Origin of the sequence: Streptomyces tibetensis (assembly GCF_007655005.1) — a bacterium.
Classification (GTDB): Bacteria; Actinomycetota; Actinomycetes; order Streptomycetales; family Streptomycetaceae; genus Streptomyces; species Streptomyces tibetensis.
This window is the reverse complement of the sequence record NZ_SZVW01000010.1, coordinates 1-57,671: the sequence shown is the minus strand read 5'-3', so window position 1 is coordinate 57,671 and position 57,671 is coordinate 1. Positions and strand designations below refer to the sequence as shown.

The window sequence follows — 57,671 nt, the reverse complement described above, 5'->3', positions numbered from 1 at the left end:
CCCACATGCAGGCCTACGCCAAGCTCACCCGGGACACGGCCGAGGGGCGGCGGATCACTCCGGACCCGCCGCTGATCACCCCGCTGCGGGACCTGGTGGGCGACTCCTCGGGGCACGGACGGGAAGAGGATCTGCGCGCCGTCCTGGAGGGGTACGCCCGCAGCCTGTCGTCCGAGCGCCGGCATCTGCTGCGCCGGTACCGCCTGGTGGACATCGCCCGCAAGGTCGTCGGGGTCGGCAGTGTCGGCACCCGCTGCTGGATCGTGCTGCTGCTCGGCCGCGACGACGACGATCCGCTGCTGCTCCAGGCCAAGGAGGCGCAGGAGTCGGTGCTCGCGGCGCACAGCGGCGGCGACCGCTACGACAACCAGGGCCGCCGTGTGGTGGCGGGACAGCGGTTGATCCAGACGACCAGCGACATCCTGCTGGGCTGGACGCACACGGTGGGCCTCGACGGACAGGAGCGGGACTTCTACGTGCGGCAACTGCGCGACTGGAAGGGCATCGCCCAGCCGGAGACCATGGACCCCGACCTGCTGCGGCTGTTCGGGCGGCTGTGCGGAGCGAGCCTGGCACGGGCCCACGCCCGCTCCGGCGACCCCGTCGCCATCGCGGCCTACCTGGGCGGCGGCGACCGCTTCGACCGCTCCCTCACTGTGTTCGCCCAGGCGTACGCCGACCAGAACGAGCGGGACTTCGCGGCGCTGGGCGCGGCGGTCCGCTCGGGGCGTGTGCACGCGGCGGCCGGGTGATGACCGGCCGCGTCCGGTCCCGAGCGGACCGGGGCACGTCCTGGCCCGGCCTCCGGCGGGGCGTCACACTCTCACCCGCCGCGGGCGATGCGCCCCCGGCGCCATCCGGGGTTCCCTGAGGTCCACGGACACCACCTACGGAGCCGCCCGGGTCCGGCCCGTGCGGCTCGGAACAGGGGTACGGCCATGTGCCGCTGGCTCGCCTACTCGGGCACTCCCGTGCTGCTCGACGACGTCCTCTACCGCCCGCAGCACTCGCTGATCGACCAGAGCCTGCACGCGCGGATGGGGGTCGAGACCACCAACGGCGACGGCTTCGGCGTCGGCTGGTACGCGTGGCATCTGCGCACTCCCGCCGTCATCCGCGACACCGGCCCGGCCTGGAGCAACCGCAACCTGCGGGAGATCGCCGACCACGTCCGCTCGCCGCTGTTCTTCGCGCATGTGCGCGCCTCCACCGGATCGGCCGTGCAGCAGACGAACTGCCATCCGTTCCGCCACGGGCGGTGGATGTGGATGCACAACGGGGCGATCGACGGGTTCCGTGAACTGCGCCGGGATCTCACCCTGGCGGTGGACCCGGGGCTGTTCGCGTCGATGGAGGGCACGACGGACTCCGAGGTGATGTTCCACGTGGCGCTCACCCTGGGGCTGGACGGCGACCCGCCGGGCGCGGTGGCGCGGATGACGGGGATGATCGAGCGGCTGGGCCGCGAGCACGGGGTGCCGCAGCCGCTGCAGATGACGGTCGCGGTGACCGACGGCGAGCGAGTGTGGTTCTTCCGCTACTCCAGCGCGGGAAAATCACGGTCGCTGTACTACAGCAGCCGCGTGGAGGACGTGCGTGCCCTCCACCCCGACCTCGGGTTCCTCAACCATGTCTCCGACGAGACCCGGCTGGTCGTGTCGGAGCCGCTGGGCGATCTCCCCGGCGTGTGGAACGCCGTACCGGAGAGCACCTACGGTGTCGTGCAGCCCGGGCGGGAACTGCTGCAGCACTTCGAGCCGGAGCCCGTCTGAGCCCTGCCACTCGCCCGGTTCAGCGCAGCCGCGCGGCGAACGCCTCGTACGCCCGCTCGTCGAAGAGGACGAACCTGACCTCCTCGACGGTGGTGTCCGCCGCCCGGACGGTCTCGACCGCGATGCGGGCCCCGTCGTCCATCGGCCAGCCGTAGACACCGGTGGAGATCGCGGGGAACGCCACGGTGCGAGCGCCGAGTTCACCGGCGACGCGGAGCGACTCGCGGTAGCAGGAGGCGAGCAGGCCGGAGCGGTCCTCGGTGGTGCTGAACACCGGGCCTACGGTGTGGACGACCCAGCGGGCGTCGAGGTCGCCCGCGGTGGTGGCGACCGCCTGACCGGTGGGCAGCCCCTTGCCGAGGTGCGCCGCGCGGAGCCTGCGGCAGTCCTCCAGGATCGCGGGGCCGCCACGTCGGTGGATCGCCCCGTCGACCCCTCCCCCGCCCAGCAGGGAGGAGTTGGCCGCGTTGACGATCGCGTCGACGCTCTCGCGGGTGATGTCGCCTTGGACCAGTTCGATGGCCGTCATATCCGCCTCAGTCGCTTCCAGACGGCCTTCGCCGCGTTGTGGCCCGACATGCCGTGCACGCCGGGGCCGGGCGGGGTCGCCGACGAGCAGATGAAGACGGCCGGATGCGGGGTGCGGTACGGGAACAGGGTGGGCCTCGGGCGCAGCAGGAGCTGGAGGCCGGAAACCGCGCCGGAGGCGATGTCCCCGCCGATGTAGTTGGCGTTGCGGGCGGCCAGTTCGGGCGGCCCCGCCGTGGCGCGGGCCAGGACGCGGTCGCGGAACCCCGGGGCGAAGCGCTCCAGTTGGCGCTCGATGGCGTCGGTGAGATCGCCGGTCCAGCCGTGCGGGACGTGACCGTAGGCCCAGAAGACGTGCTTGCCAGCCGGGGCCCGGCTGGGGTCGACGACGCTCGGCTGGACCGTGATCAGGAACGGCCGGTCGGGGGCCCGGCCCTCCCTGGAGGCCGCGCGCAGGGCTGATCCGATCTCCGCGCTGCTCGCGCCGACCTGCACCGTGCCGGCGGCGCGGGCCTCCTTCGCGGTCCAGGGCACGGGGCCGTCCAGGGCGTAGTCGACCTTGAAGACGCCCGGCCCGTAGCGGTATCCGGCGTAGTGGTTGCCGAAGCCGGCGATGCGGGCCAGGGCGGTGGGTGAGGTGTCGAAGACGTAGGCCCGGGCCGGTGGCAGGTCGTCGAGGCGCTTGACCTCGTAGTCCGTGTGGACGCTGCCGCCGAGGTCGCGCAGGTAGGCGGCGAGGGCGTCGGAGAGGGACTGGGAGCCGCCGCGGGCGAGAGGCCAGCCGCGGGCGTGCGCCGCGAGGGCGAAGACCAGGCCGATGGCGCTGGTGGCGAAGCCGCCGAGCGGTGCCATGACGTGGGCGACGAGCCCGGAGAACAGGGCCTTGGCCGGCTCGTCGCGGAAGCGGCGCATCAGCAGCGTCGACGGGGGCAGCCCGGCCAGGCCGAAACGGGCGAGGGTCACCGGGTCGCGGGGCAGGGCGGTCAGGGGCAGTGACATGAAGTCCCGGGCGAGGGTGTCCCACTTGGGCAGGAAGGGCTCGACCAGCCTGCGGTACGCGCCGGCGTCACGCGGGCCGAAGGAGGCGGCCGTCTCGCCGACGGTCCGGGCCAGGACGGCCGCCGAGCCGTCCGGGAAGGGGTGCGCCATGGGCAGCTCGGCGTGCAGCCACTCCAGGCCGTACCGCTCGAGGGGCAGGGCGCGGAACGCGGGTGAGTTGATGGCGAGCGGGTGGGCCGCCGAGCACGGGTCGTGGCGGAAGCCGGGGAGGGTGAGCTCCTCGGTGCGGGCTCCGCCGCCCACGGTGCTCCGGGCCTCGAAGACGGCGACGGAGAAACCGCGACGGGCCAGCTCCACGGCCGCGGTCAGTCCGTTCGGCCCCGCACCCACTACGACGACATCGAGCATCGACGGCACCTTCGGACCCCTTCGTCAGCCGACGGCCACTGAACATCAGGATATGCCCGGAGACTGACAGTCACCGGCCGCGGGTGTTTTCCACTGCGGAAGAGCACTTCACGGCGGCCGGAACCCTCACATGCGCACCGTGCGTAACCATCTGTGTGCGACACGCGACGATCTGCGTTCTCAGGCCCCGCCCGACAGCAGGCCCACCACCCTGCGGGCCGTGGCCGCGTCGCGGGCGGCGGTGAAGGGCAGGGCGTTGCCGCCCTGGATGCGGAACGGGTCGCCCGCGAGGGTGAGGTGCGCGCCACCCGCCTCCTCGACCAGGAGCAGACCGGCCGCGTGGTCCCAGGCCGCTTCCCAGGAGAACGCCACCGCGTCCAACTCGCCGCGGGCGATGGCGAGATACTCCAGTCCGGCGGAGCCGCACGGGCGCGGTGCCACACCGTCGGCGCGCAGGCCGAGCAGGGCGTCCTTCTGCTCGTCCGTCGTGTAGTCGGGGTGGGAGGTGGCCACGCGCAGGTCCCGGCCGGGCTCCGGCACTCCGGCGAACAGCCGCTCCCCGCCGAGGCGGGCGCCCTTGCCCCGCTGGGCGAAGGCGAGCCGGTCGTCGGCGGGCGCGTACGTCCAGGACGCGAGCAGGGTGCCGCGGTGGGCGAGCGCGACCAGGGTGCAGAACCCGGCCTCGCCACGCACGAACTGGCGTGTCCCGTCGACCGGGTCGACGATCCAGACCGGGGCGTCGTCGCGTATCGCCCCGTACGACGCGGGGTTGGCGTGCACCGCCTCCTCGCCGACCACGACCGAGCCGGGCAGCAGGGCGACCAGGGCCTCGGTCAGGTACAGCTCGGCCTTGCGGTCGGCGTCGGTCACCAGGTCGTGCGGGCCGCTCTTCTGGTCGACCTCGTGCGCGGCGAGCCGGCGCCAGCGCGGCAGGATCTCGGCGGCGGCCGCCTTGCGGATCGCCTCTTCGACGTCGGAGGCGTGCTCTGCGAGAAACTCTTCGATGGTTTCGTTGCTGTCGTTCACCCCTCCATGACAACACGGGCCACTGACAGGCCCTGCCCCCCGGGTGCACGCCGGGTGGCATCGCGATGAACAGCGGGCGCGGCCGGGCACGGCCGGACGCCGATGCGCGCCACGGGCTCGGGCGGCTGCGGATCCGGTTGGATCACCGGCCAACCGGCCACCTCGCGGGTGCGGATGTCCGTTGGATCACCGGCCACTGCCTGGCTCGCGGGTCCGAATGCCCGTTGGATCACCGGCCCCGCGCCCACCCCTGCATCCCGCGCGGGTGCCGATCTCCCGCAGGATCACCGGCCGACCGCGTACCCCTGCATCCCGCGCGGGTTCGCCGCCGCCGACAGCACGCCCGTCTCCGGGTCACGCGCGACCACGCACAGCCGGCCTTCCGACCAGGGGCCGCCCACGGTCACGTCGTGGCCGCGGCGCCGCAGCTCCTCGACGACGGCGGGGTCGGTGCGGGACTCCACGGTCACGCTGCCCGGGCGCATGCCGCGCGGGTAGAAGGAGCCGGGGAAGCTGTCGTTGTGCCAGTTCGGGGCGTCGATCGCGCCCTGGAGGTCGGGGCCGCCGCGCACGGGGCCGCGCAGGGCGACCGCGAGGAAGAAGTGCAGCTGCCACTGATCCTGCTGGTCCCCGCCGGGCGTGCCGAACGCCAGCACGGGCACGCCGTCGCGCAGGGCGATCGAGGGCGTCAGGGTGGTACGGGGGCGGCGGCCGGGGGTGAGGGAGTTCGGCAGGCCCTCCTCCAGCCAGGCCATCTGGAGCCGGGTGCCGAGCGGGAAGCCGAGTTCGGGTACGACGGGGTTGGACTGGAGCCAGCCGCCGCTGGGGGTGGCCGAGACCATGTTGCCCCAGCGGTCGACGACGTCGAGGTGGCAGGTGTCGCCGCGGGTGGTCCCGTCGGCGAGGATCTCCGGCTCGCCCGGCACGGGGGACGCCGGGCTCTTGGCGACGGTCGGTTCGCCGACGCCCAGGGCGTCGAAGCCTTCCTGTGCGGCGGCCGCCACGCGCGCGTGCGCGCACAGCCGCGGGGTGCGTCCGCCGGGGCTGCCGGGTCGCAGGTCGTTCTCGGCCCGCTCGCCGACGAGGGCCCGTCGGGCCGTATTGTAGGCGTCGGACAGCAGGTCGTCGAGGGGCACGTCGGCGGCGTCCCCGTACCAGGCCTCCCGGTCGGCCATGGCGAGCTTGCAGTTCTCCACCAGGAGGTGGACGTAGTCGGCCGAACCGTACGGGGGCAGTTCGGGCGGGAGCAGGGCGAGTTGCTGGAGGAGGACCGGGCCCTGGCTCCAGGGGCCCGGCTTGCACACGGTCCAGCCGTTCCAGTCGTAGGTCGCCGGTGTCTCGTAGGTCGCGGACCAGGCGGCGAGGTCCGCGGCCGTGAGGGTGCCGGTGTGGCGTTCGCCGCTGGTGTCCCTCGTGGGGTGTCCGGCCTGGCGGACGAGGGCGTCGGCGATGAAGCCGGTACGCCACACCTGCCGCGCGGCCTCGATCCGTGCCTCCCGGTCGCCCGCGCCGGCGGTCTCGGCGAGCAGGCGCTTCCAGGTGGCGGCGAGCGCGGGGTTGGCGAAGAGCTCGCCGGGGCGCGGCGCTTTGCCACCGGGCAGGTAGACGTCCGCCGAGGAGGTCCACTCCGTCTCGAACAGCTCGCGCACGGTCTCGACGGTCTCGCCGACCCGCTCCACGGGCGCGTGTCCGTGCTCGGCGTAGCCGATGGCGTACGCCAGGACGTCGTCGAGGGACTTGGTGCCGTGGTCGCGCAACAGCAGCATCCAGGCGTCGAACGCGCCCGGCACGGCGGCGGCGAGCGGCCCGGTGCCGGGAACCAGGTCCAGTCCGAGGCCCTGGTAGTGCTCGACGGTCGCGCCCGCCGGTGCGACGCCCTGCCCGCACAGAACCCGTACCTCGCCACCGGCCGGGGCGAGCAGGATCGGCGCCTCGCCCGCCGGGCCGTTGAGGTGCGGTTCGACGACGTGCAGCACGAACGCGCCCGCCACGGCCGCGTCGTAGGCGTTGCCGCCGCTCTCCAGGACGGCCATCGCCGACTGCGAGGCGAGCCAGTGGGTGGAGGACACCATGCCGAAGGTGCCCTGGAGGGTGGGGCGGGTGGTGAACATAGGGCCTCTCAGCTCGCTGTTTACGTGTACCGGCTCGGACGATGGGCACTCAGGATGGGTGCCGGGGAGAATCTGGGGAGTTTGCGCCGGACACCTCCTCCCACTCCAGGTGTCGGCGGCGATCGCGCCACCGTACTTCGTCGTCAGCACGCGAACCGAGCAATCCCTGCAGTTGTTCTTCGCCTCGAAGGCTCGCGAACAGTGGACCCCGTACTGCCGCTCAGCCCGTTGACCCGCGGCGCAGGTCGCTGACGGTTTCGCCGAACTCGCGTTTCAGGGCCCGGCCGAGGTGTTTGGTGTCGTGCACTCCCCATCGTGCCGCGATCGTGGCTGTGGAGATGTCCGCGCAGGCGGGGTCGAGAAGGTCGCGGCGGATCCGTAGCAGGCGTTCATGCCGGACCCAGGCGGCGAAGGTCAGGTCACTGCCTTTGACAAGCGCGTGGAGGTACCGGACTGAGATGTGGTGCCGGTGCGCGACTCGTTCCGCACTGAGGTGGGGGTCGCCGAGGTGGGCCAGTGCGTAGACGCGGATACGGTCGGCGAGGCCGCTGGCGACGGAAGCCCGCTCGGGAGTGGTGTCGGCAAAAGTGGCGAGGAGGAGGGCGGTGAGCGCGTCGGCCACATACGTGCGTGACGGGCCCTGACAGGGAAGGTCCTCGTAGACGGCGGACAGTGCGTGGCCGAGGAGTCTGCCGATCCCGCCCTGAGTGGATACGGGGAGCGCCGTGCGCCGGCCGAGGGAGGCCGCGTGCCTTCCGAGACCTGGCCGCGGAACGCAGAGCACGGTCATCTCACTGGAGTCGGCACCGATGAGCCGGTAGGGCCGGGTGTTGTCACAGGCGAACACCTCACCGGGTTTCACCGTCGCCGTCCGGTCATCCTGGACCGCCGTGACCTGGCCGTGGTGGAGCAGATTGAAATGAATCCACTCCACGTCGCTGGAGGTGATGCTGCGGTTGTCTCGCGTCACTGTTGCGGCGGCTGCCTGGATGCGAGCGACGACCACGGGCCCGATGACTGTGTGGTCGACGACTGCTTCGAATCCCTGGGGGCCGGGATCGGTCACCCGCAACGGGGCGAACAAGGCCGAGGCAACGGCCTCGAACGACTCAGTTCCTCTTAATCGGGAGCCCTTGCGAACTGTCATGCCGATCTCCCCCCAGCTCACTGTTTGCGCGGACATTTTACTGCCTCGTTGTGCACGAACTGGAGAGGCACAGTGCGCGCATTGGTGCTCTTGGGTCACAGATCGCCCCTACAGTCGTCAACGACCGATGTACGACGTCGACAACTGGGGGATTTGCATGTTCAAAGGCCGTATCGCAAAGGCAGTTGCCTCGACAGCGCTCGTCCTTGGGGCAGCGACGGCGTTCGCGCCGGGCGCAGCAGCGGACAGCGCCTCGTCGCTGACCGCTGTCCCGACGTCCGGCGACTCCGCCCTGCAGTCGTGTTGGGGGCAGCGGGTGACCGGCAGCGCGGGCCACAAGGGGAACAAAACCTGGTGCGACTCGGGGCGGTACCGTGAAGTGATCACGTGTGAGACTCTGGGCGGCTACCAGTACGTGCATTACGGCCCGTGGGTATGGGCGAGCGCGGAGAGCGTCGCATGGTGCAACCTCGGCGACGCGATCATCGGGGACCGGACGCAGGTGGGCTGAGTCAGTTCCGTTCGGGGAACAGTCGCCACGGCTGTTCCCCGAACGGCTTCATAGGACTTCCCTTTCGGGCTGCCACCCTTTCTCGTTCGGCAGCAAGGGCGTCCTCCGCTTTCAGGGTGCCGAGTTCCGCTCGAACGTTCCCAGTAATACGCCGGCGAGGGATACGGCCACACCCCCCTTTCTTGCGCTGGGACTCGACCTTGCCGTCATCCGGCAGGCACCTGACAGGGCCGGCACTTCACCGAAAGACGCTGAAAGACGCGTCACACTCCGCGGCCGGACCGACTCCCCGTCCCGTGAAAACCCGCAGGTCAGAGCTCGAATGCTCTGAGGTTATGGATCGCTACGCTGCCAGGCATTGGACGCATGACACGCAGCGTCACAGTCTGGGACGAGTCCCCGGTCCCGACCTTCTGAGGAGTCATCATGGGCACAGAGAGGAGCACCGTCGACGGTGTCATCCGGACGAGCGCGCGCGGCCACTCCGTCCTGAACAGTCCGCGTCTGAACCGGGGTACGGCCTTCACCCGGCGGGAGCGGCAGGAGCTCGGGCTGACCGGCCTGGTGCCGCCGCAGGTCCTGACGCAGGACCAGCAGGCCGCCCGCGCCTACACCCAGTTCCGGTCCCAGCCCGACGACCTCGCCAAGAACGTCTATCTGACGGCGCTGCGCGACCGCAACGAGGTGCTCTTCCACCGGCTCCTCGGTGACCATCTCGCCGAGATGCTGCCGATCGTCTACACCCCGACCGTGGGTACGGCGATCGAGCGCTACAGCTACGAGTACCGCCGCCCGCGCGGCGTGTACCTGTCGGTCGACGACCCCGAGTCCATCGAGAGCTCCCTGCGCGCCTCCGGGCTGGGCGCCGACGACGTCGACCTGATCGTGGCGACGGACGGCGAGGCGATCCTCGGCATCGGTGACTGGGGTGTGGGCGGCATCGACATCGCGGTCGGCAAGCTCGCCGTCTACACGGCCGCCGCCGGCGTGGACCCGGCCCGCACCCTGGCGGTGATGCTGGACGTCGGCACCGACCGGCAGGAGCTGCTGGACGACCCGCTGTACCTGGGCAACCGGCACCCGCGCGCGGACCGGGACCGCTACGACGCGTTCATCGACGCCTACGTCGCCGCGGCCACGAAGCTGTTCCCCGACGCCCTGCTGCACTGGGAGGACTTCGGCTCGTCCAACGCCCGCCGGATCCTGGACCGCTACCGCGAGAAGACGCTCACGTTCAACGACGACATCCAGGGCACCGGGGCCGTCAATCTGGCCGCCGTGCTGTCCGGCGTGCGCGCCGGCGGTGCCGCACTGCGCGACCACCGGGTGGTGCTCTTCGGCGCCGGAACCGCCGGCATCGGGATCGCCGAGCAGCTCCGCGACGCGATGATCGCCGACGGGCTCACGCCGCGGGAGGCCGCGGAGCGCATCTGGGCCGTGGACCGTCACGGCCTCCTGGCCGAGGGCCAGCAGGGGCTGCGGGACTTCCAGATGCCCTTCGCCCGTGGCCGCGCCGAGGTCGCCGACTGGCGGCACGACGAGAACCTCGGCGGTGTTCCGCTCGCCGAGGTCGTCGACCGGGTGCGCCCGAGCGTCCTGATCGGCGCCTCGGGGCAGGGTGGTGCCTTCACCGAGGACATCGTCCGCGCCATGGCCGCGCACACCGACCGTCCGGTCATCCTGCCCCTGTCCAACCCCACACGGCTGGCCGAGGCCGTCCCCGCCGACCTGCTCGCCTGGACCGGCGGCCGGGCCCTGATCGCCACCGGCAGCCCCTTCGAGCCGGTGGAGACGGACGGCGTCACCCACCACATCGGGCAGGCCAACAACGCGCTGGTCTTCCCCGGGCTGGGTCTCGGCACGGCCGTCGCCCGGGCCGAGCGGATCACCGACGGCATGCTGGTGGCCGCGGCCCGCGCCATCGCGGACCAGACCGACCCCGAGGCACCGGGCGCGCCGATCCTGCCCCCGATCGACCGGCTGCGCGACACCTCCGTGGCGGTGGCCGTGGCCGTGGCCCGTGCCGCGCTCGCCGACGGCGTCGCCCGGGAGAGCGTCGACGACACGATCGAGGAGCGCGTCCGCGCGGCCATGTGGCATCCGGTGTACCCGCCGATCGAGGCCGTCTGACGGGCCTCCGCCCGGGTATCGCTCCCCACCCCCCAAGGGGGCGCCGACCGGCTTCCCTCGGCTCTCTGACCTACCGTCACCGGCCCGCACGGTCGCGCCCCCGCCTTGCTTCAAAGGATTGACGCAGTCATGTCTTTCGCCGAGATCTTCACCGTCGTGGTGCCGGTCTTCCTCCTCATCCTGGTCGGTTACGGAACCGGCCGCCGGGCGCTCTTCGACGCGGGCGGCGCCCAGGCACTGCGCGAGCTGACCATGCAACTCGCGCTCCCCGCCGCCCTGTTGCTGAGCATCTGGCAGACCCCTCGGCACGTGCTGGTCGAGCAACTGCCCCTGGTGGGCCTGCTGGCGTTCGGGTTCCTCGCCGTGTACGCCGTCCTGCTGGGCGTTCTGCGCCTCGCGGCCCGCCGGCCGCTGAGGCGGGCGGCCCTGTTCGCGCTGGCGTGCGTCCAGCCGCAGTACGCCTTCATGGGCACGTCGATCCTGGGGGGCCTGTTCGGGACCGCGGAGGCCGCCGTGCCGATCGCCGTCGCGGGCATCATCGTCAACGTCGTTCTCGACCCGGTCGTCCTGATCCTCCTCGGCATGCCGGAACATCCTCAGCCCCGGACGGTCACCGCCGGAGTGGCGGCCCCCGCACGGCGGCACGCCCTGGCCACCGTCGGCGGGGGCGCGCCCGAGGCGGCCACCGAGCCGGCCTCCACCGAGACCGGATCGCCCGGCCCTCGCCCCTCCGTGCCGCGCACCGTCGGGCACGCGCTGCGCGAACCGTTCTGCTGGGGGCCCGTCCTGGGCCTGGTGCTGTCGGTCGCCGGGGTCGGTGTGCCGGAGATCGCCGACTCCGCGCTGAGCCTGCTCGCGGGCGCCGCCTCGGCGACGGCCCTGCTGTACGTCGGCGTCTCCGTCGCCCGGATCGGCCGGCCCGCGCTGTCCCCCGCCGTGTGGGCGGTCTCGCTCACCAGCGTGGTCGTCCTGCCCCTGCTCGTCTACGGGGTGGGGCTGCTCCTGACCTCCGAGGCGGTCGCCGCCCAGGCCGCGCTGATCCTCGCGTTCCCCGTCTCGCCCGTCCCCCTGATGTTCGCCGCCCGGCACGGCTCGGCCGAGGACGTGCGGACCATCGGCTCCGCCGTCGTACTGAGCCTGCTCCTCTCCTTCGTCACCCTGCCCCTGCTCATCGAGCTGGTCGGCTGACCTCGGCCGGGGCACCGCGCTGCCGGGGCCACGCCTCGCGCGCTCCGCACCCGGCCTCCAGCCGGCCACCCGAAAGGACACGGCCCTCATGACATCAGCTGCTGACTCGCGACCGGACCGCCCGCGCCGCCCGTCGCGGCCGTGGGGGCCGCGCTCCGTTCTCGGCCGCCTGCCCGGATCCCTGCCGTTCGCCGCGGCGGCGCGGGGGGCCGTCGCGCTCGCGCTGCCCCTGCTCGTCGGGCTCGCCACCGGGTGGGTCGTGCTCGCGGCGATCGCCGCCATCGGCGCCCTGTGGGGGGTGAGCCAGGACGGTTCGGATCCGTACCGGGTCCGGGTGCGGCGGTTGGGCTGGACCGGGGTGTCCAGTGCGCTCGGCCTGCTCGCCGGTGAAGTCGCCCTGCGCAGCGGGGAGCCGGCGGCGGTGGCGGGGTGCCTGGTGGCGGCCGCGCTCGTGGCGGGCGGCGTCGGCCTGCGCGGGCGTATCGCGTCCGTGTCGGGCATGCACCTGCTGCTCGGCGTCACGATCGGCAGCGGCATCCCCGTACCGGGGCCGTGGTGGCAACCGCCGCTGGCACTGCTCACCGGTGTCGCCCTCGTCCTCGTGCTGTCCGCGGCACCCTGGCTGTGGCGCCGGCACCACGTCGAACGGGCCGCCGTGCTGGCCGTGTACCGGAGCGCGGGCGAGGCGCTGAGGGCGGCGGGCACCGAGACCGCCGAGGAGGCCCGCCTGCGGATGACACTGGCCCTGAACCACGCCCACGAGGTGATGGCCCCCCATCTCTCCCCGCGTGGGCGGCGCCAGCGGGACGAAACCGGTGACCTGGTCCGGGCGTTCCACTACGCCGTGCGGCTGGGCGAGGCTGTGACGGCGGTGGTGTGGGAAGGCCGTGCGCTGCCGCCCGCGCTGACCCGCGTGCCGCGGCACCTGGCCGGACGTCTGCTGCCGGGCCGCCTCGCGGCCCCGGAGGAGCGTGCGGCGCCGCCCGCACCGGTGACCGGCTCGCCGGGCACGCGCGCCCTGGCCGAACTGGTCACCGCCGTGGACGGTGAACCGGACGGGGCCGACCTGGAGTTGCGTCTGCCGGCGCACGAGGGGCCCGGACGGGCGGCGCGAATGCGGTACGCCCTGCTGCTGGCCGGGTGCGTGCTCGCCGCCCATGTGCTCGCGGAGGTGCTGCACCGCCCTCGCGGTTACTGGCTGCCCATGACGGTGGCCTTCGTCTACAAACCCGACTTCGGACCGCTGTTCCCGCGGGCACTGCACCGCTGCGTCGGCACGATCGTCGGGGTGGCCGCCATCGGGGCGGTGTCCGCGGCGGCCACCGGCACGTACGCCGTGGTGGGTGTCGTGGCGGTGTTCGGCGCGCTCATGGCCATCGGTGTGCGGCACCACTACGCGCTCGCCACGCTGGGCCTGACCGCCGTCGTGTTCGTGCTGCTCGACCTGCTGGGCGACCACCGTCCGTTGTACGGCACGCGGGTGGTGGACACGGCGGTGGCGTCCGCGCTGGTACTCGTCGCGCACTTCGCGGTGTGGCCGGACTCCGCCCCCCACCGCGCCGAGGCGCAGACCGAGGCCGCCGTCGCCGCCGCACGGCGCTACCGGGACGCCGCGCCGGAAGCGGGCCCGGTCCAGCGGCAGTCGCTGCGCCGTACCGCCTACCACCAGCTGGCCGAGGCGCGCCGCACGGTCGCTCACGCCCGGCGCGAACCGGCCCGCCGCGGGCGGCCGCTGCCCGACTGGGAAAGCGCGATCACGGCGGCCGAACAACTCTGCGACCAGGTGACGGCACACGCGGTCGCGGGTACGGCGAGGCCGGTCCGGTAGCGGATGCCGGGCATCGGCTCGGCAGCGGTCGCGGTCCGAATCTCGCCCCGGGGGCGATCCATGCTGCCGTCGCCTGGGTCATCAGTGACCCATGACGGGGAAGAATGGCGCCATGGATCTTCAGGTGCTTCGTTCCTTCCAGTCCGTCGCGGAGGGGACGACGGTGACCGATGCCGCCACGGACGCCGGCATCACCCAGCCCGCCCTGTCCCGGGCCCTGGCCCGGCTGGAGGACGAGGTCGGCGCCGAGCTCCTGCAGCGCGTCGGGCGCGTGCTGCGCCTCACCCCGGCGGGCCGGGTGTTCAAGGAGTACGTCGACGGGGTGCTCGACAACTACGACCGGGGCCGGCGAGCCGTGGCCGAGATGGTCCACCCCGACTCGGGCGTGGTGTCGCTCGCCTTCCTGCACACCCTGGGCACCTGGCTGGTCCCCCAGCTCGTCACCGACTTCCGGCGGACCTTCCCGCAGGCGCAGTTCGAGCTGCACCAGGACGGCGAGATGGGCCTGACCCGGCACCTCCTCGACACGACCGCGGATCTGGTCATCACCAGCAGCGACCCGGGCCACCCCCTCATCACATGGCGGCGCCTGCTGGTGGAGCCGCTGCGGCTGGCCGTCCCGTCCCGGCACCGGCTGGCCAAGCGCCGCCGGATCCGCCTGGCCGAGGTGGCAAAGGAGCGGTTCATCCTGCTCAAGCAGGGATACGGGCTGCGTGACATCACCGCGGGGCTGTGCCGGGAGGCCGGCTTCGCACCCCTCATCGCCTTCGAGGGCGAGGAGGTGGAGACCCTGCGTGGTCTGGTCGCCGCGGGTCTCGGGGTGTCCCTGATCCCGTCGTCGCCGGACGTCACGGCGGCCTCCGAGTCCCCGATCCGCTACTTGGAGATCACCGACGTACGGGGCGCCCGGGACATCGGCATCGCCTGGCTGAGCTCCCGCGCCGTGCCGCCGATCACCCGGCGCTTCCTCGACCACGCGCTGCGGACGTCGACCGTGGAGTGAATGTCCCTTCCTGTCGCGGGAAGTTGGGGCATGTCCGACCTTGTCCGGGGCGACGCCGACGGGTCGAGCCGGGCGCAGCGCGACGGCGCCGACACGCACGGTGTTCCACAGAACCTGTGGGGGAGGCCGCACTTCCGCAGCACGGGGACGCATGTGACACTGTCGTCCCGTCCGCCGTGCGGACCCGTTCCGCACCGTCCGTCCCCACCTGAAGGGCGCCGTGCGTTCCCTACCTCTGCCCCTGGCCCTGACCGCCCGTCTGTCCCCGGTGGTGGTGCTCGCCGCGGTGGGCTGGGCGCTGTCGTCCGGTCCGCTCGCCGCGCCGCAGGCCGCCGGGCACAAGCCGGCCGAAGAGAAGACCGAGACCCGCTCAGAGTCCGCCCCGTCGACGTCGACGGTGCCGAAGACGTACTCGGCCTCGCCCGCCCCGTGCGAGGCCGTCGCGAAGAAGACGATCGAGGCGCTGGTGCCGGGCGCCAAGACGGCCGGCAAGGAGATCCCGTCCACGGACTCGGAGCTGCGTCGCACCTGCTCCTGGAACGCGCTCAAGGGCTACGACTACCGCTGGCTCGACGTGTCCTACGAGGTCATGGAGTCGGACGAGGCCGCGCAGAAGTCGTACGAGGCACACACCGAGAAGCAGAGCGGCGGCGGGGCGGTACCCGGCCTGGGGGACAGCGCGTACTCCGTCGTGAACCTCACGACCGAGGACAAGCAGGAGACCCGCGAGGGCGTCGTGTTCGCCCGCGCCTCCAACGCGCTGGTGACCATCACCTACAACGGCAGTGACTTCGAGTCGAAGAAGGCGCCCAGCACGGACACGATCAACAAGGGCGCGATCAAGGCCGCGAAGGAAGCTGTGGCCGCGCTGGAGAGCGACAAGCGCTGAGCGCTCTCCAGCGCGCCGGTCCTGCTCAGTCGGTGCTGCGGCCCCGGGTGGCCATCAGGACCAGGTACAGGATCATCGAGGTGCCCAGGCCCACGGCCCAGCCGTAGTCGGCCAGACCGGCCAGCGCCGGGATGGGACGGCCGTCGATCAGCGGCTTGAAGCTCGCGCCGCCCACGGCGAGGACACCGCCGACCGCGAAGGCGACGACGGCCCGCCAGTTCCAGCCGCCCTCGTACCAGTAGCGGCCGCCGGGCCGGTACAGGTCGGCGAGGTCGAGCCGGGCGCGGCGCAGGATCCAGTAGTCGGCGATGAGGATGCCCGCGACGGTGCCGAGCAGGCCGCCGACCAGGCCGAGCCAGGTGAAGATGTAGCCCTGCGGGTCGGAGTACAGCTTCCACGGGAAGATCAGCACACCGAGGACGCAGGTGGTGAGGGCGCCGGCCCGGAAACTGATGCGCCGCGGGGCGATGTTGGAGAAGTCGAACGCCGGCGAGACCAGGTTGGCCGCGACGTTGACGGAGAGGGTCGCCACCAGCACGGTGACCAGCGCGAAGAGCAGGCCCACCGTGCTGTCGGTCTTGGCCGCGAGCTGCACCGGGTCCCAGACGGCCTCGCCGTAGACGGCCTGGGAGCCGGAGGTGACCATCACCGACAGAAAGGCGAACAGGGTCATGGTGGTCGGCAGGCCGAGGGCCTGGCCCCGGGTCTGTGCCTTCTGGCTCCTGCCGTAGCGGGTGAAGTCGGGGATGTTGAGCGACAGCGTCGACCAGAAGCCGATCATGCCCATCAGGGCGGGGGCGAACAGCTTCCAGAAGTCGGCGCCCCAGCCGAGCTTGGAGGGCTGGTCGAAGAGCGGGCCGAAGCCCCCCGCCTTGTCGCTCATCCACCACAGCATCACGAACGCGCCGACGAGCACGAAGGGCGCCGCCCAGTTCTCGAACCGGCGGATGGTCTCCATGCCGCGGTAGATGATGACGACCTGGAGTGCCCAGAAGATCGCGAACGAAAGCCACATGGTCCAGGCGTAGCCGCCGACCTTCGCCGCGTCCGTCCAGCCGCTGCCGATGAGCTTGCCGGCGAGGAAGTAGATGGCCTCGCCGCCGATCCAGGTCTGGATGCCGAACCAGCCGCACGCCACCAACGCCCGTACGACGGCGGGCAGGTTGGCGCCGCGGATGCCGAAGGAGGCCCGGGCGAAGACCGGGAAGGGTATGCCGTACTTGGGCCCGGCGTGCCCGGTGAGCAGCATCGGTATCAGCACGATGACGTTGGCCAGGGCGATGGTGAGCACCGCCTGCTTCCAGTCCATGCCGACGGCGATGAGCCCGGAGGCGAGGGTCCAGGAGGCCGTGTTGTGGGCCATGCCGACCCACAGGGCGGAGAAGTTGTACGTGGTCCAGGTGCGCTTGTCGACCGGGACCGGCAGCAGGTCCTCGTTGGCGTAGGGGCCGGTCGGTGCGGGGGCGCCCGGGGCGATCTCCACCCGGCCGTCGGCGAGGGTGACTTGGGTGGTCGGCGGTGGGGCCGTGGGAGCGGTATCGGTCATGGGCCGGGCCAATCAGGGGAGGTGGGACGGGAAAGGCCGTGCGGTGAGCCGATGGGGGGTGCGCCGGGAGGCGTCCTGGGCCCCCTTCCCGAGCCGCTGGGAAGGGGGAGTTCACAGAGGGTGGAGCGGCGGCGGAGGTCAGCCGCCCACGGCCGGGATCACCTGGGATCCGTAGGCCTCGATCACGGCCTCCTGCGCGTCGTGCATGTCGTAGACGGCGAACTGGTCCACGCCGAGCGCGCGCAGCGCCTCCAGTTTCTCGATGTGCTTCTCGACCGGGCCGATGAGGCAGAACCGGTCGACGATCTCGTCGGGCACGAACTGGGTGTCCGGGTTGTCGGCGCGTCCGTGGTGGGAGTAGTCGTAGCCCTCGCGGGCCTTGATGTAGTCGGTGAGTTCGTCGGGGACGGCGGCCGAGTGCTCGCCGTACTTGGAGACGAGGTCGGCGACGTGGTTGCCGACCATGCCGCCGAACCAGCGGCACTGCTCGCGGGCGTGGGCGAGCGCCTCGGGCGAGTCGTCCTCGGTGACGTACGCCGGTGCGGCCACGCAGACCGTCACCTCGGCGGGGTCCCGGCCGGCCGCGACGGCCGCGTCCTTCACGGCCTTGACCATGTACTCGGTGAGATAGAGGTCGGCCAGCTGGAGGATGAAGCCGTCCGCCTCCTCGCCGGTCATCTTCAGGGCCTTGGGGCCGTACGCGGCCATCCACACCGGCAGTTCGGCACCCGGCTTGATCCACGGGAACCGGACGACGGTGCCGCCGCCGAGGTCGGCCTCCCGTCCGGCGCCGAGGTCCCGGATGACCTTCATGGCCTCACTGATCCGGGCCAGGGTGTTGGGCTTGCGGCCGGCCACCCGCATCGCGGAGTCACCGCGGCCGATGCCGCAGACCGTGCGGTTGCCGAACATGTCGTTGAGGGTGGCGAAGGTGGAGGCGGTGACCTCCCAGGTGCGGGTGCCCGGGTTGGTCACCATCGGCCCGACCTTCAGGGTCGTGGTGTTGGCCAGGATCTGGCTGTAGATCACGAACGGTTCCTGCCACAGCACGGCGGAGTCGAAGGTCCAGCCGTACGTGAAGCCGTTCCGTTCCGCGCGTTTCATCAGGCTGATCACCCGCGAGGCCGGCGGGTCGGTCTGCAGGACGAGTCCGAAGTCCATCTGCGCCACTCCTAGTTGAGGTACTGACAGGTGGAACGCGGGGTGAACACGCCGTGCCCGGCGCGCCCGGTGTACTCCCGCTCGGTGATGACGGGTTCGCCGCGCGAGAGCACCGTCTCGACCCGGCCGGTGGTGCGTTTGCCCTCATAGGCCGAGTAGTCGACGTTCATGTGGTGCTCTGAAGCGGACATGACCTGCTCGGCGTGCGGGTCGTAGATGACGACGTCGGCGTCGGCGCCCGGCGCGATGGTGCCCTTCTTCGGGTACAGGCCGAACATCCGGGCCGGGGTCGCGCAGGCGATCTCGATCCAGCGGCGGCGCGAGATGTGCCCGTCGACGACCGCCTGGTGGAGGAGGTCCATACGGTTCTCCACGCCCGGCAGACCGTTGGGGATCTTGGAGAAGTCGCCGCGGCCGAGGTCCTTCTGGCCCGTGAAGCAGAAGGGACAGTGGTCGGTGGAGACGACCTGGAGGTCGTTCGTGCGCAGGCCCCGCCACAGTGCGGCCTGGTGTTCCTTCGGCCGGAGCGGGGTGCTGCACACGTACTTCGCGCCCTCGAAGTCCGGCTCGGCGAGGTTGTCGGTGGACAGGAACAGATACTGCGGGCAGGTCTCGCCGAAGACGTTCAGCCCCTCGTCGCGGGCCCGGGCCAGCTCGGCGACCGCCTCCGTCGCCGAGACGTGCACGACGTACAGGGGTGCGCCGGCCACCTGCGCGAGTTTGATGGCGCGATGGGTGGCCTCCGCTTCGAGGAGGGCCTTGCGGACCTCCCCGTGGTAGCGGGGGTCGGTCTCCCCGCGCGCCAGGGCCTGCTCCACCAGCACGTCGATCGCGATGCCGTTCTCGGCGTGCATCATGATCAGGCCGCCGTTCTCGGCGGAGCGCTGCATGGCGCGCAGGATCTGGCCGTCGTCGCTGTAGAAGACGCCCGGGTAGGCCATGAACTGCTTGAAGGAGGTGACACCCTCCTCGACCAGGTGGTCCATCTCCTTGAGGGTGTGCTCGTTGACGTCGGAGACGATCATGTGGAAGCCGTAGTCGACGGCGCAGTTGCCGTCGGCCTTGGCGTGCCAGGCGTCGAGTCCCTCGCGCAGGCTGTGGCCGACGCTCTGCACGGCGAAGTCGATGATCGTCGTGGTGCCGCCCCAGGCGGCGGCGCGGGTGCCGGTCTCGAAGGTGTCGGAGGCGAAGGTGCCGCCGAAGGGCAGCTCCATGTGGGTGTGGGCGTCGACGCCGCCGGGGATGACGTACTTTCCGGTGGCGTCGATGGTGCGGTCGGCCGTGAAGGCTTCTGCGGCGGGGGTGTGGGAGGTCGCGAGGGCGGCGATTCGGCCGTCCTCGATCAGGACGTCGGCGTGTAGTTCGTCGGAGGCGGTGATGACCAGGCCACCTCGGATGACGGTTCGGGTGCTCATGCTCTGTCGCTCCTCGCCGTTTGAACGTGACGGTTGACTGTGGCTGGTCGCGCAGTTCCCCGCGCCCCTGGGTTTCTCAGGGTGCTGTCAGTGGCCCGTACGCCCCCGGCGCCCGGTCCCGGTAGAACTGCCAGCGGTCGCGGACCTCGCGGAGTTTGGCCATGTCCAGGTCCCTCACCACCAGTTCGGGCTCCTTGTCGCTCGCCACCTCGCCGACGAACTGGGCCTCGGGGTCCACGAAGTACGAGGTGCCGTAGAAGTCGTTGTCGCCGTACTCCTCGACGCCGACCCGGTTGATCGCGCCGACGAAGTACTCGTTGGCGACGGCCGCCGCCGGCTGTTCCAGCTGCCAGAGGTAGCCGGACAGGCCGCGGGAGGTGGCGGACGGGTTGAAGACGATCTCGGCACCCGCGAGGCCGAGTGCGCGCCAGCCCTCCGGGAAGTGGCGGTCGTAGCAGATGTAGACGCCCACGCGGCCGACCTTCGTGTCGAAGACGGGCCAGCCGCTGTTGCCGGGGCGGAAGTAGAACTTCTCCCAGAAGCCCCTGACCTGCGGGATGTGCGTCTTGCGGTACTTGCCGAGGTAGGAGCCGTCCGCGTCGATCACGGCGGCGGTGTTGTACAGGACGCCGGGCTGCTCCTCCTCGTACATCGGCAGCACCAGGACGATGCCGTGTTCCTTCGCGAGTGCCTGGAAGCGCCGGACGATGGGGCCCTCGGGGATCTGCTCGGCGTACTCGTAGAAGGCCGGGTCCTGGACCTGGCAGAAGTAGGGGCCGTAGAACAGCTCCTGGAAGCACAGGACTTGAGCGCCCTGAGCTGCCGCGTCGCGGACCGCCTGCTCGTGGACCTGGATCATCGATTCCTTGTCGCCCGTCCAGGCGGTCTGGAAGACGGCGGCGCGGATCACTTGGCTCATCGGGACCTCCGGTCGCTCGGTGTGCCGTGAGCCTAGGAAGTCGCGTGGTCGTCTTTGAGTTGCACCGTGTCACGTCTGAGGGCGTGCGGCGTGCCACCGTGTCACACTTGTGCGGACCCATGTTTCACCGCCGTTTTCCCAGGTGGTCGCGTGTTTCACTGTTGTTGCGCGTCGTGCGCGAGGAGTGCGATGTGCACCGAGGCGGCCTGCTCGAAGTCGTCGAGGTCCACCCCGAGCCGGACTTGTATGGACTCCAGACGGCGGTAGAGGGCCGGCCGGGAGACGTGGTGGAGCTGGGCCGTGCGGGACTTGTTGCGGCCGGTGGCCAGGTAGGTGCGCAGGACGGACAGCAGGTCCTCGTCACCCTCGCGCAGCAGCCCGTCCAGCTCCCGCTCCGCGAACGACTGCACGTGCGGGTCGTCGCGCAGCAGCCGGATCAGGCCCCGCAGGTGGACGTCCTTCAGGCGTACGACCGGCGGGAGGTCGAGGACGGCGGAGGAGTCGGCGACGGCGTCCGCGACATGCTGGGCCTCGCGCAGTCCGGTGGGTACGTCGTCCCAGGCGGCGCGGGGTTCGGCCGCCGCGACGACCGTGTGGTCCGGGCCGGTCTCGGTGCGCAGCCGGGTCGCGAAGTGCGCGGCGAGGGCGCCCGCGTCCTGGTCCCGGGGCAGGCTGAGCAGCACGGCGGTGGCGCCGTCGGCGAGTTCGGCGACCAGCCCGGGCAGGCCCAGCAGCCGCAGGAGCCGTTCGAGGCGGGCCGGGTCGCCGTCGCGGACGACCAGCGGCACGAAGGTGCGCCGGTTGACGGGCAGCCCGGCCGCGCGGGCCCGGGGCAGCAGTTGCCGTGCCGGTACGACGCCGCTGACCAGGTCGGTCAGCAGGCTCTGCGCGGACTGCTCCTCCCAGGAGCACGCGGCGCCGCCACCGAGCATGCGGTGCAGGACGAGGGCCTCGGCGGCACGGTCGGCCAGCAGCCGTCCGGTGGCGGTGTCGCCGCGATAGCCGCACAGCACGATCCGGCCCCAGCGCTCCCCGCGTCCGCCCAGTTCGGCCCGGATCCAGCCCTCACCCTCAGTGCCTGAACGGCCTGGGTGGTGCCCCCACGCCTGCCGGGCGATGCGCTCCCAGTCGCGCAGCACGTCGTCCACCGCGGGCCGCTCCCCCGCCGTGCCGAGGACGCGATGGGCGAGGTTGGTGACGACGACCGGGCAGGCACTGTGCCGCGCGACCTCGTCGAGCAGACGCTGCAGGGGTGCGCCGGCGGTGATGAGGGCGATGAGTTCGGTGCGGACGGCTTCGGAGAGGCTGACGGCGGCGAACTTGCGGCGCACGAGCCGCGACTGGACCTCCTCGGTCAGGTCGGCGAAAGGGAAGGGCCGGTGCAGGACGACCATCGGCAGTCCGCAGCGTTCGGCCGCCCGGCGCATCACGTCCGGCGCCGCGGGGAAGGCGCGGCCGAGTCCGAGGACGACGGCGGCAGCCTCGGCGCGGTGCAGGGACCGGATGTACTCGGCCTGTTTGTCCTCGTCGCCGGCGAGCAGCACGCCGGTGGTGAGGACCATCTCGCCGCCGCTGAGCATCACTCCGACGTCGGCGGCCTCGGCGACGTGCACCCAGCGCACGAGCCGGTCGAGATGTCCCGCGCCGGCCACCACCTCGGGCTCCCCGGCGAGCACCCGCTCCAGGGTGAGGACATGCCGCACCGACAGGGCGGGCTCCAGGGAATCCAGGGTGATGGTCATGGCGGGTCCCTTGCTCAGTGCACTGCTACTGGATGCTCCTCAGAGCGTCTTCGAGGATCGCGGCGCCCTCCTCGGCCTCCGCGACGTTGAGGGACAGCGGCGGGGCGACGCGCAGCGAACTGGTGTTGTGCCCGCCGCCCTTGCCGATCAGCAGGCCGCCCTCGCGGGCCGCCTCCAGCACGGCCGCCGCGGTGTGCGGATCGGCCTCGTCGGTCCCCGGTTTCGTGATCTCGATGCCGATCATCAGCCCGCGTCCGCGTACCTCCCGTACGGCCGGGACGTGCGCGCCGACGGCCCTCAGCCGCTCGATGAGCAGTCCGCCGACGCGCCGGGCGTTGCCCTGGAGGTCGTGTTCCAGCAGGTAGTTGAGGTTGGCGAGGCCCGCCGCCATGGTGATCTGAGTGCCGCCGAAGGTGGAGATGCTGTTGGAGTCCAGGCAGTTCATGATCTCGGAGCGGGCGACGACCCCGCCGATGGACATGCCGTTGCCGATGCCCTTGGCGAAGGTCATGATGTCGGGCGGCCCGCTCTGGCCGTGGGCCTGCCAGCCCCAGAAGTGCTCGCCGGTGCGGCCCCAGCCGGTCTGCACCTCGTCGGCGATCCACAGGATGCCGCGCTCGTGCAGCACCTCGCGGAAGGCGGCGTACAGTCCGTCCGGCGGGGCCGTGAAGCCGCCGACGCCCTGCACGGGTTCGGCGATCAGCGCGGCCGGTGCGCGGGTGTGGCCGAGCAGGTCCAACAGGTCGTCGACGCAGGCGGCGATGTAGGCGTCGTCGCTGAGGGAGGCGAAGGGGCCGCGGGTGCGTACGCCGCCGTGGACGTACAGCGTCTGGAGCGGGGAGAGCGAGGTCGGGGACCAGCCGCTGTTGCCGGTGATGCCGACGGCGCTGAAGGAACGGCCGTGGTAGCTGTTGCGCATGGCCAGGATCGTGTTGCTGCGCCGGTAGGCGGTGGCCAGCAGCAGGGCGGTGTCGTTGGCCTCGGTTCCGGACGTGGTGAAGAAGACGCGGGCGTCCGGGATACCGCTCAACTGGGCGATGCGCTCGGCGAGTTCGACCATCGGGCGGTTGAGGTAGAGGGTCGAGGAGTGGATGATCCGCCCGGCCTGCTCGCTCACCGCCTTGGTGACCTCGGGCAGCGCGTGCGCGGTCATGGTGGTGAGGATGCCGCCGAAGAAGTCGAGGTACCGGTTGCCCCGGGAGTCCCAGACGTGGCGGCCCTCGCCGTGGGTGATCTCGAGGGGCTCCTCGTAGTAGAGGGCGAGCCAGTCGGGGAGCACGGCCCGGTGGCGGCCCAGGAGGTCGTTGGTCACGGCTGCACCAGCCCTTCGTAGGCGTCGGGGCGGCGGTCGCGGTAGAAGGCCCACGTCTGCCGTACTTCTTCGATGAGGTCGAGGTCGATGTCCCGGATCACGAGCTCCTCCTCGCTGTCGCTGGCGACGTCCCCGACGAACTGCCCGCGGGGGTCGACGAAGTAGCTCGTGCCGTAGAAGTCGTTGTCGCCGTACTCCTCCTGGCCGACGCGGTTGATCGCGGCGATGTAGTACCCGTTGGCGACGGCCGCCGCGGGCTGCTCCAGCCGCCACAGGTGGGAGGACAAGCTCCGGTGGGTCGCGGAGGGGTTGTAGACGAGCTGGGCTCCGGCGAGGCCGAGCTGGCGCCAGCCCTCCGGGAAGTGGCGGTCGTAGCAGATGTACACGCCGACCCTGCCGACCACCGTGTCGAAGACGGGCCAGCCGAGGTTCCCGGGCTTGAAGTAGAACTTCTCACGGAAGCCTTTGAGCTGCGGGATGTGGTGCTTGCGGTACTTGCCGAGGTAGGTGCCGTCGGCGTCGATCACGGCCGCGGTGTTGTAGTAGAAGCCGGGCTGCTCCGCCTCGAACACCGGCGCGACGATCACCATGCCCGTCTCGCGGGCGAGCGCCCGCATGCGTCGCACGGTCGGCCCGTCGGGGACGGGCTCGGCCCAGCGGTAGTGCTCCGGCTCCTCGACCTGACAGAAGTAGGGACTGTTGAAGACCTCCTGGAAACCGATGATCTTCGCGCCCCGACGGGCCGCCTCGCGGGCGTGCTCCTCGTGTTTCGCCACCATGGACTCGGTGTCGCCGGTCCAGGTGGCCTGGACCAGGGCGGCACGTACGACGTTGGCCATGAGCTGCTCCTTCGACGCGACGTCTGCGCCTCTACGCCCGTAGAAGCAGGCCGTAGAGCCACGAACGTAAGCCTCTGGCACGGGGTTGCCAAGACCATCGTCGCCAACCCGCGGGGCATTGCGCGATTCGCACTCCTGTGGGTGAGTCGCCCGAGGCGCGACCTCGCCGGTCAGGCGGCGAATCCGGCGACCCGCAGGGCGTGCACGAGGTCCCAGTGGCGCTCGTCCGAGACACCCCGGGCCGCCTCCAGCAGGAGCGGCACGAGGCGCCCCGGTCCGGGTTCGGCGCTGCGCGCCGCCTCCTCGGGGGTGCGGGCCCTGACGTACGTGTCGAGCAGCACGCGCACCTCGCGGTGACGCCCCTCGGCGACCAGGCCGAGGACCGCCCGGCCGACCTCGGCCGGCGGCCGTGCGACCCCCTGCCGCAGCATCTGCCGGCCGTCACCCGCCCGCCCGGCCTCGACCAGTGCGTCGGCGGCGGCGACCAGCCGTCCGGCGGGCAGCGAGGCGGCCTCCCACAGCACCGTGTGCCAGTCGGCGTCCAGCCCGGCGAGGTGCAGCCGCTCCGCGAGCAGCGGAAACCGGCCGGGCTCCCAGGAGGCGACCTCGGCCAGCAGTGCGTGGGCCTCCCCGCCGCGTCCTTCGCCGCGCAGCCGGGCCAGCGCCTCCACGGTCCTTCCGACCTCGGCCCGGTCATCGGCCCCGACCGCGTCGCCCTCCCGCGCCGGGCGCTCCGTGGCCGCCTCCTCGGCGGCCCCGGCGAAGCGCGCACCGCGGAGGGTGCGGCCGGTGGTCGTGGGGGCGGGTGCGGGCAGGGTGGGCAGGGCGGGCACGGCAGAAGGCGGCACGACGACGGGTGCGGCTGCGGCTTCCTCATCCGCCATCCCGGCGAAGCGGGCACCGCCCCGCCGGCGTTTGCGCTGCTTGGGGACGGTGACGGGGTGAGGGGCCGGGGGTTGGGGGGCGGGTGGGCCGGAGGCGGGGGGTGGAGCCGGCGCGGGGGCTGGGGCGGCTGAGGTTGATGCCGGCGACGGATCTGGCGTGGGGGCGGGACCCGGGGCCGGGGTGGTGGACGGGGCCGGCGTGCCGCTCGCGAGAGGCTTCCGGGGAGCGGCCGGCCATTGCGGGGTGCGACGGCCGGTTTCCGGGGTGATGGCGTCGTACCGGGCGTCGTGCCAACCGTCCGCACCGGTCACCGTCGACGGCCTCCGGAGACCGGGCGGATCACCGGCGGACGACGATGCCGCCCCGCCGCCGTGCGCCCTCCCGGCAGCACCCCACGCCGCCGGGGACACCCTCCGCTCACGCCGGTCCAGGTAGGCCATCCGGGCCCGGAGTTCCGCACACCGCGCACCGGCCCGTTCGTGGTCGTCCCGGGCCCAGGCCAGGTCCACGCGCAAGGCGTCCGCCTGTTCGCGGGTCGTGGCCGAGGCCAGGCGGCGGGCGAGGGCGGCCTGGCGTTCGGCGGCGTACTTCTGCTCGCGGAGCATGACGTCGAGGCGGTCGCCGAGGGCGTCACGGCCGCCGGGCAGGGCGTCGTACGCGGCGAGCGCGGTGGCGTGCAGGGCGCGGGCGCGGTCCGTCTCCGGGCCGGCTCCCCCCGGGCCGTACTGCCCGGCGAGGTCCTGCAGCAGCGCCTCGACGACGTCCCAGGGGGGCATCTCGCGCCCGTCGAGGCAGGCCCGCATGCCCTCCGGGTCGCGCTGCCAGAACACGGCGTACCAGCCGCCGGACGGGTCGAGGCGTGCCAGCAGACCGTCCAGGTAGGTCGCGAACTGCCCGACTTCAGCCGGGAGTTGATCCGCCGCCATCGCTCAACTCCCGTGAGACCAAAGCACTTTTGCCCGTAGGCAACACCAGGCGTGTTACGGGAGTGCTACGGGGAGTTTTCACTCTCGGCGCAAGAGCCTCAGAGGGGCACCGGCGTGCACTGCCCGGCCAGGTCGTCCATGGACAGCCCGAGGACCCCGGCCAGCGCGGCCACCGTGAAGAAGGCCGGGGTCGGGGCCCGCCCGGTCTCGATCTTCCGCAGGGTCTCCGCGGAGATGCCCGCGCTCGCCGCGATCTCCGTCATGCTCCGGCCGCCACGCGCCTCACGCAGCAGCCGGCCGAGCCGCTCGCCGCGTTCGCGCTCTTCGGGGGTGAGAGGGGTGCGCACCATGCCCCCATTCTAATACCGGTATATTAATTGGCATGGTGGAGCTGAAGACAGACACATCTATCGAAGCGATGTACGAGGCGGGCCAGGTGGTCGCCCGTGCCCTGACGGCCGCGCAGAAGGCCGCCGGCGTGGGCGTCTCCCTGCTGGAACTGGACGAGGTGGCGCACGGCGTACTGCGCGAGGCGGGCGCGACCTCACCCTTTCTCGGGTACCGCCCCTCCTTCGCACCGACCCCCTTTCCCGCCGTCCTCTGCGTCTCGGTCAACGACGCGATCGTGCACGGCATCCCGGGCCGCTACCGCCTGCGCGACGGTGACCTCGTCTCCATCGACTTCGGCGCCGAACTGGGCGGCTGGGTCGGCGACTCGGCGCTCAGCTTCGTCGTCGGCACCCCGCACGCGGCGGACCTCCGCCTGATCGAGACCGCCGAGCGGGCCCTCGCGGCCGGGATCGGGGCGGCCGTCGTGGGCAACCGCATCGGCGACATCGCCCACGCGATCGGCACGGTGTGCCGGGGCGCCGGCTACGGCATCCCGGACGGCTTCGGCGGCCACGGCATCGGCCGCCGGATGCACGAGGATCCCGGGGTGCCGAACGAGGGCCGCCCGGGGCGCGGCATTCGGCTGCGGCACGGCATGGTGCTGGCGATCGAGCCCATGGTCATCGCGGGCGGCACGGACGACTTCCACGCGGCGCCCGACGGCTGGACCCTGAGGACGAACGACGGCTCCCGCGCCGCCCACGCCGAGCACACGGTGGCGATCACGGATTCCGGCCCGAGGATCCTCACGGCTCGCTGAGCCGCGCCCCGCGTCTCGTTCCTCCCAGTATGCCCCGAAGGTGCCCCTCGCCGACGATCGTGCGAAGGTGTTCTACGAGCGCGCCCCAGGTGTAACCGGCTGCCACCCGGGTTACCCGACCCCGGCACGTCGACAAGCGAGGGCGTCCCCCGCCCGCGCGCCGGGGACGCCGGGAACGGAAGGCCCATGAGCAGCGGCTTCACCAGCCCGGAGGGCTACGGCTCGGATCCCTTCGGAGAATTCCTCGCACGCTTCTTCGGCGGACCGCGTCCCGGTCCCCGGCAGATCGATCTCGGCCGGCTGCTCAGTCAGCCGGCCCGGGAGCTCGTCCGCGGCGCCGCCCAGTACGCCGCCGAGCACGGCAGCCGGGACCTCGACACCCAGCATCTGCTGCGGGCGGCGCTCGCCACGGAGCCCACCCGCACCCTGCTCACCAAGGCCGGTGCGAATCCCGACTCGCTGGCGTCGCAGATCGACGACCGGTCGGGACCGGCCCAGCACACCCCGGGCGACGCCCCGCCGCCGACCGCGCTGTCCCTCACCCCGGCCGCCAAGCGGGCCCTGCTGGACGCGCACGACATGGCCCGGGCCCGCGGTTACGGCTACATCGGCCCGGAGCACGTGCTCAGTGCCCTGGCCTCCAACCCCGACTCGGCCGCCGGGCACATCCTCAACGCGGCCCGCTTCGCCCCCTCCGAGCCGCCCGAGGCGCCGGAGGTCCCGCAGTCCGAGCGCCCGCGCCCGACGAACACGCCGACCCTCGACAAGTACGGCCGTGACCTCACCGAGCTGGCCCGGCAGGGCCGGATCGACCCGGTGATCGGCCGGGACCAGGAGATCGAGCAGACCGTCGAGGTCCTCTCCCGGCGCGGCAAGAACAACCCGGTGCTGATCGGTGACGCGGGAGTCGGCAAGACGGCCATCGTGGAGGGGCTGGCGCAGCGCATCTCCGAGGCGGACGTGCCCGATGTGCTGATCGGGCGCCGTGTGGTCGCCCTGGACCTCACGGGCGTCGTCGCGGGCACCCGCTACCGGGGTGACTTCGAGGAGCGGATGAACAACATCGTGGGCGAGATCCGCGCCCACTCCGAGCAGCTGATCATCTTCATCGACGAGCTGCACACGGTCGTGGGCGCCGGTTCCGGTGGCGGCGACGGCAGCTCGATGGACGCCGGCAACATCCTCAAGCCGGCCCTCGCCCGGGGTGAGCTGCACATCGTGGGCGCCACCACGCTGGAGGAGTACCGCCGCATCGAGAAGGACGCGGCGCTGGCCCGGCGCTTCCAGCCGATCATGGTGCCCGAGCCGACGGCAGCGGACGCGATCGAGATCCTGCGCGGTCTCCAGGACCGCTACGAGGCCCACCACCAGGTCCGCTACACCGACGAGGCCCTGGTCGCGGCCGTGCAGCTCTCCGACCGCTACCTCACCGACCGCCGCCTGCCCGACAAGGCGATCGACCTCATCGACCAGGCCGGCGCCCGGGTGCGGCTGCGGGCCCGGACCAAGGGCACGGACGTACGGTCCATGGAGCGGGAGCTGGAGCAGCTGACCCGGGACAAGGACCAGGCCGTCGCCGACGAACAGTACGAGCAGGCCACCCAGTTGCGCGACCGCATCGTGGATCTGAAGCAGCGGATCACCGAGGCCGGCGGTGACGGCGAGGTCGACGAGGGCCAGGACCTGGTGGTCGGGGCCGAGTCGATCGCCGAGGTGGTGTCCCGGCAGACCGGCATCCCGGTCAGCAGCCTCACCCAGGAGGAGAAGGACCGCCTGCTGGGCCTGGAGGAGCATCTGCATCAGCGGGTGGTCGGCCAGGACGAGGCCGTGCGGGTCGTCTCGGACGCCGTGCTGCGCTCCCGCGCCGGGCTCGCGGCCCCCGACCGCCCGATCGGCAGCTTCCTCTTCCTCGGCCCGACGGGTGTGGGCAAGACCGAACTGGCCCGGGCGCTGGCCGAGTCGCTGTTCGGCAGCGAGGACCGCATGGTCCGGCTCGACATGAGCGAGTACCAGGAGCGCCACACCGTCAGCCGACTGGTCGGCGCACCGCCCGGCTACGTCGGCCACGAGGAGGCGGGCCAGCTCACCGAGGTCGTGCGCCGCCACCCGTACTCGCTGCTCCTGCTGGACGAGGTGGAGAAGGCCCACCCGGACGTCTTCAACATCCTGCTCCAGGTCCTCGACGACGGCCGGCTGACCGACTCCCAGGGCCGCACGGTGGACTTCAGCAACACGGTCATCGTGATGACGAGCAACCTCGGCTCCGAGGCGATCACCCGCCGCGGCGCCACCACGGGCTTCGCGGCGGGCGGCGCCGACGCGGACGAGGAGGCCCGCCGCGAGCAGATCCTGCGCCCGCTGCGCGAGCACTTCCGCCCCGAGTTCCTCAACCGCATCGACGAGATCGTCGTCTTCCGCCAGCTGACCACGGAGCAGCTGCGCCGGATCACCAACCTCCTGCTGGACCGCACCCGGTCCCTGGTGCGGGGCAAGGGCGTCACGGTGACCTTCACCGACCGGGCGGTGGAATGGCTGGCCGACCGCGGCTACCAGCCGGAGTACGGCGCCCGCCCGCTCCGCCGAACGATCCAGCGCGAGGTGGACAACGAACTGTCACGGCTGCTGCTGGACGGCAGGGTGTCGGAGAACGGCCAGGTGACGGTGGATGTGGAGGACGGCAGGCTCGCGTTTCAGACGCAAGAGGCAGCAGCGCCCTCGCCCTAGGGGCGCGGGGCTGTGTCGATGTGCGGCTCCGCCGCGTGGGCGCGACCAGCCCCCACGCACCCGCACACGGCCGTCAACGCACAGGCCGCACCACCATCGCCGACCCCCCACCCCGCCGCGCGCGCTCCGCGGCTGCCAGCCACTTCCCACCCGGCAGCCGCTGAACACCTGTGGCCGCACCGATCTCCGGGTTCACCTTGAAGGAGTGCCCGATCGCCTCCAACTGCTTCCGCAACGCGGCGTTGTCGTACAGCCCCGGTTCCAGCTCCGTCTGCGCTGCGTTGCGCTGACTGGCCCGCGGCGCCGCGATCGCGTCGACCAGCGGCAGCCCCCGGTCGACGAACCCGGTGAGCGTCTGCAGAACGGTCGTGATGATCGTCGCGCCGCCCGGCGACCCCAGCGCCACCACGGGCCGGTGGTGCCGGTCCAGCACGATCGTCGGCGAGATGGACGACCGCGGGCGCTTGCCGGGCCCCGGCAGGTTCGGGTCGTGCACGGCAGGATTCGCCGGGGTGAAGGAGAAGTCCGTCAGTTCGTTGTTGAGGATGAAGCCCCGCCCGGGAACGGTGATCCCGCTGCCGCCGGTCTGCTCGATGGTGAGGGTGTAGGCGACGACGTTGCCCCACTTGTCGGCCACCGTCAGATGCGTGGTGCTGTCACCCTCGTACGTCGTGGGAGCCGCCTTGTCCCCCGAGCCGCAGCGTGCGGGGTTGCGCGGGTCCCCCGGCGCCACGGGACTCGTGAGCACCGCGTCGTCCTTGATGAGGCACGCGCGCGAGTCGGCGAACCGCTGGGACAGCAGTTCCTTCGTCGGTACGTCCTCGAAGGCGGGGTCACCCACCCACCGGCCCCGGTCGGCGAACGCGATCCGGCTGGCCTCGATGAAGCGGTGCAGGTAGCGGGCCTTGCTCGCCTTGGACAGGTCGGTCCGCTCCAGGATGTTGAGCGCCTCACCGACGGTCGTACCGCCGGAGGAGGACGGCGCCATGGAGTAGACGCCGAGACCGCGGTACGAGGTTGTGGTGGGCGCCTGGAGCTTGGTGCGGTAGGCGGCCAGGTCCTTCGCGGTCAGGTCTCCGGGCCGGGCGTTCCAGCCCGAGCCGGGGTCCACGGGCGGCTTGTTGACCGTGTCGACGATGTCCCGGCCGAGGCGGCCGCGGTAGAGCGCGTCGACGCCCTTGTGCCCCAACTCCGCGTAGGTGCGGGCGAGGTCGGGGTTCTTGAAGGTGGAGCCGACGACGGGGAGCTGCCCGCCCGGCAGGAACAGCTCGGCGGTGTCCGGGAAGTAGCGGAAGCGGGTCTCGTTGGACGCCGTCTGCGAGCGGAACGTCTCGTCGACGGTGAAACCGTCGCGCGCCAGCCGCTCGGCCGGCTTCAAAACGCTCCCGAGCCGCTTGCTGCCCCACTGGTCGAGTGCGGTCTGCCAGGTGGCGGGCGTCCCCGGAGTGCCGACGCTTCTGCCGCTGCTGACGGCGTCGGCGAAGGCGAGGGGCTTGCCGTTCTCGACGAAGAGGTTCTTGTCGGCGCTCAGCGGCGCGGTCTCGCGGCCGTCGATGGTGCGTACCGTGCGGGACTTGGCGTCGTAGTACACGAAGTAGCCGCCCCCGCCGATGCCGGCGGAGTAGGGCTCGGTGACGCCGAGCGCGGCGGCCGTGGCGACGGCGGCGTCGACGGCGTTGCCGCCCTTCCTCAGGACCTCGATCCCGGCGGCGGAGGCGTCCGGGTCGACACTCGAGACCGCGCCGCCATAGCCGACGGCCAGTGGGGATTTCCCACCGCCCGTTCCCGGCGGGGCGGAGGGCGGCGCCGCCGCTCCCACCGACACCACCACGGCGGCCGAAACCGCCAGGACCGTCAGATTCCGTGCGACAGGGCGACGCATCCGCACCTCCAGTCAAAGGCCGTCCGCGCAGCTTAATTCATCGCCATGGTCGCGTCAGGCAGGCGTCGAACACCGGTGCGTCGGGCCCGCTAGCATGCGCGCCCATGAATGACGACGTGCGCAACATCGTTCTGGGTGTGGTCGCGGCGGGCATCAGCGCCGCGCTCGGCTGGGTGGCCCGCACCTACCTGTGGAAGCGCAAGCTCCGCCGGAAGCAGCAGTTCTTCGGACTGCCGGACAACTCCGAGTCCCTGCTGGTGGTGAACCGCGGTGCGGCCGGACCGGAGTTCGCGGTGATGCGCTTCGACGTGTTCGCACTGCTCGAACTCGCCGCGCTGATCAAGGACTGCAACGCCCACGCCCAGATACTTCCGCACGACACCGCACGCCAGGGTTTCGGGGAGCGCACCGAGTTCTGTGTGGGCGGGCCGGCGTCCAACCGGCGGATGGCGGCCCATCTGGATTCCCTGCTGCCGGGCGTGCGGGTGAACGTCGACTCCGAACCGGGCCCGGACCGGGGCGCGTTCCAGGTCGGAACCGAGCGCTATCGCGTGGACCACGGCAAGGAGGAGTACGCGCTGCTCGCCCGGCTCACCGCGGACCGGAGCCGCAACACCCGTCCCGTCTTCCTCTTCTGCGGCCAGACGTCGATCACCAACCAGGCCACCACCCGCTACCTCGCCCGCAACCACGAGCGGCTGACCCGCAAGTACGGCACCGGCTCGTTCGTCCTCCTGCTCAAGGTGATCAACTCGCAGGCGTACGGTCCGGACGTCGTCGAACTGGTGGAGGACGTGACGCGCGCGGCGCAGACCGCACCGCCCGCCGCCGCGGCACCGGTTCCACGCAATACACACCGCGCCTCCTAGACTCCTCCACTGCTCAACAATCGTTACTGGCACGTAACTTACCGACGGGTTACCCCTGGTAAGAAGCCGCGGTTACCGTTCGGTCACTTTGCACTGACACGAGTGAGGAGTGACCCGTGGGACATCACCGCAATGCCCTGCGCACCACCGCCGTGGGCGCCGTCTCGGCGACCCTGGTCGCCGGCACCGCCCTCGGGTTCGCCCCCACCGCCCAGGCGGCCCCGAACCCGGTCCGCTTCGTCGACATCACCGGCGACGGCGGCACCGTCCTCAAGGCCAACGTCGTCACCCCGGCCGGAGCCCGCGCCGCCGACCGCTACCCCCTGCTGGTCATGCCCACGAGCTGGGGCCTGCCCCAGGTCGAGTACCTGGCCCAGGCGCAGAAGCTCGCCGACTCCGGGTACGTCGTCGTCACCTACAACGTGCGCGGCTTCTGGCAGTCGGGCGGCGAGATAGAAGTGGCGGGCCCGCCCGATGTCGCCGACGCCTCGAAGGTCATCGACTGGGCGCTCGCCCACACCCCCGCCGACGCCGGGCACATCGGCATGGCGGGCGTCTCCTACGGCGCGGGCATCAGCCTGCTCACCGCCGCACACGACAAGCGGGTCAGGGCGGTCGCCTCACTCAGCGGCTGGGCCGACCTGATCGGCTCGATCTACTCCGGGCGCACCCAGCACCTCCAGGCCGCCGCCCTGCTGGACGGCGCGAGCGTGGTGACGGGCCGCCAGAGCGCCGAACTGCGGCAGACGTTCGACGACTTCTACGGCTCCAACCTGGCGAAGGAGCCGGAGCTCGTCGCCTGGGGGAAGAAACGTTCCGCTGCGACCTACGTCGACCGGATCAACGACAACGGCGCGGCGATCATGCTCGCCAACGCCTGGGGCGACAGCGTCTTCCCGCCCAACCAGTACGCCGATTTCTACGAGAAGCTGACCGGCCCGAAGCGGCTGGAAATGCGGCCCGGCGACCACGCCACCGCCGAGCTGACCGGCCTGTTCGGGCTGCCCAACGACGCGTGGAAGGACACCGAGCGCTGGTTCGACCACTACCTCAGAGACGAGGACAACGGCATCGACCGTGAGCAGCCCGTCCAGCTCACGTCACGTTCCGCAGGCGGCTACGAGGGCTATCCGGACTGGAAATCGGTCGCCGCGACCGACCGGAAGATCGCCCTCGGGGACTCGAAGACGATCCGCGCGAACGTGAACTCCGGGGCGGACGGCGGTGTCGTCTTCCTGTCCAGCATCCTCGACCAGGTGGCCCAGCTGCCGCCGATGGCCTCGATCCCGCTGCTCCCCCGCCGCTGGGCCGCCGTCTGGCAGTCGGAGAAGTCGGCCACGGCCCAACAGGTGCGCGGAACGACGAAGTTGCACACGACCCTCACCCCGACCAAGGAGAGCGGCACCCTCGTCGCCTACCTGTACGACGTGGGGCCGCTCGGCCTCGGCAAGCTGGTCACCCACGCGCCGTACACCTTCCACGGGCGCACCCCCGGAAAGCCGTTCGGCGTCGACCTGGAGCTGTACTCCACGGCCTACGACGTCCCGGCCGGGCATCGCCTCGCCCTGGTCGTCGACACGGTCGACCCGCTCTACATCGAGCACAACCCGTCCGGCGCGCAGCTGACCTTCTCCTCGCCGGCGAACGACCCGTCGTACGTGTCGGTTCCGCTGCGCGAGCAGTGATCTCCGGCTGCCGCCGGACGGGCCTGGCCGATGTGAACCGCCGCCCCCGCGGCCTTCGGGCCGTGGGGGCCGCACCCGGTGGGAATGGCCCCGCGGACCGGGCGGGCGGTCTGCTCACCCCCTGACGGGTTCGGGAGCCTTCGGCGAAGTCCCCCTCTCCGACAGGGATGAAGGGAACATCGTAGTCGAGGCCCGACGCGATGAACCGTCCGGTGTCCGCCCGTTCAGTGCTTGAGGATCTTGGAGAGGAAGTCCTTGGCGCGGTCACTGCTGGGGTTGGTGAAGAACTCGTCGGGGGTTCGGTCCTCGACGATCCGGCCGTCGGACATGAAGACGACCCGGTTGGCGGCCGAGCGGGCGAAGCCCATCTCATGGGTGACGACGATCATGGTCATGCCGTCGCGGGCCAGTTGCTTCATGACCTCCAGCACCTCGTTGATCATCTCCGGGTCGAGGGCCGAGGTCGGCTCGTCGAAGAGCATCGCCTTGGGCTCCATGGCCAGGGCGCGGGCGATGGCCACGCGCTGCTGCTGACCTCCGGAGAGCTGCGCCGGGTACTTGTCCGCCTGGTCGGCGACGCCGACCCGGTCGAGGAGTTCACGCGAGCGCTTGTCGGCGTCCTCCTTCCGGCGCCCGCGCACCTTGACCTGCCCCAGGGAGAGGTTCTGCAGGACGGTCTTGTGAGCGAAGAGGTTGAACGCCTGGAAGACCATCCCGACGTCGGCGCGCAGCCGGGCCAGGGGCTTGCCCTCCTCCGGCAGCGGCTGCCCGTCGAGGACGATCTGCCCGGACTCGATGGTCTCCAGGCGGTTGATCGCCCGGCAGAGGGTCGACTTCCCCGACCCCGACGGGCCGATCACCACGACCACCTCCCCCCGGCCGACGGTGAGGTTGATGTCCTGCAGGACATGCAGCTCCCCGAAGTGCTTGTTGACGTCACGCAGCTCGATCAGCGGTTCGACGGCCATACCCAGCCCTACTCACTCTCAGCTGTGTGGTGGTTGCCGCAACGTATCCAGGCAAGATCGAACGTGGCGGGCGACACGCACTTTTCGATCATTAGCCGTATTTACGTCGGACTTTGGGCCAAAGCTTCTGGCCAGGGGGTTCATGACTCGGCGACTTCCGCGTAGAGCTGCGACAGCTCGGGCACCCCGTACGCGGCCCACTCGTGGCCGGATTCGACGACGTCGAACTCGCGGCCGGAGTCCAGCCGTACGACGGGCTGACCGTCGGGACGGATCTCCCAGGCGGCGCCCGGTACGGTGCGCACGATGACGCTGCCCAGGTAGAGACCGGCGTCGTTGCCCAGCCAGGTCAGGGTCTCCTCGTCGTCCCGCCAGCGCGGCAGGAGCTGGTCCAGCGCCTCCAGCGAGGCCGCCGTGTCGTCCAGCCGGACGCCCGCCCGGGACGCCTGGGAGCGCAGCAGCTCACACTCGGCGAGGAGTTCCGCGATGCCCGCCGGATCGGGGAACCCGACCTTCTGGCGCCGGTGGCCCAGGAAAGGGATGTTCATACTCCCAGCGTGTCATTCGTACCGCCGTACGCACCACAGGGCGCGCGGGCCCGCGATCCCGGTCGAGTTCAGGCCGAGTTCACGCGACACGCGTTGACGTGTCACTCCTGTCTCCCTAACTTCACCGTGCGCCGTGCGTCTCGGCTGTCGTTGTCTCTTCGGTTCCGTCCCTGCGTTCGGGGTTGTCGCGTCGGGTGTCGCTGAGTGGGAGGAGTCGGCCGTGCGCCGATATGTCCGGGGGATCCTGGTCGTCCTGGCCCTGTGCGGGTCGTTGGTCCCGGCGGTGTCCGCCCAGGCCGTCGCGGAGGGGCGAGCCGCACCGGTGCCGCTGGAGCGGCTGTTCGACAACGCGGCCGTCAGCGACGACAGCCGGCCCGCGGAGGCCGACTTCGACGGGTCCGGCGCATCCCTGTCCGCGCGGGACCTCACCGCCGCGGGCTGGACGCCCGGCCGCGCCCTCACGGTGCAGGGCGCCCGGCTGACCTGGCCGACCCGGCAACCGGGCGAGCCGGACAACGTGCGCGCCGCCGGGCAGGACGTCCGGCTCACGGGGCGGGGCGACGCCCTCGCCTTCCTGGTGGCGGGCACCGGCGGCACGGAGGTGGGCGGCCCCGGGACGGTCACCTACGCGAACGGCTCTCGCTCCGGCTACCGGCTGACCGCGCCGGACTGGCGAACCGGGCCCCTCGCGAGCAAGGCGGTGTCCCTGCCGCACATCAACACGCCCGCCGGCCAACTCGCCGAGCAGGCCCGGCTGTACGTCGTGACGGTGCCGCTGGTGCCGGGGCGCGCGGTGACCTCGGTCCGGCTTCCGCGCGCGGCCGGGCTGCACGTCTTCGCGGTGTCGGTGCGGAGCGCCACGCAGGGCTGGACGGGCAGCTGGACGACGGCCACGGGCGGGTACGCCGCGGTGGGGCCCTGGTCGGACCGGACACTGCGGCTGGTCGTGCACACATCGGCCGGCGGCCCCCGCGTGCGGGTGCGGTTCGACAACACCTTCGCATCGGCTGCGGTGCGGATCGGGAGCGCCACGGTCGCGGTGCGGGAGTCGGGCGCGGCCTCCCGGGGCACTCCGGTGGCGCTGGCCTTCGGCGGTGCGGCGGGCGTCTCGATCCCGGCCGGGGGCCAGGCCTACAGCGATCCGCTCGGCTTCCCCGTCCCGGCGGACGCCGATCTGCTGGTGAGCTTCCATCTGCCCGGCACGGTGGCCGCGGCGCCCGTGCACGGGCTCGCGCAACAGCGCTCCTACGTCAGCGAGCCGGGCGATCACACGGCGGACGGCTCCGCCGGGGCGTACACCTCGGTGATCACCCGCTGGCCGCTGCTCGCCGGGGTCGACGTGAGCGGCGGGCCCGGGTCCGTGGTGCTGCTCGGCGACTCGATCACCGACGGCGACAAGTCCACGCCGGACGCCAACCGGCGCTGGCCGAACGTCCTGGCCGCCCGGCTGCTGAAGCAGAGCGCCGTCCCGCGGTACGGCGTGCTGAACCTGGGCGTCTCGGGCAACCGCGTGGTCACCGACCGGTACCCCGGCGACGGGGTCTCCACGGACACGGCCGGGGTGAGCGCCCTGCACCGCTTCGACCGGGACGTCCTGGCCCAGCCGTCGGCGCGCACGGCCGTCGTCTTCGAGGGCGTCAACGACCTGCGGTGGGGAACGTCGGCGGAGCAGCTGGTCGCGGGGCTGCGCGAGCTCGCGGCACGGGGGCACGCCCGGGGGCTGAGGATGCTCGCGGCGACGATCCTGCCCTGCGAGGGCGAGGCCAGGTGCACTCCCGCCGTCGACGCCGAGCGGGGCGTGGTGAACGAGTGGATCCGCTACGGCGGGGTCTTCGACGGTGTGCTCGACTTCGACGCGGTGGTTCGTGATCCACAGCGGCCGGCCCGGATGCTCCCTGCCCATGACAGCGGGGACCATCTGCATCCGGGCGACGCAGGGCTCGCGGCTCTGGCGGACTCCGTCGACCTGGAGCTGCTGCGGTCCTAGACGTCCAGGTCCACGACCACGGGCGCGTGGTCCGACGCGCCCTTGCCCTTGCGCTCCTCACGGTCCACGTACGCGTCGCCGACCGCCTTCGCGAAGGGCGCGTTGCCGTACACCAGGTCGATGCGCATGCCGCGGTTCTTCGGGAAGGAGAGCTGGCGGTAGTCCCAGTACGTGAACGGCTGGTCGTACTTGAGGGGCCTCGGGACCACGTCGGACAGGCCCGCCTCGCGCAGGGAGGCGAGGGCGGCGCGCTCGGCGGGGGTGACGTGGGTCGAGCCCTCGAAGAAGGCGGGGTCGAAGACGTCGTCGTCCGTCGGCGCCACGTTGTAGTCGCCCATCACCGCGAAGGGGCGGCTGCCCGCGGCGTCACCGGCGACGGCGGCCTTGAGCGCCTCGAACCACTGGAGCTTGTAGGCGTAATGGGGGTGGTCCACCTCACGGCCGTTCGGCACGTAGACCGACCAGACGCGGAGGGGGCCGCAGGTCGCCGAGATGGCGCGGGGCTCCACCGAGCCGTCGAAGCCGGGGTCGCCGGGCAGGCCCTTGACGACGTCCTCGATGCCGACGCGGGAGAGCACCGCCACGCCGTTCCACCGGCCGGTCGCGTGGACCGCCGACTCGTAGCCCAGCTCGCGCAGTTGCTCCGAGGGGAACTGCTCCTCGGCGACCTTGGCCTCCTGGAGGCACAGCACGTCCGTGCCGCTGCTCTCCAGCCAGGCCAGGAGCCTCGGCAGGCGGGCGGTGATCGAGTTCACGTTCCAGGTCGCGATGCGCATGCCCCACAACCTACCCGGCGGGTCCGACAACGCCGCCCGGCCCGGTCAGACCTCGGCGGACTCCCCGGGTGTCAGCCGCAGGTGGTCCGCGCCGCCGAGCTGCCCGATCTGCCGGTCGTAGATGGGGCGGGCCAGGTCGGTGAGGAGGGCGTCGTGGATGTCGTAGGCGCGCCGCGGCTTCAGCTCGCGCACGTAGTCGATGACCTCGGAGATCTTGCTCCAGGGAGCCATGACGGGGAGCATCAGCGTCTCCACCGGGTGATCCGGGACGGTGAGGGCGTCACCGGGGTGGAAGACCTTGCCCTCGTCGACGAGGTAGCCGACGTTGGTGATGCGCGGGATGTCCGGGTGGATCACCGCGTGGAGTTCGCCGTGCACCTGGACGTCGAAACCGGCGGCGGTGAAGGTGTCGCCGTGGCCGACGGTGTGCACGCGGCCCGGGAAGGCCGAGGAGAGCTTCTCCGCGACCGCCTTCAGGGTCCAGATCTCGGCGGCCGGGTTGTGCTCCATCGCGGCCCGCAGCCGGGACTCGTCGAAGTGGTCGGGGTGCTCGTGGGTGACGAGGATCGCGTCCGCTCCGAGCGCGGCGTCCTCCTCGCTGAACCCACCGGGATCGAGGACGAGGCTCCTGCCGTCCTTCTCCAGGCGGACGCAGGCGTGCGACTTCTTCGTGAGCTTCATGGGTCCATCCTGCCTTCGCGCTTCCCGCCGGCTCACTCCTGGGGCGTGGTCTCCTCGCGAATCACCTTCTGGGCCACCTTGAACGCGCTGTTCGCAGCGGGGACACCGCAGTAGACGGCCGCCTGGAGCAGCACTTCCTTGATCTCGCCCGGGGTGAGGCCGTTGCGCAGGGCGGCTCTGGTGTGAAAGGCCAGCTCGTCCAGATGACCGCCCGCGACCAGGGCGGTGAGGGTGACGCAGCTGCGGGTGCGCCGGTCCAGGCCGGGGCGGTCCCAGATCTCGCCCCAGGCGTAGCGGGTGACGAGCTCCTGGAAGTCGCCGGAGAAGTCGTCGGCCTGGGCGAGCGCCCGGTCGACGTGCGCGTCGCCCAGCACCTCGCGGCGCACCTTGATCCCGGCATCGTACGGGTCGGGCCGCCCCTGGACCTGCGGCGGTACGGCGACCGGGGCGATCTCGGCGACGGGCCCCGTCTGCGGGGGCTGCGGCGGGGCGGGGGACAGGACCGGCTTGAGGGCTGCCTGGGGCAGGACGCTCTGGCCGGTGGAGGTCTCGTAGGCGGGCTGCCAGGCGGTGGAGAAGTGCCGCACCAGCAGGTCGGTGACCGCCGCCGGCTGCTCCACCGGGACCAGGTGGGAGGCGCCCGGGACGACGGCGAGGCGGGCGTCCGGGATGCCGGCGACCAGCGTGCGGGCCTCGGCGGGGCCGGTGACCTGGTCGTCCGATCCGACCAGGACGAGGGTCGGGACGCCGACCCGCCCGAGCTCGGAGCGGACGTCGAACGAGGCGAGCGCCTCGCAGGAGGCGATGTAGCAGCCGGGGTCGGTGGTGCGCACCATCTGCACGGCCCACTCGGTGATCGCGGGCTGCGCGGCGGCGAACCCGCCGGTGAACCAGCGCTCCGGGGCGGTACGGGCGATCGGGTCGAGGCCGTTCGTGCGGACGATCACGCCACGCTGCCGGAACTCGTCGGCCGTGCCGAAGCGGGGCGAGGCGGCGATCAGTGCGAGCGAGGCGAGCCGCTCGGGGTGGCGCAGGGCCAGTTCGATGCCGACGGCGCCGCCGAGCGCGCAGCCCGCGTAACCGAAGCGCTGCACGCCGAGCCCCTCGAGGGTGGCCAGCAGCCGCGTGGTGATGTCGCCGACGGAGCCCGCCGGGTACGCGGGAGCTCCGCCGTGGCCGGGCAGGTCGAACCGGAAGACGCGCCACTGCTTGGTCAGCTCGGGGATCTGGCGGTCCCACATGTGCCATGTGGTACCCAGTGAGGGACCGAGGATCAGGACGGGGGCGTCTTCTGGTCCGTCGAAGCGGTATTGCAGGGTGCTCGGTGGTGTCTCGCTCACGCCCCAGACCCTCTCACGTATCACGGATGCCCCTATAACGGGGGGACGCTGGATACCGGTCTGACCAGGTTGAAGACCTCTCGGGCGGCATATCGCTTGAGGCATCGGATGATCTCACGTCGGGTTTTGCCCTCCTGGGTGCGGCGTTCGTAGTACGCCTGGGTGCGGGGGTCGTGGCGCAGCCGGGTGAACACGATGCGGTGCAGGGCGGCGTTGGCCCGACGGTCGCCGCCGTGGTTGAGCCGGCGCGTGCTCCGACGGCCAGAGGAGTACTCGATGGGGCTGACTCCGCAAAGGGCGGCAAAGGACGCCTCGGTGTTCAGCCGCTCAGGGTTGTCTCCCATGGTGATCAGGAGAGTGACGGCGCTGTCCGGGCCGATGCCCACCGGCACAAGTAACTGCGAGGCGTGGCGTTCGACGAGCCGGGTCAGGCGCTGATTCAGCTCGTCGATCTGCCCGGTGAGCTGCTCGATGCGCTGGGCCAGCAGGCTCAGGGTGATGCGGGTGGCCTGGGTCACGGCGTCCTCATCGCCCTCGCCGACTTCGCCGTCGCGCGGGCTGAGGCCCGCACAGATGCGGAACAGCTCGCGGTTGCCCAGGCTGGACAGTCGTTCCCGTAGGGCTGGGTCGGCTATGACCAGGACAGCTTTGAGCTGGTTGATCGCCTGGGTACGGGCCTTGACTGCGGAGTCTTTCGCGAGTTTGAACATCCGGGCGCTGTGCACCGGACCGTCGCCGGTTTTTGCCCGGGCCCGGGCGCGACCGCTGAGCACGGCCCGCGCGGCAGCCTGCGCGTCGAGCGGGTCCGACTTCCCGAGCAGACGGCGGGCTGTGCGGTCGGGCCGGTTCACTTCGTACACCTGGACGTGCTGAGCCAGCAGATAGCGGGACAGGCCCGCTCCGAAGATGCCGGTGCCCTCCACGCCGGCCCGGCGCACCGCCCCCAGCTTGCGAGCCCAGACGAGCAGCCGACAGTAGCCAGCCGCTGTGGCCGGAAAGGACTCGGTGCCCAGGACCTTCCCCAGTAGGGAGACCACGGCGGCAACATGAACTTCGCCGTGCGTGTCCACCCCCAGGACGACCTCGCCCGGAACGGGAGGATCCGTGCTGGAGGAGGTGCTGCGCTGTCTGGTCGTCATGGTGGTTCGCCTGCCGCGTGGTGACGTGTTGGGTGGATGGCACCGGCCCGCTCGGGCGGTCTGAACCGTGATGGCGCCTGATCGTCGGCAAGGCCCCTACCGGACGAAGTCTTCCGAAAATGATCGGGCGATGCTTTTGTGCCGGTACTGGTGGGAAGGTTGCGCAGCGCCGTCCCGGGCGGGGGTCTGACTCATGAGGGTGACCAACTGCTGCCGCAAGACGAGAGGATGGCCTGCTTCCTCGTCCGCTCGGGACCGGCATTGACAGACACCCGAGTCCGAACGGCAGCCCGAGGATGCGCGGGGTCGTGTTCGCTGTTGCTGGCGAACACCTGACGGTATGCCCATTCGGTTGTTCCGAGTCGGGCGGTTGGCCGGTAGGCGTTCAGGAGCTCTTGGATGCGCTGTTCGTCGATGGACTGCTGACCCGAACCACTTACTAAGCACTCAGTTAGTGTGCTTTCATGTCGCCGTCACAGGGATGAAACCCTCGCCGTCATGAGCTGGAAGGGATCCGTATGCCCTCCATGTCTCCCCCAGTTGCTCCCGCGCCGATCGGCACGGGGCCGCCTGCCGACCCGACAGCCGACGAGGGCCGATGGGCTGAACTGATCACCATCCCTCAGCCTCACCCTGATCTCTCGCTTCCCGGCAGCTGCCAGACCGGCATCGAAACCCCCGACCTCCCGTAAGAGGACACTCCCCGCTCGTCGTCTTCTGACGTCACCGGCCCATCGCCCCACGGCCGCTCGATGAACACTCCTTGGGGCAGGTCAGACCTGTGTGCACCCCTATCGAGGCTCCGGCCGTATCCGCGCTACGCAGTCGTGCGCGGGTGGGCCGGTGTACCGCCCCTCCTGTCAGGTCGAATCGAAGGAGAGCCGCACCATGTCGCCCAGAACTCCAGTCCGGGCTCGCGCCGCCGGCGCAGCCCTCGTCCTGGCCGTCGCCGGACTCGGCATCATCGCCCCTGGCACTGCCCAGGCCGCCGACCCCACCGCGCAGGTGTGGGTCACCACCCCGGACGGCGCGAAGAAGCTGGCTGCTGAAGGCAGCGTCCCGTTCACCGGCACGCCGCAGGCCATCGACATACGCATCGACGCCGGCAGCAAGGGCCAGCAGTTCACCGGTGCCGGCGCCTCGGTCACCGAAGCCTCCGCCCACCTCATCCAGGGCCTGCCCCCCGACAAGCGCGCCGACCTGATGACCTCGCTGTTCTCCACCAGCGGGGGTATCGCGCTCAACTACCTGCGTCAGCCGCTCGGCAGCACCGACTTCAACGCCACGAACAGCTTCTACACCTACGAGGACACCCAGGGACAGTTCTCCATCGCCCGGGACCAAGCAGAGATCATCCCGGTCCTCCAGCAGGCCACCGCGGTCAACCCGGCGATCCGCTTCATGGGCTCCCCATGGTCGCCGCCCGCCTGGATGAAGACCGGTGGCTCGCTGGGCGGCGGCAGCCTGAAGACCGAGTACTACCAGCCCTACGCCGACTACCTGGTCAAGTCCATCAAGGCGTACAAGCAGCAGGGCATCACGCTCACCGACCTCACGGTCCAGAACGAGCCCGAATTCGCCACCAGCTACCCGTCCATGTCGATGACCTCCACCGAGCAGGCCGAGTTCTTAAAGGTGCTCGACGCCACCTTGAGTGCCAACGGACTGCCGACGAACATCCTCGCGTACGACCACAACTGGGACCACCCGAACTACCCGCTGGACGTGTTCTCCCGCACGTCCGGCATCCAGCGCGTCATCGGCGCCGCCTTCCACTGCTACGGCGGCACCCCCGCCGCGCAGCAGCAGATCGTGGGCGCCGGCAAGCGCGTCTTCTTCACCGAGTGTTCCGGCACCGACAGTGCGGATGCGGCCAAGACGTTCGGCGACACGCTCCAGTGGCACGCCGAGAACCTGGTCGTGCAGAACATGCGCAACGGCGGCGAGACCGTCATCAACTGGAATCTCGCCCTCGACCAGAACGGCGGTCCTCACCAGGGCCATTGCGGCAACCGCTGCAACGGCATCGTCGAGATCGCGAACGGCAACGTCACCCCCGGCGCCGAGTACTACGTCCTCGGCCACGTCGCCAAGTTCATCAAGGTCGGCGCCACCCGCATCGGTTCCACCAGCCAGGGCAGCGGAGGCGTTCAGAACGTCGTCTTCGAAAACCCCGACGGCAGCCGTGCGGCATTCGTCGTCAACGCCGCCACGAATGCACGGCAGTTCTCCCTCACCGACAACGGCAAGTCCCTCGCTTACACCCTGCCCGCAGGCGCCGTCGCCACCTTCGTGTGGAACGGCACCGACGGCGATCCCACCGAGCCGCCCGCCGGCACCATCGACCCGGCCGCGTGGTACCACGTCGCGGGCACTAACAGCGGCGCGTGCCTCGACGCGGCCGATTGGGGCACCGGCAACGGCACCGCGCTGCAGCAGTGGGCCTGCGGCACCGGAGCCAACCAGTCCTGGCAGTTCCGCCCCACCAGCGATGGCTTCTACCAGGTCGTCAACCGGTACAACGGCAAGGTCTGGGACGTCGACGGCGGTCCCGGCGCCACCGCCGACGGCACCAAGGTGCACCTGTGGAGCTACGGAGGCGGCACCAACCAGCAGTGGCGCCCCGAGCCTGTCGGCACCAACGGGCAGTACCGCTTCACGCCCCGCCACAGCGGCAAATGCCTCACAGTCGACAACGGCTCCGCCGCCAACGGCGCTCGCCTGTCCCAGCAGCCCTGCACCAACTCGGCCGCCCAGACGTTCACTCTGGCCGACTGATCACGGTTAGCCGCTCGGGCCCGGTGTACGGCACCGGGCCCCACCCGGGGCATCCAGCCCAGCCGCTCCCGCCGACTCACCAACTGACGCAACCTCCACGCGCTACGTGAAGGCGAAGACGCGCTCAAAGATGCGGCGACCGGCGCGGCCCCAGGTCGGCTGCCCGCCTGGGAGACCTCGCTCCCACGCCTGACCGATGGAGATGAGGTCAAGCGCTGACAGCACGGCCCAGCCTTGGGCGCTGTGAACTGTCGCTTCCATGGTCACGCCGTAAGCGCTGAGGAAATCGGCGGCTGCGCGGACACTGCGCCACGGATTCGTGGGGGCGTTATCCGGCGCCGGTTGGTGCAAGGCGCGAAGGAAACGGGCCAGGCTGTCCAACGCTTGTCCAACGTTGCTGATCTCAGCGCCGTCCGCCGGTTCGCCAGAAACCCACGTCGCGATGACCCACGGCCGGGAAAAGCGTGGTGTCGGCTCACTGAGGCGCTGGGGCGTCGGCACCGGTAGCGGCAGACGCCTGGCAAGTACCGGGGAGCCACCGGAACTCCTTACGCAAGAGCGCGGGGGCTCGTTCGGTCATCGGCAGGCGCACGGCCAGTTCATCGCCCACTCGCCAGAGTTGGTTGTCCCAGCCCGAGGGAACCGGCCAGATCTCGAGGTCCGCCAGGTCCGGGTGCTGATCACGAACAAGGTCACGGACATAGCTCTCGTCGATGCCGGCTCGTTCCAAGCGTTCCTCCGAGCAGTGGTGCCGGGCTGAGGGCGTAAGAGGGCGAGGGCCCGCGCAGATTCCCTCTGCGCGGGCCTCGCTGTGTGGGCTTCACACCGGCGGTTCAGCAGGCGTGCGTTCAGGCAGGCCGCGTGGTGAGGATCGCGGCGGCGCCGGCGGGCAGTCGGTAGCTGTACGTCGTGCCGCCCCACGGGACGTCGAATGTGGCAGCTTCGCTGCCGGAGTTGTACGTCACCTGCAGCTTGGTGCCGTCGGGCAGGGTCGCGTTCTTGCGCTGGAGCCCGGGGCTCGTGGCCGGGGGCGACGTGGTCTTGCCGTCGGAGGCGAAGACGGAGACGTCGTGGATGGACCACCAGCTGCCGGAGTTTGCCTTGTTGACCACGCGGATGTAGCGGGCGGTGGTGGTGGGCAGCAGGATCCGGCTCACGGTACTGCCGGGGCCGGTGGCGATCGGCTTGCCCCAGCTGGTGCCGTCGTCGGAGGCGTACACCTCGTACTGGCGGACGAAGTCGCCGGACGAGGCGCTCGTGTCCAGGACAAGCTGGTCGAAGGTCTGGGCCGAGCCGAGGTCGAGCTGGAACCAGTCACCCGGCTGCATGCCGTGCCCCAGGCTCCACCGGGTGGCCGCGTCGCCGTCGACGGCCTTGGACGGCGGGTCGTCCGAGCTGCTCGCCGAGGCCGATGCCTGCCAACCGTCGCGGGGCAGGGCTGTCTCGCCGGTGGGCGAGGTGAGGGACGCGCCGGTGGGCAGGGTGTAGCCGAGCCACTGGTCGCCGATGCGCACCTGGGGCTGCTGGGCGAGCAGGCTGCTGTCATAGCTGATCAGGGCCTGGCTGCCGTCGGGGTTGCGGAAGGGGATGTCGACGGAGCCGATGGCGGCCGGGTCGGTGCTGCCGTGCTGGGTGCCGGTCCAGGTGAAGGTCGCGGCTGCTCCTGCGGCGAGCTTGTAGGTGAAGTGGCGGTCGCCCCAGCGGACGGTGAAGGTCCGGTCGGTGCTCCCGGAGTTGTAGGTGACCAGCGCGGTGGAGCCGTCGGGGTTGGTGAAGGCGACGTCCTCGACGTTGCCTTTGCCGAAGGTGTTGGAGGCGACCCGGCGGGCGCCGGGCTGGACGAACTTGCCGGCGTGCGCGAGCCCCCAGTAGTCGGCCGTCGGCGTGTAGGTCCACGTGCCGTTCGTCTTCGGGGAGACGGTCACCACGGGGCGGCAGCCTTGGCAGCCGTTGTTGGTGGGACCGCCGTTGGAGTCCAGGGCGAGGTTCCAGCGGATGATGCTCTGGGCCCAGTTCCGCGGGCCGTTGATGACGTTGTCCATCACACCGGCGAAGGCGCCCTGCTCGTCGCCCTCCCAGTTGCCGCCGGAGCACTCGCTCTGGAAGGCTGGCTCGTTGGGATAGTCGTTGTGGACGACGGTCTGTGCCGAGACGTCACCGGCGTAGCAGTGCCAGGCCGTGCCGGTGGCGTTCTTGGCACTCGCCGCGTCGGTGTACAGGGACTCGGGGTAGCTGGTGACGTCCCAGTTGTGGTCGTAGCCCAGGATGCCGGTGGCCAGGCCCTGCTTGCGCAGTGTCGGGGCGAGGTGGTCGTTGATGAAGGTCTTGGCCTCGTCCGCCGTCAGGCTCATGCTCGGGTAGCTGGACGTGTTGTGCAGCGGCTCGTTCTGCGGGGTGACGTAGCGCACCGGGACGCCGGCTGCCGCGTACGCCTTGAGGAACTTCGCGAAGTAGTCGGCGTACGGCTGGTAGGCGTCCGGCTTGAGCCGGCCGCCGTTCATCAAGTCGCCGGTCTTCATCCATCCCGGCGGGCTCCACGGGGTGGCCATGAGGGTCAGCTGCGGGTTGATCTTCCGGGCCTGCTTCAGCAGGGGAATGGTGTACGACCGGTCGTGCTCGATGGTGAAGTTGGCCAGCGTGGGGTCTGCCTGGCCGGCGGGCATGTCGTCGTAGGAGTAGTTGCCGCTCACGGTGAAGTCGGTGGCGGCCATCGGCTGGCGCAGGAAGCTCAGGCCGATGCCGTCACGACGGCTGAACAGGTCGCGCATCAGCGCGTTCCGCTGATTGGCACTGAGCTTGGTGCCGACCAGCCAGGCAGAGGAGTCGGTGAACGAGGCCCCGAAGCCGGTCATCGGCTGGTACTTGCGGGTGGTGTCCACGGTGATCGTCGAGCCGGAGGGTGCGGCTCCGGCCTTCCAGGTCACCGGCGACTGCTCGGACAGGTACGTCTTGGTGGACGGATTGGTGAGCCAGACCGACGCCTTGCCGAGGGCGGTGCCGGCGAAGGCCGGTGTGGCCGACGGGAGGACGGGGAGCGTGGCGATCAGGGTCGCGGCGGCTGCCAGGGCGGTCCGGCGCCATTGCCGGGTGGTGGTTCTCATGGTGCGGCTCCTTGCGGGCATGACGGCCGTGCACGGCGGCGCGCGTGCATGACGTGGGCGGTGCGAAACCGGCGCGTGGGGGCCGGGTAAGGGCGCCGGAGCTGGGGTCACTTCAGGCCGGTGGTGGCGATGCCGGCGACGAAGTGGCGCTGGAAGAGCAGGAAGACGATGGTCACCGGGAGCAGGACGACGACGGCGCCGGCGAGCAGGATGCCGAAGCGGGTGAAGTCCTGTCCGCTGCTGGCCAGGGCGAGGCCGACGGGGAGGGTGTACTGGCTCTCGTTCTGGGCCACGACCAGCGGCCACAGGAAGTTGTTCCAGGAGCCGAGGAAGGTGATGATCCCCAGGGTGGCGAGGGCCGGCCTGGTCAGCGGCAGGATGATCTTCCAGAAGATGGCCAGTTCGCGGCAGCCGTCGACGCGGGCGGCGTCGATGAGTTCGTCGGGCAGTGTGGAGATGAACTGCCGCATCAGGAACACCCCGAACGGGGTGGCCAGGAACGGCAGGATCAGCCCGAGCAGGGAGCCGGTCAGCTTCATGTTGGCCACCAGCACGTACAGCGGTACGAAAGTCACCAGGCCCGGCACCATCAACGTGGCCATGACCAGAGCGAAAACCGCGCGCTTTCCGCGGAAGTCCAGCTTGGCCAGGGCGTAGCCGAGCATCGAGCAGAAGATCAGGTTCCCCGCGGTGACGGCCAGGGCCACGATCACGGAGTTGGCGAACATCCTGGTGAAGTCCAGGCTGCTGAACAGCTCCCGGTAGTTCGCGAGCGTGGGGTGGGTGGGTATCAGGTCGGGCGGAAGCTTGCGGATGTCACCCTCGGACTTGAACGCCGAGGACAGCATCCACAGGAACGGCGTGACCATGAGCAGCAGCAGGCCGGTGAGCGGCAGGTACAGCCACGGCTGGCCCCACTCCCGCCGGATGCGGCGGCGCCGTAGGACCTTGTCCGTGGCCGAGGACGTGGCCGGTGGCGTGGGGGCGGGCGTGAGAGTGGTCATGGGGCATCAGTCCTTGTCCCGCAGCACGCGGAACTGCAGCACGGTCAGAGCGATGATCAGGACGAAGACGACGTAGCCGGCCGCCGACGCGACGTCGTAGTTGCCGTTGCCGAACTGCTTGTAGGCGTACAGCGTGGCCGACAGCGTGGAGTCCAGGGGTCCGCCGTCGGTCATGACGAACGGCTCGTCGAAGAACTGCAGGTAGCCGATGCCGGTGGTGACGGCGGTGAGCAGCAGGGCGGGGCGCAGGAGCGGGAAGGTGACCCGCCAGAAACGCTGCCAGGCTCCGGCGCCGTCGAGTTCGGCCGCCTCCATCAGGGACTGGGGGACGGACTGCAGACCCGCCAGCATGATGATCATGACGGTGCCGAGATTGCGCCACACGGCCATCAGGATCATGACGGGCAGGGCGAAGCGGGTGTCGGCCAGCCAGGCCGGGCCGTCGATCCCGAACCAGGCCAGGACGGTGTTCACCAGGCCCGCGTGCGGTTCCAGGAGGGTCTTCCACACCACGGCGACGGCCACGATGCTGGTGATCACCGGCAGATAGAGGCCGACCCGGAAGACGGCTCGGAAGCGTTGAATGCCGCTGTTGAGCGCGACCGCCGCAGCGAGCCCGGCGGCCAGTGTCAGGGGCAGGGCCACCAGGACGAACACGGCCGTGTTGCGCAGGGCGGTGAAGAACTGCGGGTCCTCGAAGAGCCGGACGTAGTTGTCGAAGCCGATGAACGACACGTTGAGCGGGGTGCGCAGGTCGGCGCTCTGGGTGTCGGTGAGGCTCATCAGCAGCGACCAGACGACCGGCAGCAGCATGAACGCGAGGAACAGGGCGAGGAACGGGGCGGCGAGGACCCAGGCGGCGCGGGCCTGGCGGCCCTGCGCGGAGCGCCGCAGCACAGAGGTGCGGCGGCGGGCCGCCGGCCGCGGGCCGGCGGCCTCGCGTTCCTGGGTGCCCTGCCCGGTGATGGTGCTCGGGGGCATGGTTGTCATCCGTCCGTACGAGGGATGCGAGGGCGGTTCAGCGGCCGGTGCCGATGCTGGTGGCCCTGGACTGCAGGGTCTTCTGCACCTGGTCGACGGTGGCCTTGCCGTAGGCGAGCTTCTCCAGCTCGGAGTCGATGGCGTCGGCGATCTGCTGCCAGGTCGTGATGGCCGGCGGGGCCTTGGTGACCTTCAGCTGGGTCTCGAAGGCTGCCATCTTGGTGTTCTGGCTCAGCTCGCCCTGCGACCAGGAGTCGACGGCGGCGGGCAGGTTGCCGGATGCCTCCGCGTAGGCGGCCAGGTTCTTCGGCTCGGTGAGGAACTGGATGAACTTCCAGGCTGCGTCGGAGTTCTTGGCGTCCTTGAAGACCGCCAGGTCGCTGCCGCCGGCCAGCCCGGCGGCCTGCGTGCCCTTCGGCAGCGGCATGGTCTTCCACTTGCTGTCCAGCTCGGGGGCGTTCTTGTGGAGGTCGCCGCCAGTGCTGGCGCCCTGCTGCACGGTGCCGATCAGCCCGTTCTGGAGGTTCACGCGGGCGTCGGTCTTGTCGTTCGGCGACAGCTTGTCCTTGAAGATGCCGCTGTAGTACTCCAGGGCCTTGGTGACCGCGGGCGAGTCAAAGGTGAACTTCTTCGCTTCGGCGTCGTAGATGTCACCGCCCTGCTGCCACACCATGGGCAGCCAGAACAGCCATGAGTTGAAGCCGACCTGCAGCTGGGTGGCGTTGCGCAGCTTGGGGTTCTGCTTGCCCGCAGTGGCCTGGATGGCCTTGAGGTCCTTCAGGTAGCCGTCCCAGTCGTCGGCCGGGGCACCCTTGATGCCGGCCTTCGTGGTGAGGTCAGTGCGGTAGTAGATCACCGAGGTGTCGGCGGTGAAGGGGACACCGTAGGAGGTGTCCTTGTACTTCGTGGTGTCCCACTGGCCGGGGAAGAACGCGGACGCCTTGAACGAGGCCGGGGTGGCCTGGAAGCCCTTCATGGCGGCCATCTCGGCCATCCAGGTGGAGCCGATCAGCGACATGTCCGGGGTGTTGCCACCGGCGATCGAGGTGGTGAGCTTCTCGTGCGCGGCGTCCCACGGCACCGCGGTGATCTGGACCGTCACGTCCGGGTTCTGCTGCTCGAACTTCTTCGCCAGGCTCTCCAGGTCCTTGTCGGCCTTGTCGCCCATGGACCACATGACCAGCTTGCCCTTGGCCTTGCCGCTGCCGATCTTCGTAGGGGCCTTGTCGGCGGCCGAGGCGTCGTCGCTGCGGCCGCAGCCGGTGGCCAGCAGGGCCGCCGCGACGGTCGCGCAGGCGATCTGGAGGGTTCTGGCGGTGGGACGGAGGGTGCTCATCGTTGCGGCTCCTTGCGATCGTGCTGAACAGGGCGCGGGGGGTGAGTGGGGCAAAAGGGACTGCGGCCGGGTGCGTCATCCTGCGGGGTGCAGGCGCCCCTCGTCGACGGTCACCTCGGCGACGAGACGCGCATCACGGCTGGAACGTCCGACGTGGAGGCGGTACCGGCCGGGCGGAGTACGCCACGCGCTCGCCTCGCCGTCCCAGATCTGGAAGGCGCGCGCGGGCACGTGCACCTCGGCGGTGACGCGGGCGCCCGGTTCCGCCTGGACCGTGGCGAAGCCGGCGAGCAGGCGCACCGGCCTGTCGGAGCCGCCGTGCGGCGGCTCCAGGTAGACCTGAACGACCTCACGGCCGGCCCGGGGGCCTGTGTTGGTCAGCTCCACGGCCAGGTTGAGCCCGTCTCCGCCCGCGGGGCTGGGCAGAGTGGCGGAGACGGGAGTCGGGGAGAGGGTCACGGACTCGTACGTCCATCGGGTCCAGCCCAGACCGTGGCCGAACGGGAAGGCCGGGACGAGCCCCGCACGGTCCCAGGCCCGGTGTCCGACGTGGACGCCCTCGGTGTAGTCCACGATGCCGTCGCGGGGGCGGGCGTCGGGGACGGGAACGTCCTCGGCGCGGGCGGGCAGGGTCCACGGCAGGCGACCCGACGGTTCGATCCGGCCGAGCAGGACGTCGGCCAGTGCGTGCCCGGCTTCCTGGCCAGGCAGCCACGCCCACAGCAGGGCGGGTGCCTCGTCGGCCCAGGGCAGCAGCACCGGCGCGCCGGCGTTGACGACCACGAGCGTGCGCGGGTTGGCAGCGATCACCTTGCGGACCAGGTCGTTCTGGTAACCGGGCAGGTCGAGACCGGTGCGGTCCCAGCCCTCGGACTCGACCTCCTCGTTGGTGCCCACCACGACGACGGCCACATCGGCCGCCTGGGCCGCGGCGACGGCCTCGGCGATCTCCTCGTACGGCGTCGCCCCGGGCGGGGCATGCCGGACCTGGGCGGTGACGAAGCGGCCGTAGCCACCGGCGTCCACGACGGTGAGGTCCAGGGCGAGCGCGAGCCTGCGGCCTTCCGGTCCCACCTCGACGTCGATCCCCCGCAGGGGCGGGTGGTTGTGGCTGGACTCCAGCACCAGCTCCACGCCTCGGCCGTCGTCTCCGGCCAGGACCTCCTCGCCGTCCACGTTCACGCTGAAGCGCCCTGAGCAGCCGAACTCCAGACGGTGCGTCCCCGGTTCGGTGAGGGTCAGCACCGTGCGCAGCAGCACCCGACGGGTCTCCGCGTCGAAGCCGTCGTACGTGGTCCAGTCCCCGGTGGCGCGGACCTCGCCGCCGATGAGGTTCCCGTCGGCATCGATCTGGTCGGCGCGCACGCCCGTCTCGCCGGTATCGGGATCAGCGAGCAGTTCGGCGGAGGCGTACGGCAAGCGCAGGCGGGCGTCGCCGCCCCGGTGCACGGTCAGTCGGACGTCCTCGGGGAGCGCGGCGCGCAGCCCTTCCTCGAAAGACACGGTGCGCACCGCCGGGACGTAGGCGCTGCCGCCGCCCTGGAGGTACGGCGCCACGGCGTTGGGGCCGATCAGCGCGACGCTGCGGATGCCGTCAGGCTTCAGGGGCAGCAGGTCTTCCTGGTTGCGGAGCAGCACGGTGCCCCGGGCGGCGACGTCGCGCAGCAGCCGGAACTCCTCCTCAGCGGGCTCCGCCGGTGCAGGGGCCGACCCCGGCTCGTCGAGCCGGCCGACGTGCCGGGCCAGGCGCAGCAGCCGCAGCACCTTGTCGTCGACGAGCCGCTCGTCCACCTCGCCCGCGCGCACGGCCGCCGCGAGAGTGTCACCCCACGGGCCGTCGGGGCCGGGCATCACCAGATCCAGACCGCCGACCGCCGAGGCCGCGGTGGACCGGGTCGCGGCCCAGTCGCTGATCACGGGCCCGGAGAAGGCCCACTCGCCCTTCAGCACCTCGCGCAGCAGGCGCGCGTTCTCGGTCATCGGCGCGGACACGGTCCCGTCTTCGACGCCCGAGTACGCGGCCATCACGCTCCATGGCTCGGCTTCGGAGAGGACCTGCTCGAAGGGGGCCAGGTAGACCTCCCGCAGCGTCCGCTCGTCCAGCCGGGCACGGTATCGGGTGCGGTCGGTCTCGGAGTCGTTGGCCACGAAGTGCTTCAGGCACGCGGCCACGCCCCGGCTCTGCAGGCCGCGAACGACGGCAGCGGCCAGGGTGCCGGTGAGCAGCGGGTCCTCGGAGAAGTACTCGAAGTGGCGCCCGGCGACGGGGGTGCGCTGGAGGTTGACCACCGGCGCCAGCACCACGTCGACGCCCTTGCGGCGGGCCTCCGCGGCGAACAGCTCCCCCAGGCGCTCGGCGAGGCCGGTGTCCCAGGCCGCCGCCAGCGCACTCGGCGCGGGGGCCAGCAGCCCGGTTTCGTCAGGGTCGTCGCCGGTCCCCCGGACGCCCTGCGGACCGTCGGACATCGTCACCGCGGACAGCCCGAGCCGGGGCTCGGCCGGGAGTCTCCACAGGTCGGCTCCGGTCAGCAGGCGGATCTTGGAGTCCAGGTCCAGGCCGCGGACGCGGTCACGGAGCTCGGTGTCATCAGGGAGGGCAGGGCGGCTCATGCTCGTCCTTCCAGGCCGCGGTACGGCACGAAGCGGGCGGAACGAAGAGCAGAAAAGCACACTTACTAAGTACTTAGTAAGTCCTTGTGTGCAAGTTCTTTCTCAGGTTTGATCGACAGGTGACCACTGATCGACAGCCCCGTAGACTCCCTACGATGAGCGAGAGCACGCCGAACGGGGAGCGGCAGCCCCGCGCAGGGAAAAGTCTCAGAGCCCAGCAGCGACGGCAGGAGATCCTGCAGATCGCCATGGACACCTTCGCCGCCCGCGGCTACAACAACGCCTCCCTGCAGGAGATCGCCGACCGGGCCGGCGTGACCCAGGCCGGCGTCCTGCACTACTTCCGCTCCAAGGCCCAGCTGCTCACCAGCGTCCTGGACCTGCGCGACGCCACCGACATCGAACAGCTCGGCCCCGACCGCCCCCAGGGCCTGGCCTTCCTGCGCCATCTCGTCGACACCGTCCGCCGCAACACCGAACGCGAAGGCATCGTCCGGCTGTACGCCGTGCTCTCGGCGGAGAGCGTCACTGAAGGCCACCCCGCCCAGGACTACTTCCGCGACCGCTACGCGGGTCTGCGCACCCTGGTCGCCGAAGCCCTCGCCGAAGCGTGCGAGCTCGGCGAGACACGGCCCGACCTCAACGTCGAAGAGGCAGCCACGGCGATCATCGCCCTCATGGACGGGCTCCAGATCCAGTGGCTGCTCGCGCCGGACTCCGTCGACATGGCCGCCTCCACGGACCGTGTCATCACCGCGCTCTTGGCAGACCTCACTCAGTAGATCCATCTGACGCTCGCCCGCCATCGATTTCCCGGATCAACCCTTCCCGTACGGCGCCGACCGCAGCGTTGACATCGGCCCCTGCTCCCCCTGGCCTTCCCAGGCGGAACCGGGGCCGCGCCGGAAGGGCACCTCTTCGGCGCCGACTGGGTGCCGAAGCCGACAGCGTCCCCACCGTGAAGGCCCGACCGGGGCTGAGCACTTTGCTTGTCAGCCTCGCGCTCTCGCGTTCGCCGTGGGCGCCATCGCGAGCATGACGGTGCTGGGTCGGCTCGCCGGCAGGTTCGGAAGCACCCGGCTCATGGTGCTGGTGCCGCTCGGCGCCCCGGCTCTGCGGCCCCGTGACCACGGCGTCCGCCGCCAGCCCAGTTGAATGAGTCGGTCCGCGCATGAGCTCCGAAATCCGTTCGCTGTGACGCGGGCAACTGGTTACCGTCGCCGGGCATGGACATGGAAGACCCCAAAGACGTCGTCCGGCGTGGTTACGACGCGCTGTCCGCGCACTATGACGAGGCGTACGGTGCCGAGACGAAATACCAGTCATGGCTCAGCGACCTGTGCGCGCGCATCCCGGCCGGTGGCACCGTGCTGGATCTGGGCTGCGGAAGCGGGGTGCCGGTAGCACGTTCTCTGGCCGATGCCGGTTACCGGGTCACCGGCATCGACATCAGCGAGGTGCAGGTCCGCCGGGCCCGGGAACGGGTGCCCCAGGCCGAGTCAACCAGGTCGATGCCACGGCCGCGTCCTTCGACGACGCTCCCTTCGACGCTGTCGTCTCCTTGTACGCCCTCATCCACATTCCCTTGGCCGAGCAGCCGCCCTTGCTGCGGAGGATCGCCGCGTGGCTGCGCCCGGGAGGCTGGTTCGTGGCCACTACCGGACACCGTGCCGGCGTCGACGAGAACTGGCTCGGTGGCGGAGCCCCGATGTGGTGGAGCCATGCGGACGCTGCCACCAACCGCGGGTGGATGACCCAGGCCGGCCTGACCGTCGAACGGGAGGAGTTCGTACCCGAAGGCGACGGCGGGCACGCCTTGTTCTGGGCGCGACGCCCCTGACACCCCCAACCTCCGGTTGGAAGCACTCAGCAGCTGACTGCTCCCCCGTAGAGTCGGGCGCCAGGTCAGCGCGGTCCAGCCGGGCGGCGCTCGCGGCGGCCACGTTCAGGCGTACGCCGTTCTTCTCGGCCGCCCGGACGATCAGGCGGGCGTCATTGGCGGCAGTCGCCTCGGCGAATGCGCCCCACGATCACCCGCGCGTGTGGATCACGCCACGGTGAAGTCTGTGGCCGAACAACATGCCCCTGCCATGTATGCAGGAAGGGTGGGTACTCGCGCACTTGTGCACGGGTAATGAGGGCGAGGCCAGTGGGATCCCATGCCGACGGTGACGGCTGTAGGGCGCCGAATGGATACCTGGTGCGCGCCGGCTACGCCCTGAGCGGGTACGACGGCTGCATCGCCGAAGCCCGCCACCACGCCGTCGCCTTCCTCGATCAGGTCGAGACCGACCATCGTCTGCCCGTGCCCGCCCGTGCGAGGGACCTCACCCAGCTGGTGGTCAGCGAGCTGGTCACCAACGCCCGCAAGTACGCTCCCGGCCCCGTCCTGCTGGAACTGCGCATCAACGCCCGCGCTGTGGATGTTGTCGTGTGGGACAGCGACCCCACCGTGCCCGCTGCCCGGGCCGCCGATCCCGACCGGATCGGCCAGCACGGCCTGGAGATCGTCAAAGCCGTCACCGAAGACCTGTTCACGGAGCAGGAGCCGGTCGGCAAGCGCATCACGGCCCGCATCGCCCTGTCCGACACGCCCGGCGGGCACGCCACCAGTCGCCACCCCCAGTAGCAGCCGGCGCGTCCCCCTCGGCTCCACCCCATCGCGTCGGGCTGGGTGGCCGTCTTCAATCTGCCCGACTTCGCGCACGCCGGCGGCACCGCCATCGTCGTCCTCGTCATCGCCGGCGGTCTGCTCTACACCGCGGGCGCCGTGGTCTACGGACTCAAGCGCCCCGACCCGTCACCGGCCTGGTTCGGCTTCCACGAGGTCTTCCACGCCCTGACCATCGCCGCCTTCACCGCGCACTACACGGCCATCCTCCTCGCAGCCACCTGGTAACGGTGTTTGCGGGCAGAACTACGTTCCGGTGGTGCAATGTGACTTGTCCGGGTACCGGGATCGGTGTTGGTCTTCCGCGTCTTTCGGGGCGAAGTCCTGAGCGTCGTCGAGCAATGGAGGAGTCGCCGTGACCGTTGGAGAGCCGGATGGTGGGCGGGCCGCTCGTCTTCTCCTGGGCGGGAGTGGCCGGGGCCGGGAGATGACGTTGGCGGGGACGTTGGAGGCGGCGGAGGCCGCGGCGCCGGTGGAGTCGCTCGATGTGGTCGCGCGCATGCTCAAGGAGCGTCTCGGGGCGGTGTCGGTGTCGTTCCTGATCACCGACTTCACCGGCAGTTCGGTCGTACGGCTGGGGGCGGCGGGCAGCGTTAATACCGATGAACCCGCCCGGCGCATCACGCTGCGGGGCACCCTGTACGACGATGTGATCCGTACCCAGCAGCCGGGCGTGGAGGACGGGGGCGAGGGCGCGCTGGTGCGGATCGTAGCTCCGGTGACCAACCGCGGGGACGCCATCGGGCTCCTCGAACTGTTCCTGCCGGCGGCGCCGGACGCGGAGGCGATGCGGGAGATCAGCGAGACCGCGCACGCCTTGGCATACCTCGTCATCGCCAACCGCTCCTACACCGACGTCTATCAGTGGGGCCGCCGCACCAGCCCGCTGAGCCTGGCCGCGGAGATCCAGCACCGGCTGCTTCCGGCGTCGCTGGCGTGCGAGGCGGCGCAGTTCGCGGTGGCCGGGTCGCTGGAGCCCGCCGACCACGTCGGGGGTGACACCTTCGACTATGTGATCGACAGGGACACGGTCCAGCTCTCTGTCACCGATGCCATGGGGCACGATGTCGAGGCCGCGCTGCTGGCCACCCTTGCGGTGGGCGCCCTGCGCCGGGCACGGCGGGCCGGCGGCGACCTCGCCGAGCAGGCCCGCCAG

44 protein-coding genes and 2 pseudogenes (1 of these 46 running past the window's edge) are annotated in these 57,671 nt (G+C 71.1%); 19 read left to right on the top strand and 27 right to left on the bottom strand.

The window, feature by feature from the left end:
* Together FDO69_RS18165 and FDO69_RS18160 are read left to right on the top strand one after the other, a co-directional pair.
* Positions 1 to 752, top strand: partial view of a DUF2252 domain-containing protein gene (locus tag FDO69_RS18165; protein WP_104780892.1) — the 3' portion only. The gene continues 658 nt to the left of window position 1, outside the view; 752 of the gene's 1,410 nt are visible here — the last part of the coding sequence; its start codon lies off the left edge, out of view; it ends in the stop codon at positions 750 to 752.
* Between the two features lie 186 nt (positions 753 to 938).
* On the top strand, positions 939 to 1,772 hold the full coding sequence (locus tag FDO69_RS18160) for a class II glutamine amidotransferase (RefSeq protein WP_104780891.1): 834 nt from the start codon (positions 939 to 941) through the stop codon (positions 1,770 to 1,772).
* A gap of 19 nt (positions 1,773 to 1,791) precedes the next feature.
* Here FDO69_RS18160 and FDO69_RS18155 read toward each other — a convergent pair whose 3' ends face one another.
* The 5 genes from FDO69_RS18155 to FDO69_RS18135 form a co-directional block, all read right to left on the bottom strand.
* Positions 1,792 to 2,301 (bottom strand): O-acetyl-ADP-ribose deacetylase, encoded by a 510-nt coding sequence (locus FDO69_RS18155; protein WP_104780890.1) that lies wholly within the window; start codon positions 2,299 to 2,301, stop codon positions 1,792 to 1,794.
* A complete protein-coding gene (locus FDO69_RS18150) occupies positions 2,298 to 3,707 on the bottom strand; it encodes a phytoene desaturase family protein (RefSeq protein ID WP_104780889.1) in 1,410 nt (469 codons plus the stop codon). Before FDO69_RS18150 ends, FDO69_RS18155 begins: the two co-directional genes overlap by 4 nt.
* A 180-nt stretch (positions 3,708 to 3,887) precedes the next feature.
* Positions 3,888 to 4,733, bottom strand: a complete 846-nt coding sequence (locus FDO69_RS18145; RefSeq protein ID WP_104780888.1) for an inositol monophosphatase family protein — start codon at positions 4,731 to 4,733, stop codon at positions 3,888 to 3,890.
* A gap of 284 nt (positions 4,734 to 5,017) precedes the next feature.
* A complete protein-coding gene (locus FDO69_RS18140; protein WP_104780887.1) occupies positions 5,018 to 6,844 on the bottom strand; it encodes a gamma-glutamyltransferase family protein in 1,827 nt (608 codons plus the stop codon).
* 220 nt (positions 6,845 to 7,064) lie between these two features.
* Entirely contained in the window at positions 7,065 to 8,090 is a 1,026-nt protein-coding gene (locus FDO69_RS18135; RefSeq protein ID WP_234387981.1) for an AraC-like ligand-binding domain-containing protein, read from the bottom strand.
* Between the two features lie 28 nt (positions 8,091 to 8,118).
* Between FDO69_RS18135 and FDO69_RS18130 the strand changes: the two genes are divergently transcribed.
* The 6 genes from FDO69_RS18130 (at position 8,119) to FDO69_RS18105 (ending at position 15,540) form a co-directional block, all read left to right on the top strand.
* On the top strand, positions 8,119 to 8,502 hold the full coding sequence (locus tag FDO69_RS18130; RefSeq protein WP_104780885.1) for a hypothetical protein: 384 nt from the start codon (positions 8,119 to 8,121) through the stop codon (positions 8,500 to 8,502).
* A gap of 426 nt (positions 8,503 to 8,928) precedes the next feature.
* Entirely contained in the window at positions 8,929 to 10,632 is a 1,704-nt protein-coding gene (locus FDO69_RS18125; protein ID WP_104780884.1) for an NAD-dependent malic enzyme, read from the top strand.
* A 129-nt stretch (positions 10,633 to 10,761) separates the two neighbouring features.
* Positions 10,762 to 11,820 carry an AEC family transporter gene (locus FDO69_RS18120; protein ID WP_104780883.1) on the top strand — a complete coding sequence of 353 codons (1,059 nt, stop codon included), beginning with the start codon at positions 10,762 to 10,764 and terminating at the stop codon, positions 11,818 to 11,820.
* Positions 11,821 to 11,908: 88 nt separating this feature from the next.
* Positions 11,909 to 13,648, top strand: a complete 1,740-nt coding sequence (locus FDO69_RS18115) for an FUSC family protein (protein ID WP_104780882.1) — start codon at positions 11,909 to 11,911, stop codon at positions 13,646 to 13,648.
* 112 nt (positions 13,649 to 13,760) lie between these two features.
* Positions 13,761 to 14,651: a LysR family transcriptional regulator gene (locus FDO69_RS18110; RefSeq protein WP_104780881.1), complete on the top strand. Its 891-nt coding sequence runs from the start codon at positions 13,761 to 13,763 to the stop codon at positions 14,649 to 14,651.
* Between the two features lie 220 nt (positions 14,652 to 14,871).
* Positions 14,872 to 15,540: a hypothetical protein gene (locus tag FDO69_RS18105; protein WP_104780880.1), complete on the top strand. Its 669-nt coding sequence runs from the start codon at positions 14,872 to 14,874 to the stop codon at positions 15,538 to 15,540.
* Between the two features lie 25 nt (positions 15,541 to 15,565).
* On the opposite strand, the gene FDO69_RS18100 is transcribed toward FDO69_RS18105, so the two are convergent.
* The 9 genes from FDO69_RS18100 to FDO69_RS18060 all read right to left on the bottom strand — a co-directional run bounded on the left by FDO69_RS18100 (position 15,566) and on the right by FDO69_RS18060 (position 26,635).
* A complete protein-coding gene (locus FDO69_RS18100; protein WP_104780879.1) occupies positions 15,566 to 17,086 on the bottom strand; it encodes an NCS1 family nucleobase:cation symporter-1 in 1,521 nt (506 codons plus the stop codon).
* Positions 17,087 to 17,224: 138 nt separating this feature from the next.
* Positions 17,225 to 18,247: a TIGR03842 family LLM class F420-dependent oxidoreductase gene (locus FDO69_RS18095; RefSeq protein ID WP_104780878.1), complete on the bottom strand. Its 1,023-nt coding sequence runs from the start codon at positions 18,245 to 18,247 to the stop codon at positions 17,225 to 17,227.
* A gap of 11 nt (positions 18,248 to 18,258) precedes the next feature.
* Positions 18,259 to 19,662: a dihydropyrimidinase gene (gene hydA / locus FDO69_RS18090; RefSeq protein ID WP_104780877.1), complete on the bottom strand. Its 1,404-nt coding sequence runs from the start codon at positions 19,660 to 19,662 to the stop codon at positions 18,259 to 18,261.
* A 76-nt stretch (positions 19,663 to 19,738) separates the two neighbouring features.
* The gene (locus FDO69_RS18085; RefSeq protein ID WP_104780876.1) at positions 19,739 to 20,581 is read right to left on the bottom strand and encodes a nitrilase-related carbon-nitrogen hydrolase; all 843 of its coding nucleotides are present in this window, start codon (positions 20,579 to 20,581) and stop codon (positions 19,739 to 19,741) included.
* 155 nt (positions 20,582 to 20,736) lie between these two features.
* Positions 20,737 to 22,323, bottom strand: coding sequence for a PucR family transcriptional regulator (locus tag FDO69_RS18080; protein WP_104780875.1), 1,587 nt, complete (start codon positions 22,321 to 22,323; stop codon positions 20,737 to 20,739).
* A gap of 25 nt (positions 22,324 to 22,348) precedes the next feature.
* Entirely contained in the window at positions 22,349 to 23,635 is a 1,287-nt protein-coding gene (locus tag FDO69_RS18075) for an aspartate aminotransferase family protein (RefSeq protein ID WP_104780874.1), read from the bottom strand.
* A complete protein-coding gene (locus tag FDO69_RS18070; RefSeq protein WP_104780873.1) occupies positions 23,632 to 24,474 on the bottom strand; it encodes a nitrilase-related carbon-nitrogen hydrolase in 843 nt (280 codons plus the stop codon). The genes FDO69_RS18075 and FDO69_RS18070 overlap by 4 nt, the downstream gene beginning before the upstream one ends.
* A 170-nt stretch (positions 24,475 to 24,644) precedes the next feature.
* Positions 24,645 to 26,285 (bottom strand): hypothetical protein, encoded by a 1,641-nt coding sequence (locus FDO69_RS41230; protein WP_104780872.1) that lies wholly within the window; start codon positions 26,283 to 26,285, stop codon positions 24,645 to 24,647.
* A 98-nt stretch (positions 26,286 to 26,383) separates the two neighbouring features.
* Positions 26,384 to 26,635 (bottom strand): helix-turn-helix domain-containing protein, encoded by a 252-nt coding sequence (locus tag FDO69_RS18060; RefSeq protein ID WP_104780871.1) that lies wholly within the window; start codon positions 26,633 to 26,635, stop codon positions 26,384 to 26,386.
* A gap of 32 nt (positions 26,636 to 26,667) precedes the next feature.
* Here FDO69_RS18060 and map point away from each other — a divergent pair, with 32 nt between their 5' ends.
* Both map and FDO69_RS42710 read left to right on the top strand, forming a co-directional pair.
* Complete coding sequence (map, locus tag FDO69_RS18055; RefSeq protein WP_104780870.1) at positions 26,668 to 27,435, top strand: type I methionyl aminopeptidase; 768 nt, start codon at positions 26,668 to 26,670, stop codon at positions 27,433 to 27,435.
* 186 nt (positions 27,436 to 27,621) lie between these two features.
* Positions 27,622 to 30,159, top strand: coding sequence for an ATP-dependent Clp protease ATP-binding subunit (locus FDO69_RS42710; RefSeq protein ID WP_104780869.1), 2,538 nt, complete (start codon positions 27,622 to 27,624; stop codon positions 30,157 to 30,159).
* Between the two features lie 73 nt (positions 30,160 to 30,232).
* Here the strand turns inward: FDO69_RS42710 and ggt are convergent, their stop codons facing one another.
* Positions 30,233 to 32,041, bottom strand: coding sequence for a gamma-glutamyltransferase (gene ggt / locus FDO69_RS18045; RefSeq protein ID WP_104780868.1), 1,809 nt, complete (start codon positions 32,039 to 32,041; stop codon positions 30,233 to 30,235).
* Positions 32,042 to 32,145: 104 nt separating this feature from the next.
* Between ggt and FDO69_RS18040 the strand changes: the two genes are divergently transcribed.
* Together FDO69_RS18040 and FDO69_RS18035 are read left to right on the top strand one after the other, a co-directional pair.
* Positions 32,146 to 32,910 (top strand): hypothetical protein, encoded by a 765-nt coding sequence (locus FDO69_RS18040; RefSeq protein ID WP_170320904.1) that lies wholly within the window; start codon positions 32,146 to 32,148, stop codon positions 32,908 to 32,910.
* A 116-nt stretch (positions 32,911 to 33,026) separates the two neighbouring features.
* A complete protein-coding gene (locus FDO69_RS18035; protein ID WP_104780866.1) occupies positions 33,027 to 34,595 on the top strand; it encodes an alpha/beta fold hydrolase in 1,569 nt (522 codons plus the stop codon).
* 224 nt (positions 34,596 to 34,819) lie between these two features.
* On the opposite strand, the gene FDO69_RS18030 is transcribed toward FDO69_RS18035, so the two are convergent.
* Together FDO69_RS18030 and FDO69_RS18025 are read right to left on the bottom strand one after the other, a co-directional pair.
* Positions 34,820 to 35,563, bottom strand: coding sequence for an amino acid ABC transporter ATP-binding protein (locus FDO69_RS18030; protein WP_104780865.1), 744 nt, complete (start codon positions 35,561 to 35,563; stop codon positions 34,820 to 34,822).
* Positions 35,564 to 35,703: 140 nt separating this feature from the next.
* Positions 35,704 to 36,111 (bottom strand): DUF6278 family protein, encoded by a 408-nt coding sequence (locus tag FDO69_RS18025; RefSeq protein WP_104780864.1) that lies wholly within the window; start codon positions 36,109 to 36,111, stop codon positions 35,704 to 35,706.
* A gap of 220 nt (positions 36,112 to 36,331) precedes the next feature.
* On the opposite strand from FDO69_RS18025, the gene FDO69_RS18020 reads away from it, so the two are divergent.
* Positions 36,332 to 38,098, top strand: a complete 1,767-nt coding sequence (locus FDO69_RS18020; RefSeq protein WP_104780863.1) for an SGNH/GDSL hydrolase family protein — start codon at positions 36,332 to 36,334, stop codon at positions 38,096 to 38,098.
* Here FDO69_RS18020 and FDO69_RS18015 read toward each other — a convergent pair.
* The 4 genes from FDO69_RS18015 to FDO69_RS18000 are packed head-to-tail and all read right to left on the bottom strand — an operon-like array spanning position 38,095 to position 42,034.
* A complete protein-coding gene (locus FDO69_RS18015; protein WP_104780862.1) occupies positions 38,095 to 38,874 on the bottom strand; it encodes an exodeoxyribonuclease III in 780 nt (259 codons plus the stop codon). The two genes, FDO69_RS18020 and FDO69_RS18015, sit on opposite strands and share 4 nt — an antisense overlap.
* Positions 38,875 to 38,919: 45 nt before the next feature.
* Positions 38,920 to 39,555 (bottom strand): MBL fold metallo-hydrolase, encoded by a 636-nt coding sequence (locus tag FDO69_RS18010; RefSeq protein WP_104780861.1) that lies wholly within the window; start codon positions 39,553 to 39,555, stop codon positions 38,920 to 38,922.
* Positions 39,556 to 39,587: 32 nt separating this feature from the next.
* Positions 39,588 to 40,895, bottom strand: coding sequence for a bifunctional 3-oxoadipate enol-lactonase/4-carboxymuconolactone decarboxylase PcaDC (pcaDC, locus tag FDO69_RS18005; RefSeq protein ID WP_104780860.1), 1,308 nt, complete (start codon positions 40,893 to 40,895; stop codon positions 39,588 to 39,590).
* Between the two features lie 32 nt (positions 40,896 to 40,927).
* Positions 40,928 to 42,034, bottom strand: a complete 1,107-nt coding sequence (locus tag FDO69_RS18000) for an IS110 family RNA-guided transposase (RefSeq protein WP_442802779.1) — start codon at positions 42,032 to 42,034, stop codon at positions 40,928 to 40,930.
* Between the two features lie 888 nt (positions 42,035 to 42,922).
* Between FDO69_RS18000 and FDO69_RS17995 the strand changes: the two genes are divergently transcribed.
* Positions 42,923 to 44,812 carry an RICIN domain-containing protein gene (locus tag FDO69_RS17995; RefSeq protein WP_104780859.1) on the top strand — a complete coding sequence of 630 codons (1,890 nt, stop codon included), beginning with the start codon at positions 42,923 to 42,925 and terminating at the stop codon, positions 44,810 to 44,812.
* Positions 44,813 to 44,914: 102 nt separating this feature from the next.
* On the opposite strand, the gene FDO69_RS43060 is transcribed toward FDO69_RS17995, so the two are convergent.
* From FDO69_RS43060 to FDO69_RS17965, 6 genes are all read right to left on the bottom strand, one after another.
* Complete coding sequence (locus FDO69_RS43060) at positions 44,915 to 45,313, bottom strand: protein kinase family protein (RefSeq protein ID WP_420878517.1); 399 nt, start codon at positions 45,311 to 45,313, stop codon at positions 44,915 to 44,917.
* Between the two features lie 347 nt (positions 45,314 to 45,660).
* Positions 45,661 to 47,913, bottom strand: a complete 2,253-nt coding sequence (locus FDO69_RS17985) for a discoidin domain-containing protein (protein WP_159030623.1) — start codon at positions 47,911 to 47,913, stop codon at positions 45,661 to 45,663.
* A gap of 107 nt (positions 47,914 to 48,020) precedes the next feature.
* Positions 48,021 to 48,917 (bottom strand): carbohydrate ABC transporter permease, encoded by an 897-nt coding sequence (locus tag FDO69_RS17980; protein ID WP_104780857.1) that lies wholly within the window; start codon positions 48,915 to 48,917, stop codon positions 48,021 to 48,023.
* 6 nt (positions 48,918 to 48,923) lie between these two features.
* Positions 48,924 to 49,898 carry a carbohydrate ABC transporter permease gene (locus FDO69_RS17975; RefSeq protein WP_234387980.1) on the bottom strand — a complete coding sequence of 325 codons (975 nt, stop codon included), beginning with the start codon at positions 49,896 to 49,898 and terminating at the stop codon, positions 48,924 to 48,926.
* Positions 49,899 to 49,935: 37 nt separating this feature from the next.
* Positions 49,936 to 51,234, bottom strand: coding sequence for an extracellular solute-binding protein (locus FDO69_RS17970; RefSeq protein WP_104780855.1), 1,299 nt, complete (start codon positions 51,232 to 51,234; stop codon positions 49,936 to 49,938).
* 75 nt (positions 51,235 to 51,309) lie between these two features.
* Complete coding sequence (locus FDO69_RS17965) at positions 51,310 to 53,844, bottom strand: beta-glucosidase family protein (protein WP_104780854.1); 2,535 nt, start codon at positions 53,842 to 53,844, stop codon at positions 51,310 to 51,312.
* 155 nt (positions 53,845 to 53,999) lie between these two features.
* On the opposite strand from FDO69_RS17965, the gene FDO69_RS17960 reads away from it, so the two are divergent.
* From FDO69_RS17960 to FDO69_RS17935, 5 genes and pseudogenes are all read left to right on the top strand, one after another.
* Positions 54,000 to 54,626: a TetR family transcriptional regulator gene (locus FDO69_RS17960; RefSeq protein WP_267896245.1), complete on the top strand. Its 627-nt coding sequence runs from the start codon at positions 54,000 to 54,002 to the stop codon at positions 54,624 to 54,626.
* Between the two features lie 542 nt (positions 54,627 to 55,168).
* A pseudogene (locus FDO69_RS42885) lies at positions 55,169 to 55,684 on the top strand (class I SAM-dependent methyltransferase); the annotation flags it as partial.
* Between the two features lie 309 nt (positions 55,685 to 55,993).
* The gene (locus FDO69_RS17945; protein WP_104780852.1) at positions 55,994 to 56,473 is read left to right on the top strand and encodes an ATP-binding protein; all 480 of its coding nucleotides are present in this window, start codon (positions 55,994 to 55,996) and stop codon (positions 56,471 to 56,473) included.
* Positions 56,474 to 56,503: 30 nt separating this feature from the next.
* Positions 56,504 to 56,743: pseudogene (locus FDO69_RS17940) on the top strand (hemolysin III family protein); the annotation flags it as partial.
* Positions 56,744 to 56,942: 199 nt separating this feature from the next.
* Positions 56,943 to 57,671: PP2C family protein-serine/threonine phosphatase (locus tag FDO69_RS17935; RefSeq protein ID WP_145475627.1), on the top strand; the 729-nt coding region annotated here is incomplete at its 3' end.

Excerpts from the sequence above, each read along its gene's own strand:
- FDO69_RS18160 (WP_104780891.1), top strand. The coding sequence starts at position 939 with ATGTGCCGCTGGCTCGCCTACTCGGGCACTCCCGTGCTGCTCGACGAC.
- FDO69_RS18155 (WP_104780890.1), bottom strand. The coding sequence starts at position 2,301 with ATGACGGCCATCGAACTGGTCCAAGGCGACATCACCCGCGAGAGCGTC.
- FDO69_RS18150 (WP_104780889.1), bottom strand. The coding sequence starts at position 3,707 with ATGCTCGATGTCGTCGTAGTGGGTGCGGGGCCGAACGGACTGACCGCG.
- FDO69_RS18140 (WP_104780887.1), bottom strand. The coding sequence starts at position 6,844 with ATGTTCACCACCCGCCCCACCCTCCAGGGCACCTTCGGCATGGTGTCC.
- FDO69_RS18130 (WP_104780885.1), top strand. The coding sequence starts at position 8,119 with ATGTACGACGTCGACAACTGGGGGATTTGCATGTTCAAAGGCCGTATC.
- FDO69_RS18125 (WP_104780884.1), top strand. The coding sequence starts at position 8,929 with ATGGGCACAGAGAGGAGCACCGTCGACGGTGTCATCCGGACGAGCGCG.
- FDO69_RS18120 (WP_104780883.1), top strand. The coding sequence starts at position 10,762 with ATGTCTTTCGCCGAGATCTTCACCGTCGTGGTGCCGGTCTTCCTCCTC.
- FDO69_RS18115 (WP_104780882.1), top strand. The coding sequence starts at position 11,909 with ATGACATCAGCTGCTGACTCGCGACCGGACCGCCCGCGCCGCCCGTCG.
- FDO69_RS18110 (WP_104780881.1), top strand. The coding sequence starts at position 13,761 with ATGGATCTTCAGGTGCTTCGTTCCTTCCAGTCCGTCGCGGAGGGGACG.
- FDO69_RS18100 (WP_104780879.1), bottom strand. The coding sequence starts at position 17,086 with ATGACCGATACCGCTCCCACGGCCCCACCGCCGACCACCCAAGTCACC.
- FDO69_RS18095 (WP_104780878.1), bottom strand. The coding sequence starts at position 18,247 with ATGGACTTCGGACTCGTCCTGCAGACCGACCCGCCGGCCTCGCGGGTG.
- hydA (WP_104780877.1), bottom strand. The coding sequence starts at position 19,662 with ATGAGCACCCGAACCGTCATCCGAGGTGGCCTGGTCATCACCGCCTCC.
- FDO69_RS18085 (WP_104780876.1), bottom strand. The coding sequence starts at position 20,581 with ATGAGCCAAGTGATCCGCGCCGCCGTCTTCCAGACCGCCTGGACGGGC.
- FDO69_RS18080 (WP_104780875.1), bottom strand. The coding sequence starts at position 22,323 with ATGACCATCACCCTGGATTCCCTGGAGCCCGCCCTGTCGGTGCGGCAT.
- FDO69_RS18070 (WP_104780873.1), bottom strand. The coding sequence starts at position 24,474 with ATGGCCAACGTCGTACGTGCCGCCCTGGTCCAGGCCACCTGGACCGGC.
- FDO69_RS41230 (WP_104780872.1), bottom strand. The coding sequence starts at position 26,285 with ATGGCGGCGGATCAACTCCCGGCTGAAGTCGGGCAGTTCGCGACCTAC.
- FDO69_RS18060 (WP_104780871.1), bottom strand. The coding sequence starts at position 26,635 with ATGGTGCGCACCCCTCTCACCCCCGAAGAGCGCGAACGCGGCGAGCGG.
- map (WP_104780870.1), top strand. The coding sequence starts at position 26,668 with ATGGTGGAGCTGAAGACAGACACATCTATCGAAGCGATGTACGAGGCG.
- FDO69_RS42710 (WP_104780869.1), top strand. The coding sequence starts at position 27,622 with ATGAGCAGCGGCTTCACCAGCCCGGAGGGCTACGGCTCGGATCCCTTC.
- ggt (WP_104780868.1), bottom strand. The coding sequence starts at position 32,041 with ATGCGTCGCCCTGTCGCACGGAATCTGACGGTCCTGGCGGTTTCGGCC.
- FDO69_RS18040 (WP_170320904.1), top strand. The coding sequence starts at position 32,146 with ATGAATGACGACGTGCGCAACATCGTTCTGGGTGTGGTCGCGGCGGGC.
- FDO69_RS18030 (WP_104780865.1), bottom strand. The coding sequence starts at position 35,563 with ATGGCCGTCGAACCGCTGATCGAGCTGCGTGACGTCAACAAGCACTTC.
- FDO69_RS18025 (WP_104780864.1), bottom strand. The coding sequence starts at position 36,111 with ATGAACATCCCTTTCCTGGGCCACCGGCGCCAGAAGGTCGGGTTCCCC.
- FDO69_RS18015 (WP_104780862.1), bottom strand. The coding sequence starts at position 38,874 with ATGCGCATCGCGACCTGGAACGTGAACTCGATCACCGCCCGCCTGCCG.
- FDO69_RS18010 (WP_104780861.1), bottom strand. The coding sequence starts at position 39,555 with ATGAAGCTCACGAAGAAGTCGCACGCCTGCGTCCGCCTGGAGAAGGAC.
- FDO69_RS18000 (WP_442802779.1), bottom strand. The coding sequence starts at position 42,034 with ATGACGACCAGACAGCGCAGCACCTCCTCCAGCACGGATCCTCCCGTT.
- FDO69_RS17995 (WP_104780859.1), top strand. The coding sequence starts at position 42,923 with ATGTCGCCCAGAACTCCAGTCCGGGCTCGCGCCGCCGGCGCAGCCCTC.
- FDO69_RS17985 (WP_159030623.1), bottom strand. The coding sequence starts at position 47,913 with ATGAGAACCACCACCCGGCAATGGCGCCGGACCGCCCTGGCAGCCGCC.
- FDO69_RS17980 (WP_104780857.1), bottom strand. The coding sequence starts at position 48,917 with ATGACCACTCTCACGCCCGCCCCCACGCCACCGGCCACGTCCTCGGCC.
- FDO69_RS17975 (WP_234387980.1), bottom strand. The coding sequence starts at position 49,898 with ATGCCCCCGAGCACCATCACCGGGCAGGGCACCCAGGAACGCGAGGCC.
- FDO69_RS17970 (WP_104780855.1), bottom strand. The coding sequence starts at position 51,234 with ATGAGCACCCTCCGTCCCACCGCCAGAACCCTCCAGATCGCCTGCGCG.
- FDO69_RS17965 (WP_104780854.1), bottom strand. The coding sequence starts at position 53,844 with ATGAGCCGCCCTGCCCTCCCTGATGACACCGAGCTCCGTGACCGCGTC.
- FDO69_RS17960 (WP_267896245.1), top strand. The coding sequence starts at position 54,000 with ATGAGCGAGAGCACGCCGAACGGGGAGCGGCAGCCCCGCGCAGGGAAA.